The organism is Halorubrum sp. AS12, assembly GCF_051122765.1.
GTDB classification, from domain to species: Archaea; Halobacteriota; Halobacteria; order Halobacteriales; family Haloferacaceae; genus Halorubrum; species Halorubrum trapanicum.
This window is the reverse complement of record NZ_CP185385.1, coordinates 223,727-280,707: the sequence shown is the minus strand read 5'-3', so window position 1 is coordinate 280,707 and position 56,981 is coordinate 223,727. Positions and strand designations below refer to the sequence as shown.

At 69.2% G+C, this 56,981-nt stretch carries 48 protein-coding genes and 9 pseudogenes (2 of these 57 running past the window's edge); 29 read left to right on the top strand and 28 right to left on the bottom strand.

The window, feature by feature from the left end:
- The 7 genes and pseudogenes from acs (ACODNG_RS01430) to ACODNG_RS01400 form a co-directional block, all read right to left on the bottom strand.
- Positions 1-170, bottom strand: partial view of an acetate--CoA ligase gene (gene acs, locus ACODNG_RS01430; RefSeq protein WP_434522130.1) — the 5' portion only. It extends 1,825 nt beyond the left edge of the window; 170 of the gene's 1,995 nt are visible here — the first part of the coding sequence; it begins with the start codon at positions 168-170; the stop codon falls past the left edge of the window.
- Positions 171-266: 96 nt separating this feature from the next.
- A pseudogene (locus ACODNG_RS01425) lies at positions 267-2,051 on the bottom strand (bacterio-opsin activator domain-containing protein).
- 159 nt (positions 2,052-2,210) lie between these two features.
- On the bottom strand, positions 2,211-2,450 hold the full coding sequence (locus ACODNG_RS01420) for a DUF2061 domain-containing protein (protein ID WP_209543462.1): 240 nt from the start codon (positions 2,448-2,450) through the stop codon (positions 2,211-2,213).
- Positions 2,451-2,519: 69 nt separating this feature from the next.
- A complete protein-coding gene (gene acs / locus ACODNG_RS01415) occupies positions 2,520-4,475 on the bottom strand; it encodes an acetate--CoA ligase (RefSeq protein ID WP_434522129.1) in 1,956 nt (651 codons plus the stop codon).
- A 136-nt stretch (positions 4,476-4,611) separates the two neighbouring features.
- The gene (gene hflX, locus ACODNG_RS01410) at positions 4,612-5,970 is read right to left on the bottom strand and encodes a GTPase HflX (protein ID WP_434522128.1); all 1,359 of its coding nucleotides are present in this window, start codon (positions 5,968-5,970) and stop codon (positions 4,612-4,614) included.
- A pseudogene (locus ACODNG_RS01405) lies at positions 5,967-6,092 on the bottom strand (DUF2209 family protein); the annotation flags it as partial. The gene hflX and the pseudogene ACODNG_RS01405, both read right to left, overlap by 4 nt.
- Before the next feature lie 91 nt (positions 6,093-6,183).
- Entirely contained in the window at positions 6,184-7,230 is a 1,047-nt protein-coding gene (locus ACODNG_RS01400) for a threonine aldolase family protein (RefSeq protein ID WP_434522127.1), read from the bottom strand.
- 212 nt (positions 7,231-7,442) lie between these two features.
- On the opposite strand from ACODNG_RS01400, the gene ACODNG_RS01395 reads away from it, so the two are divergent.
- Positions 7,443-8,969: a carboxypeptidase M32 gene (locus ACODNG_RS01395; protein ID WP_434522126.1), complete on the top strand. Its 1,527-nt coding sequence runs from the start codon at positions 7,443-7,445 to the stop codon at positions 8,967-8,969.
- A gap of 72 nt (positions 8,970-9,041) precedes the next feature.
- On the opposite strand, the gene ACODNG_RS01390 is transcribed toward ACODNG_RS01395, so the two are convergent.
- From ACODNG_RS01390 to ACODNG_RS01380, 3 genes are all read right to left on the bottom strand, one after another.
- Positions 9,042-9,659 (bottom strand): class I SAM-dependent methyltransferase, encoded by a 618-nt coding sequence (locus ACODNG_RS01390; RefSeq protein WP_434522125.1) that lies wholly within the window; start codon positions 9,657-9,659, stop codon positions 9,042-9,044.
- Between the two features lie 291 nt (positions 9,660-9,950).
- Positions 9,951-10,565: a hypothetical protein gene (locus ACODNG_RS01385; RefSeq protein WP_434522124.1), complete on the bottom strand. Its 615-nt coding sequence runs from the start codon at positions 10,563-10,565 to the stop codon at positions 9,951-9,953.
- A 113-nt stretch (positions 10,566-10,678) separates the two neighbouring features.
- Positions 10,679-11,851: a 3-dehydroquinate synthase II gene (locus tag ACODNG_RS01380; protein ID WP_434522123.1), complete on the bottom strand. Its 1,173-nt coding sequence runs from the start codon at positions 11,849-11,851 to the stop codon at positions 10,679-10,681.
- A 125-nt stretch (positions 11,852-11,976) separates the two neighbouring features.
- Between ACODNG_RS01380 and ACODNG_RS01375 the strand changes: the two genes are divergently transcribed.
- Positions 11,977-13,563: an HTTM domain-containing protein gene (locus ACODNG_RS01375; RefSeq protein WP_434522122.1), complete on the top strand. Its 1,587-nt coding sequence runs from the start codon at positions 11,977-11,979 to the stop codon at positions 13,561-13,563.
- 24 nt (positions 13,564-13,587) lie between these two features.
- On the opposite strand, the gene ACODNG_RS01370 is transcribed toward ACODNG_RS01375, so the two are convergent.
- The 4 genes and pseudogenes from ACODNG_RS01370 to trpC form a co-directional block, all read right to left on the bottom strand.
- Positions 13,588-14,379 carry a 2-amino-3,7-dideoxy-D-threo-hept-6-ulosonate synthase gene (locus tag ACODNG_RS01370; RefSeq protein ID WP_434522121.1) on the bottom strand — a complete coding sequence of 264 codons (792 nt, stop codon included), beginning with the start codon at positions 14,377-14,379 and terminating at the stop codon, positions 13,588-13,590.
- Positions 14,380-14,459: 80 nt separating this feature from the next.
- Positions 14,460-15,304, bottom strand: a pseudogene (gene trpA, locus ACODNG_RS01365) (tryptophan synthase subunit alpha).
- Entirely contained in the window at positions 15,305-16,609 is a 1,305-nt protein-coding gene (gene trpB, locus ACODNG_RS01360) for a tryptophan synthase subunit beta (RefSeq protein ID WP_434522120.1), read from the bottom strand.
- On the bottom strand, positions 16,606-17,493 hold the full coding sequence (gene trpC / locus ACODNG_RS01355; protein ID WP_434522119.1) for an indole-3-glycerol phosphate synthase: 888 nt from the start codon (positions 17,491-17,493) through the stop codon (positions 16,606-16,608). Before trpC ends, trpB begins: the two co-directional genes overlap by 4 nt.
- A gap of 130 nt (positions 17,494-17,623) precedes the next feature.
- Between trpC and ACODNG_RS01350 the strand changes: the two genes are divergently transcribed.
- Positions 17,624-18,088, top strand: coding sequence for an MGMT family protein (locus ACODNG_RS01350; protein ID WP_209543432.1), 465 nt, complete (start codon positions 17,624-17,626; stop codon positions 18,086-18,088).
- Positions 18,089-18,117: 29 nt separating this feature from the next.
- On the opposite strand, the gene cmk is transcribed toward ACODNG_RS01350, so the two are convergent.
- On the bottom strand, positions 18,118-18,732 hold the full coding sequence (cmk, locus tag ACODNG_RS01345; RefSeq protein WP_434522118.1) for a (d)CMP kinase: 615 nt from the start codon (positions 18,730-18,732) through the stop codon (positions 18,118-18,120).
- A gap of 141 nt (positions 18,733-18,873) precedes the next feature.
- Between cmk and ACODNG_RS01340 the strand changes: the two genes are divergently transcribed.
- A complete protein-coding gene (locus tag ACODNG_RS01340) occupies positions 18,874-21,852 on the top strand; it encodes an ATP-dependent helicase (RefSeq protein WP_434522117.1) in 2,979 nt (992 codons plus the stop codon).
- A 9-nt stretch (positions 21,853-21,861) separates the two neighbouring features.
- Here the strand turns inward: ACODNG_RS01340 and ACODNG_RS01335 are convergent.
- Together ACODNG_RS01335 and ACODNG_RS01330 are read right to left on the bottom strand one after the other, a co-directional pair.
- Positions 21,862-22,049, bottom strand: a pseudogene (locus tag ACODNG_RS01335) (hypothetical protein).
- A gap of 93 nt (positions 22,050-22,142) precedes the next feature.
- Positions 22,143-23,123, bottom strand: a complete 981-nt coding sequence (locus ACODNG_RS01330) for a formyltetrahydrofolate deformylase (protein WP_434522116.1) — start codon at positions 23,121-23,123, stop codon at positions 22,143-22,145.
- A gap of 181 nt (positions 23,124-23,304) precedes the next feature.
- Here ACODNG_RS01330 and purS point away from each other — a divergent pair, with 181 nt between their 5' ends.
- Positions 23,305-23,556: a phosphoribosylformylglycinamidine synthase subunit PurS gene (purS, locus tag ACODNG_RS01325; protein WP_434522115.1), complete on the top strand. Its 252-nt coding sequence runs from the start codon at positions 23,305-23,307 to the stop codon at positions 23,554-23,556.
- Positions 23,557-23,644: 88 nt separating this feature from the next.
- A complete protein-coding gene (purQ, locus tag ACODNG_RS01320) occupies positions 23,645-24,322 on the top strand; it encodes a phosphoribosylformylglycinamidine synthase I (protein ID WP_434522114.1) in 678 nt (225 codons plus the stop codon).
- A gap of 31 nt (positions 24,323-24,353) precedes the next feature.
- On the opposite strand, the gene ACODNG_RS01315 is transcribed toward purQ, so the two are convergent.
- Positions 24,354-24,725 carry an SHOCT domain-containing protein gene (locus ACODNG_RS01315; protein ID WP_434522113.1) on the bottom strand — a complete coding sequence of 124 codons (372 nt, stop codon included), beginning with the start codon at positions 24,723-24,725 and terminating at the stop codon, positions 24,354-24,356.
- 156 nt (positions 24,726-24,881) lie between these two features.
- Between ACODNG_RS01315 and ACODNG_RS01310 the strand changes: the two genes are divergently transcribed.
- Positions 24,882-25,274: a VOC family protein gene (locus ACODNG_RS01310; RefSeq protein WP_434522112.1), complete on the top strand. Its 393-nt coding sequence runs from the start codon at positions 24,882-24,884 to the stop codon at positions 25,272-25,274.
- A gap of 101 nt (positions 25,275-25,375) precedes the next feature.
- Positions 25,376-27,166, top strand: coding sequence for a dihydroxy-acid dehydratase (ilvD, locus tag ACODNG_RS01305; protein ID WP_434522111.1), 1,791 nt, complete (start codon positions 25,376-25,378; stop codon positions 27,164-27,166).
- Between the two features lie 487 nt (positions 27,167-27,653).
- On the opposite strand, the gene ACODNG_RS01300 is transcribed toward ilvD, so the two are convergent.
- On the bottom strand, positions 27,654-27,908 hold the full coding sequence (locus ACODNG_RS01300) for a hypothetical protein (RefSeq protein WP_434522110.1): 255 nt from the start codon (positions 27,906-27,908) through the stop codon (positions 27,654-27,656).
- 174 nt (positions 27,909-28,082) lie between these two features.
- Between ACODNG_RS01300 and ACODNG_RS01295 the strand changes: the two genes are divergently transcribed.
- A complete protein-coding gene (locus tag ACODNG_RS01295; protein WP_434522109.1) occupies positions 28,083-28,709 on the top strand; it encodes an NYN domain-containing protein in 627 nt (208 codons plus the stop codon).
- 389 nt (positions 28,710-29,098) lie between these two features.
- On the opposite strand, the pseudogene ACODNG_RS01290 reads toward ACODNG_RS01295, so the two are convergent.
- A pseudogene (locus ACODNG_RS01290) lies at positions 29,099-29,760 on the bottom strand (S26 family signal peptidase).
- Positions 29,761-29,893: 133 nt separating this feature from the next.
- On the opposite strand from ACODNG_RS01290, the gene ACODNG_RS01285 reads away from it, so the two are divergent.
- On the top strand, positions 29,894-31,078 hold the full coding sequence (locus tag ACODNG_RS01285; protein ID WP_434522108.1) for a glycine cleavage system aminomethyltransferase GcvT: 1,185 nt from the start codon (positions 29,894-29,896) through the stop codon (positions 31,076-31,078).
- Between the two features lie 30 nt (positions 31,079-31,108).
- Here ACODNG_RS01285 and moaC read toward each other — a convergent pair whose 3' ends face one another.
- Positions 31,109-31,669 carry a cyclic pyranopterin monophosphate synthase MoaC gene (gene moaC, locus ACODNG_RS01280; RefSeq protein WP_434522107.1) on the bottom strand — a complete coding sequence of 187 codons (561 nt, stop codon included), beginning with the start codon at positions 31,667-31,669 and terminating at the stop codon, positions 31,109-31,111.
- The gene (locus tag ACODNG_RS01275) at positions 31,662-33,152 is read right to left on the bottom strand and encodes an NAD(P)H-hydrate dehydratase (protein WP_434522106.1); all 1,491 of its coding nucleotides are present in this window, start codon (positions 33,150-33,152) and stop codon (positions 31,662-31,664) included. Before ACODNG_RS01275 ends, moaC begins: the two co-directional genes overlap by 8 nt.
- Before the next feature lie 428 nt (positions 33,153-33,580).
- Between ACODNG_RS01275 and ACODNG_RS01270 the strand changes: the two genes are divergently transcribed.
- From ACODNG_RS01270 to ACODNG_RS01260, 3 genes are all read left to right on the top strand, one after another.
- The gene (locus tag ACODNG_RS01270; RefSeq protein WP_434522105.1) at positions 33,581-34,645 is read left to right on the top strand and encodes a glycosyltransferase; all 1,065 of its coding nucleotides are present in this window, start codon (positions 33,581-33,583) and stop codon (positions 34,643-34,645) included.
- Positions 34,646-36,370 (top strand): DUF2070 family protein, encoded by a 1,725-nt coding sequence (locus ACODNG_RS01265; protein ID WP_434522104.1) that lies wholly within the window; start codon positions 34,646-34,648, stop codon positions 36,368-36,370. It abuts the gene before it with no gap.
- A 79-nt stretch (positions 36,371-36,449) separates the two neighbouring features.
- Positions 36,450-36,914: a hypothetical protein gene (locus tag ACODNG_RS01260; RefSeq protein WP_434522103.1), complete on the top strand. Its 465-nt coding sequence runs from the start codon at positions 36,450-36,452 to the stop codon at positions 36,912-36,914.
- Between the two features lie 25 nt (positions 36,915-36,939).
- Here ACODNG_RS01260 and ACODNG_RS01255 read toward each other — a convergent pair whose 3' ends face one another.
- Entirely contained in the window at positions 36,940-37,953 is a 1,014-nt protein-coding gene (locus tag ACODNG_RS01255; RefSeq protein WP_434522102.1) for a lysylphosphatidylglycerol synthase transmembrane domain-containing protein, read from the bottom strand.
- A gap of 150 nt (positions 37,954-38,103) precedes the next feature.
- Between ACODNG_RS01255 and ACODNG_RS01250 the strand changes: the two are divergent.
- From ACODNG_RS01250 to ftsY, 15 genes and pseudogenes are all read left to right on the top strand, one after another.
- A pseudogene (locus tag ACODNG_RS01250) lies at positions 38,104-38,974 on the top strand (hypothetical protein).
- 61 nt (positions 38,975-39,035) lie between these two features.
- On the top strand, positions 39,036-40,070 hold the full coding sequence (locus ACODNG_RS01245) for a glycosyltransferase family 4 protein (protein ID WP_434522101.1): 1,035 nt from the start codon (positions 39,036-39,038) through the stop codon (positions 40,068-40,070).
- Positions 40,071-40,158: 88 nt separating this feature from the next.
- Complete coding sequence (gene proC / locus ACODNG_RS01240; RefSeq protein ID WP_434522100.1) at positions 40,159-40,935, top strand: pyrroline-5-carboxylate reductase; 777 nt, start codon at positions 40,159-40,161, stop codon at positions 40,933-40,935.
- A complete protein-coding gene (proB, locus tag ACODNG_RS01235; RefSeq protein WP_434522099.1) occupies positions 40,928-41,803 on the top strand; it encodes a glutamate 5-kinase in 876 nt (291 codons plus the stop codon). Before proC ends, proB begins: the two co-directional genes overlap by 8 nt.
- Entirely contained in the window at positions 41,787-43,160 is a 1,374-nt protein-coding gene (locus ACODNG_RS01230; RefSeq protein ID WP_434522098.1) for a glutamate-5-semialdehyde dehydrogenase, read from the top strand. Before proB ends, ACODNG_RS01230 begins: the two co-directional genes overlap by 17 nt.
- A 242-nt stretch (positions 43,161-43,402) precedes the next feature.
- On the top strand, positions 43,403-44,236 hold the full coding sequence (locus tag ACODNG_RS01225; RefSeq protein WP_434522097.1) for an MBL fold metallo-hydrolase: 834 nt from the start codon (positions 43,403-43,405) through the stop codon (positions 44,234-44,236).
- A 93-nt stretch (positions 44,237-44,329) separates the two neighbouring features.
- Positions 44,330-46,057, top strand: a complete 1,728-nt coding sequence (locus ACODNG_RS01220; protein ID WP_434522096.1) for an alanine-zipper protein — start codon at positions 44,330-44,332, stop codon at positions 46,055-46,057.
- Between the two features lie 106 nt (positions 46,058-46,163).
- On the top strand, positions 46,164-47,069 hold the full coding sequence (locus tag ACODNG_RS01215) for a hypothetical protein (RefSeq protein WP_434522095.1): 906 nt from the start codon (positions 46,164-46,166) through the stop codon (positions 47,067-47,069).
- Between the two features lie 423 nt (positions 47,070-47,492).
- Complete coding sequence (locus ACODNG_RS01210; protein ID WP_434522094.1) at positions 47,493-47,873, top strand: DUF5805 domain-containing protein; 381 nt, start codon at positions 47,493-47,495, stop codon at positions 47,871-47,873.
- Positions 47,866-48,897: a tyrosine-type recombinase/integrase gene (locus ACODNG_RS01205; protein ID WP_434522093.1), complete on the top strand. Its 1,032-nt coding sequence runs from the start codon at positions 47,866-47,868 to the stop codon at positions 48,895-48,897. The genes ACODNG_RS01210 and ACODNG_RS01205 overlap by 8 nt, the downstream gene beginning before the upstream one ends.
- A 306-nt stretch (positions 48,898-49,203) precedes the next feature.
- A complete protein-coding gene (locus ACODNG_RS01200; protein WP_434522092.1) occupies positions 49,204-50,172 on the top strand; it encodes an ABC transporter ATP-binding protein in 969 nt (322 codons plus the stop codon).
- Positions 50,169-50,983: pseudogene (locus ACODNG_RS01195) on the top strand (ABC transporter permease). Before ACODNG_RS01200 ends, ACODNG_RS01195 begins: the two are co-directional and overlap by 4 nt.
- A gap of 124 nt (positions 50,984-51,107) precedes the next feature.
- The gene (gene rpl18a, locus ACODNG_RS01190) at positions 51,108-51,284 is read left to right on the top strand and encodes a 50S ribosomal protein L18Ae (RefSeq protein ID WP_209543312.1); all 177 of its coding nucleotides are present in this window, start codon (positions 51,108-51,110) and stop codon (positions 51,282-51,284) included.
- Entirely contained in the window at positions 51,284-51,742 is a 459-nt protein-coding gene (gene pfdA / locus ACODNG_RS01185) for a prefoldin subunit alpha (protein WP_434523040.1), read from the top strand. Before rpl18a ends, pfdA begins: the two co-directional genes overlap by 1 nt.
- A 15-nt stretch (positions 51,743-51,757) precedes the next feature.
- Positions 51,758-52,876, top strand: coding sequence for a signal recognition particle-docking protein FtsY (gene ftsY / locus ACODNG_RS01180; protein WP_434522091.1), 1,119 nt, complete (start codon positions 51,758-51,760; stop codon positions 52,874-52,876).
- Between the two features lie 28 nt (positions 52,877-52,904).
- On the opposite strand, the pseudogene ACODNG_RS01175 reads toward ftsY, so the two are convergent.
- From ACODNG_RS01175 to ACODNG_RS01155, 5 genes and pseudogenes are all read right to left on the bottom strand, one after another.
- Positions 52,905-53,546, bottom strand: a pseudogene (locus tag ACODNG_RS01175) (AGE family epimerase/isomerase); the annotation flags it as partial.
- A gap of 121 nt (positions 53,547-53,667) precedes the next feature.
- A pseudogene (locus tag ACODNG_RS01170) lies at positions 53,668-54,138 on the bottom strand (AGE family epimerase/isomerase); the annotation flags it as partial.
- Positions 54,139-54,175: 37 nt separating this feature from the next.
- A complete protein-coding gene (locus ACODNG_RS01165; RefSeq protein WP_434522090.1) occupies positions 54,176-55,045 on the bottom strand; it encodes an SMP-30/gluconolactonase/LRE family protein in 870 nt (289 codons plus the stop codon).
- A 72-nt stretch (positions 55,046-55,117) separates the two neighbouring features.
- Positions 55,118-55,981: a phosphatase PAP2 family protein gene (locus tag ACODNG_RS01160; RefSeq protein ID WP_434522089.1), complete on the bottom strand. Its 864-nt coding sequence runs from the start codon at positions 55,979-55,981 to the stop codon at positions 55,118-55,120.
- 140 nt (positions 55,982-56,121) lie between these two features.
- Complete coding sequence (locus tag ACODNG_RS01155; RefSeq protein WP_434522088.1) at positions 56,122-56,664, bottom strand: ArsR/SmtB family transcription factor; 543 nt, start codon at positions 56,662-56,664, stop codon at positions 56,122-56,124.
- 185 nt (positions 56,665-56,849) lie between these two features.
- On the opposite strand from ACODNG_RS01155, the gene ACODNG_RS01150 reads away from it, so the two are divergent.
- Positions 56,850-56,981: the 5' portion of a heavy-metal-associated domain-containing protein gene (locus ACODNG_RS01150; protein WP_434522087.1), read on the top strand. The gene runs 81 nt beyond the window's last position; 132 of the gene's 213 nt are visible here — the first part of the coding sequence; its start codon is at positions 56,850-56,852; its stop codon lies off the right edge, out of view.

The window sequence follows — 56,981 nt, the reverse complement described above, 5'->3', positions numbered from 1 at the left end:
TCCCACTCCAGCAGGTCGGCGGCCGTCTCCCAGCACTCGGGCCAGTTCTCCTCGAACTCCTCGTATATCTCCGGGTCGGAGACGTTCGCCTGCTCGACGAACGACTCCGACGGCTCGAATACCTCCTGTTCCGCCAGCCTCGCTTCCAGTTGGCCGTCTCCCTCTGTCATGGTACGGTCCTATCCAACCGATATCGCCATATAAACGCTGGCGCTAAATACGAAAAATCGTGATAGACTGCCGCCGGTCTCGCCGGCTCGCCGCGCTCACCCGTCGGTGCGGACCGCCCGCTCCTCGCCCTCGCGGACCGACCGCTCCGCCCCCTCCTCGAAGACGCCGTCGAGCAGGGCGCGCTGGGCCTTCCGGAGGTGGTTGTGGAACGTCGGGGACGAGACGCCCATCGCGTCGGCCACCTCCTCGGCCGTGCTCCCGCGCGGCCAGTCGAAGTAGCCGCCGTGGTACGCCGCGGACAGCGCGGCCCACTGGCGGTCCGTGAACCGGTCGGCGACCCCGTCCCGCAGCGACGACTCCGCCCGCGGCGAGCGCGCGACGGACTCCTTGCTGGCGAGTCGGACGTCGGCGAAGCGGTCGCGGAGGCCGTCGGCGACGGGCCTGACGTTCGTCCCCTCGGGGAAGTCGGCGACGACGCGGACCCGGCCGTCGGCGGCGGACGCGTCGCGGACCGTCGCGCCGTGGTCGACGAGCGCCCGCACCAGCGACCCGTCGGCGAGGCGCAGCGACGCGGAACACCCGTCCTCGCGCGTCTCGATCACCCGGAAGTCGGAGACGCCGTCCACCTCCCCGACGACGGCCGCGAAGTCCTGCGGGCGGGCGCCCTCCACGGAGAGGTACGCGCGGGAGACGTCGTCGTCGACGTCGACGGTCGACGCCAGCTCGATCCGGCAGCCCAGTCGCTCGCTCGCGCGGGCGAGGAACGCCCCCTCGTCGGTCGTGTGGAACTCGACTTCGGTGACCGCGTCCGAGTGGAGCAGCTCCCGCCACCGGTCCGCGGTGATCGCCCGCCCGAGACACCGGCCGAGGGCGGCGAGGGCCCGTCGCTCGGTCTCGTCCGCCGGATCGTCGTCCGCCGCGACGACGCAGAGCGCCCCGTGAACGACGCCCTCGTAGACCGCCGGCACCGCAACCGCCGGCCGCCCCCCGTCGCTTGGCTGCCGTCGGTCGCGGCCGGCGTGCGGTCCGCTATCGCGTCCGACCACGGTCCCTCGGCAGTCGCGCCCCGGTCCGCGAGGGTCTCTCGGTCGACGCCCGCGGTCGCGGCCACGTCGGCCCGCTCGCCCCCGACCGCCCGGCGGACGACCCAGGCCTCGGCCCAGCGGTCGGTCTCGATTAAGCCCGCGGGAACCGCCGTGACGGGATCCGCCGATCCGGGTTCCGCGAGCGCCTCGAACCCCGGTAAGACGGTCGTACCGGTCCGCTCCGCCGGCGCGCCCTCGGCGTCCTCCTCACCGGCTATCGCGGCCGCGAGCGCCTCCCCGTCGAGCGGGTCGAGGTAGCCGTCGAGCGTGCCGAGCGACTCCCAGCCGCCCGCGTCGCGGACCGCCCGCGGGTCGACGCCGCGCTTGACGAGCATCCGGCGAGCGAACGTCTTCCGGAGGACGCTGGGTGTGATCCGCTCGTCGAGCGCGGCGTCGGTGAGACCGGCCGCCCGTGCCGCCGTCTCGCTCACGATCATCTGGACCCGACGGGGCGAGACGTCGACGTACGGGTCGTCGTCGTCGAGACCCTCGCTCGTCGCGTATCGGTCGAGATCGGCGGCCAGAGAGGCCGGTACGACGGTCTCTCGGTCGATCGGTTCCCCCGGACAGGGTCGACTCCGCGCCTGCGCTTTCGTCGCCGTCGGTCGCGGGCACCGCGAGGATCCGAGCGCTCGCGACCGACTCCGCCTCGCGCAGGTGTCGCGGGGCGACGCAGGTGATCTCCTCGGTTCGGAGTCCGGCCTCGCCCGCCAGCCTGACGACAAGCGCCGCGCGATACGTCTCCGCGGCGGTGACGAGCGCGTCGTAGGCGTCCGCGTCGAGACCGTCGACCATTCGTTTCGGAACTCAACAAGCACCCGAAACAAAACTGTTCCGGAAGATGACCCGTCTACGGCGGAGTCCGGCACGATGTCACGAGCTGTCTCCCGATCGAGCTCGCTTTCCGATCGATCTGTTTCGTCTCTGTATCAGTTTCCGAAACGATCGGCGCGGTCAGCCGGAGGCGCCAACGCCCCAAGCCACGTGGTCCCACAGACGCTCGTAGCCGTAGTAAGTGAGCGTCTTTACGGCGTTGGTTACGACACCGATGCTCGCCGCCTGACCGGCGTCGCCCACGACGAGCCACGCGACCAGGACCGTGATCGTCACCATCAACGCCCGGTAGCAGAGGGTCTTGACGACCGCACGGCGGCGGGCGTGGACCGCGTCCCGCGAGAAGACGCTCGTGTTCATACCACTGCTTTCGGTCGCCGCCGGTAAGTAACTACAAAGCGTATCCCAAACGGTAGAAAGAAACCACTATCAGTTACCTCCGTCCCGAACGGTCGACTCGATCTCGCCCACGACCTCCGGGTTGCGGAGCGCGCTCACGTCGCCGAACTCCTCGCCGCGAGCGATGTCTTCCAGCAGTCGCCGCATGATCTTCCCCGAACGGGTCTTCGGGAGTTCCGGGGTGAAGACGACCCGGTCGGGCCGGGCCACGTCGCCGACGGCGCTCGCCAGCCGGTCCGCGATGGCGTTTCGGAGGGTCCCGTCCGGCTCGACGCTGCTTTTGGTCGTCACGTACGCGACGATGTGCCCGTCGCCGTCGCCGACGACCGCGGCCTCGGTCACGCCCGCGGCGTCGACGATGGCCGCCTCCAGTTCGCCGGTGTTGAACCGCTGGGCGCGGACGTTGATCACGTCGTCGACGCGCCCGAGGATCGTGACGTAGCCCTCCTCGTCGACGGCCGCGCCGTCGCCGGTCCGGTAGCGCCAGCCGTCGTCCCCCTTCAGCCAGTACTCCCGCAGGTAGCGCTCGTCGCCCTCGCGGAGCCCGCGGAGCATCCCGGGCCACGGCGACGCGAGCGTGAGGTAGCCGGACTCGCCGGGTTCGACCTCCTCGCCGTCCTCGTCGACGACGCGGGCGTCGATACCCGGGAGCGGCGGGCCGACCTTCCCCGGTTTCATCGGCGCGACGCCCGGCAGCGTCGCGAGCGCGATGGCTCCGGTCTCGGTCTGCCACCACGTGTCGACGACGGGCGCGTCGCCGCCGCCGACGTGCTCGCGGTACCAGCGCCACGCCTTCGGCGTGATCGACTCGCCGACCGTCCCCAGCAGCCGGATCGACGAGAGGTCGTGGGACTCGGGGTACTCCGCGCCCCACTTCATGAACGACCGGATCGCGGTCGGCGAGGTGTAGAAGACGCTCACCGCGTTGCGCTCGATCAGGTCCCAGACGCGGTCGCGGTCGGGGTAATCGGGCGAGCCCTCGTAGAGCACGCTCGTGGTTCCGACGGAGAGGGGACCGTACACCCCGTAGGAGTGGCCGGTGATCCAGCCGATGTCGGCGGCGCACCAGTAGGTGTCGTCGGGACGCACGTCGAGGACGTTCCGCGTCGTCCACGCGACGTGCGCGAGGTAGCCGCCCGTCGCGTGTTCGACTCCCTTCGGCCGCCCGGTCGTCCCGGAGGTGTACATCACGAACAGCAGGTCCGTCGCGTCGCGGGCGACCGGCTCGACCGTCTCGCCGTCGTGCGCGTCGACCAGCGCGTCGTACTCCCGCTCGTCGTCGCCCAGCGAGACCGATAGCTCGTCGCCGAGGCGGTCGACGACGACCGCGGCCGACAGCTCCTCCTCGGCGCGGATCCGAGCGTTGTCCGCCTTCGACTTCTGGTTGAAGGCGTCCTCCCGACGGTAGTAGCCGTCGCAGGTGATCAGGAACTCGGAGTCGGCCGCGTCGATCCGCGTCGAGAGCGCCTCCGCGGACAGCCCCGCGAACACGACGTTGTGCGGCGCGCCGATCCGGGCGCACGCCAGCATCGCGATCGGTAGCTCCGGGATCATCGGCAGGTACAGCGTCACCACGTCATCCTCCTCGACGCCGAGGTCGCGGAGTCCGGCCGCGAGCGCGTTCACCTCGCGGTGGAGGTCGAGGTAGGTGTACGACCGGCGCTCGCCGCGCTTCCCGAACCACCGGATCGCGAGCTGGTTCCGCCGCTCGTCGAGGTGGCGGTCGACGCAGTTCGCCGCGGCGTTGAGCCGCCCGTCCGGGAACCACTCGTAGAAGGGCGGCTCGGAGTCGTCGAGGACCGTCTCGTACTCACGCTCCCACGTCAGGAGGTCGGCGGCCGCGCGCCACGCCGCCGGTCCCTCGCGGTCGAAGCGCTCGTACACCGCGGGGTCGCTCGCGGCCGCTCGCTTCCGGAAGTCGGCCGGCGGCGGGACGACGTCCTCGTCGCCGTCGACGAGCCGACCGTCGCCCCCGGAGTCGTCCATAACACGCTATGACCCGCGGAGAAATGTATACTTTGTCCGAGTCCCCGTCCGCCGAGAGCGCTCCGGTGGGACCGGCATCGGAGAACCTCGACGGAGCTCGAAAGGCGTCTCGGCCACTGAGATGGCTCCCCGGCGGTCAGACCGACTCCTCTGGCGGCGGCGCAGCGATCTCGGCCGCCTTCGCCCGGGCGCGGGCGACGATAGACGGCTTCGCCTCGAAGTCGACGGTCACCTGGTCGCCCGCGTACGTCTCTTCGGCGACGTGCCCGTGGTCGTGGACCCACGAGACGAGGCTCATCGCGTCGTCCGAGACGGGGAGGACGAGGCGCTCGCGCTCCCAGTCGGGGAGCTCGTCCTCGACGCGGTCGCGGAGCTCGGCCACGCCGGCGCCCGTCTTCGCGGAGACGGCGATCGGGTCGGGCGCCACGCCCGAGAGCGCGGCGCGCTTGTCCGCGAGCTCACCGGGCTCCAGCCGGTCGATCTTGTTGAACACGGTGACGACGGGCGCCTCGTTGCGCTCGTAGAGGGTGTCGTGGCTCGTGACGAGCTTCTCGCGCATCTCCGCGACCGGCTCGCTGGCGTCGACGACGAGCAGCACGAGGTCGGCGCGGTAGACAGAGTCGAGCGTCGACTCGAACGACTCCACGAGCCAGTGCGGGAGGTCCGCGATGAAGCCGACCGTGTCGGTGAGGAGGACGTCGCGCTTCTCCATCTCGGCCCGGCGCGTCGTGGTGCCGAGCGTCGTGAACAGCATGTCCTGCGACTCGGCGGTGGTGTCGAGGTCGCGGTGGCGCTCGGCGTTCTCGTCGACCGCCAGCTCGTCCGCGAGCCGGCGCATCAGCGTCGACTTGCCGGCGTTGGTGTAGCCCGCGAGCGCGACGAGGTCGAATCCGGAGTCGCGGCGCTGCTCGCGGCGCGCCTCCTCCTTCTCCGCGATCGACTCCAGCTCGTCGCGGATCTCCGAGATCTGGCGTTTGATGTCGCGCTCGACGCTCTCGTCGTACTCGCCGAGTCCCATGAATCCCGGTCGCTCGTCGCGCTTCGCGAGGCTCGCCTTCGCCTCGGCGCGGGGCAGCTCGTAGCGCAGCTCCGCCAGCTCGACCTGGAGCTGCGCCTTCCGGGTGTTGGCGCGCTGCCCGAATATCTCGAGGATGAGCGTGAACCGGTCGATCACCTCGACGCCCTCGGGGAGCTTCCCGCCGACGTTGAACGTCTGGTACGGTCCCACGTCGTTGTCGATGATCACGGCGTTCGCGTCGGTGCGGCGGACCAGGTCGCGGAGCTCCGCGACCTTCCCCTTCCCGAACATGAACCCGGCGTCCTCGGTGCGGGTCTGGGTGAGTTCGCCGACCACCTCGTAGCCCGCGGCGGCCGCGAGCTGTCTGATCTCCGCGAGGTCGGCCTCGCCGGAGTCGACGCGCTTGGCGACGACTGCTCGGCGTCCCTCCGCGGTCGGCTCGGCGTCGGCGTCCGCTTGCTCGGCACCCCCGCTCATCGGAGGAGATTCCGGGCGGCGGATGCGGCGTGGTGTGCTGCCTGCACTGTTTCGCGCTCGTCTACGCCCTCGATGTATTTAAACTCGGGCTGGAAGCTGAGTCGGACGCGCGCCGCCGACTGCCCCGCTCGTCGATTCGTCGAGTCCGGACATACCGCTCGTTCCACGGGACAATAAATTAATTCGTTCGGCACCGCGACCCGACCCCGCTACTCAGTCCCGAAGACCGTCGACGACGGCCGCGATCCGGTCGACCGCCTCGTCGACGTCGGCCTCCTCGACGTCGAGGTGCGTGGTGAACCGCGTCGTATGGTCGGCGAACTCGACGCAGCCGACGCCGGCGTCCTTACAGGCCGTTACGAGGTCGGACGCCGGAATCTCCGCGCCCTCCGTGTGCGCCACGACGATGTTGGTGTCGGGCGCGGGCGCGTCGACGCCGTCGAGCGCGTTGAGGCCGGCCGCGAGCCGCGCCGCGTTAGCGTGGTCCTCGGCGAGTCGGTCGACGTTCGCCAGCGCGCGGAGCCCGGGGGCGGCGATGATGCCGGCCTGCCGCATCCCGCCGCCGAACAGTTTGCGGACGCGGCGCGCGTCCTCGATGAAGTCCTCGTCGCCGGCGAGGATCGAGCCGACGGGGGCACCCAGTCCCTTCGAGAGACAGAAGGTGACGCTGTCGACGGGGGCGACGATATCGCTCGCGTCGACGCCGAGCGCGACCGCGGCGTTGAACACGCGCGCGCCGTCGAGGTGGACCGGCACGCCGGCGTCGCGGGCGGCCTCGGCCGCGGCCGCGATCCGGTCGACCGGGATTGCCGTCCCGCCGCGGTAGTTGTGCGTGTTCTCCAGAGAGAGCAGGCCGGTTCCCGGCCGGTGGAGGTCCTCGTCGACGAGCCCCTCGCGGACCGCTTCCGGGGTCGGGACGCAGCGCTCGCCGGCGTCTATCGTCCGGGTCTGGACGCCGGAGAGATTGGCCGCGCCCGCCAGCTCCCAGCGGTAGATGTGCGACTCGCGCTCCAAGAGGAGCTCCTGTCCCGGTTCCGTGTGGGCGTGGACCGCGATCTGGTTCGCCATCGTCCCCGAGGGGACGTACAGCGCGGCCTCCGTGCCGACCGCCTCGGCCGCCCGGCGCTCCAGTTCGTTGACCGTCGGGTCGTCGCGGTACACGTCGTCGCCGACCTCGGCGGTCGCGGCCGCCTCGCGCATCTCCTCGGAAGGCGTCGTGACGGTGTCGGACCGCAGGTCGATGAAGTCGTCGTCGGACATCAGTTACGGATCGTTCCGCGGCGGCGGGCATATATCCCGCGCTCGGCGAAGGGCAGGTCGACGAGCGGATCTCGGGGGGCAGGGGCGACGAGCGGATCCCGGCGGTTCCGCGGCGGCCTTGGCGGTTCCGCGGCGGTCTCGGCCGTTCGGCGCGCGGAGCGGCCGGTTCCGCGTTCGGTCCCTTCTTAACGACCGGGATCGATCCGTGGCGTATGGCAACGGAAGCCGCTCCAGACGACGCAGCCGACGCACCGGACGCCTACGACGCCCTCCTCGACCGCGTCCAGCGGTGGAACGCGGTCGGCAGCGCCTCCGGCGTCCTCGGCTGGGACCAGCAGGTGATGATGCCCGAGGGCGGCACCCCCGCCCGGTCGAAGCAGCTCTCGGCACTCTCCTCGGTCCAGCACGACATGGTCACCGCCGACGAGACGGGCGAGCTGCTCGACGAGCTCGACGACGCCGACCTCACGGACGAGCAGGCGGCGGTCGTCCGCGAGGTCCGCCGCGAGTACGAGCGCGCCGACGCCGTCCCGGTCGAGCTGGTCGAGGAGATTCCCGAGACCGGCTCCGAGGCGCTCCAAGCGTGGGAGGAGGCGAAGGCCGAGGACGACTTCGAAACGTTCGCGCCCTACCTCGAGAAACACGTCGAGCTGAAACGCGAGTACGCCGAGCACATCGACCCCGACCGCGACCCCTACGAGGTCCTCTTCGAGGAGTTCGAGCCGTGCCTGTCGATGGAGCGCGCCGAGTCCATCCTCACCGAACTCCGCGAGGCGCTCGTCCCGATGATCGAGGAGATCCGCGAGTCCGACATCGAACTCGCCGTCGACACCTTCGAGGGGACCTTCCCCGAGGAGGAGCAGGAGGCGCTCTCCCGGGAGGCGCTCGAACTCGTCGGCTACGACTTCGACCGCGGCCGACTCGACGTCTCCTCGCACCCGTTCACCTCCGGCAACCAGTTCGACTGCCGCGTCACCACCCGGTTCGACGAGAACGATCCGCTCGGCGCCGTCGGCTCGACGATCCACGAGTTCGGCCATGCGCAGTACAACCTCGGGCTTCCCCAGGAGCAGTTCGGCACGCCGCTCGGCGAGTCCCGAGACCTCTCGGTCCACGAGTCGCAGTCGCGCCTCTGGGAGAACCACGTCGGACGCAGCGAGGTGTTCTGGCAGGAGTTCCTCCCCGTCTTTCAGGAGCACTTCCCGCAGACCGAGGAGGCGACGGTTCGGGACGCCTACGAGGCGTTCAACCAGGTGTACGAGGATAACTTCATCCGCGTCGAGGCCGACGAGCTCACCTACCACCTCCACATCGTGATCCGGTTCGAGATCGAGCGCGACCTGATCCGCGGCGACCTCGATGTCGAGGACGTGCCCGAAGTGTGGAACGACAAGTACGAGGAGTACCTCGGCATTCGGCCCGAGAACGACGCCGAGGGCTGCCTTCAGGACATCCACTGGAGCCACGGCAACTTCGGCTACTTCCCCACCTACTCGCTCGGCTCCGTGATGGCCGCGCAGCTGTTCGAGGCCGCCGAGGACGACATCGACGACCTCCACGGGAAGATCGCCGACGGCGAGTTCGACGACCTCCACGACTGGCTCGGCGAGAACGTCCACCAGCACGGCTCCCGCTACGAGACGAACGAGCTGGTGGTGCGCGCGACCGGCGAGGACTTCTCGGCGGACGCCTTCCTCGACTACGTCGACGAGAAGTACGGCGAGCTGTACGGGATCTGAGTCGGTTCGGATCACCGAAGAATACCGCTTCCGACCTTCAAGAGAAGATTTTTCGACGCGAAATCCGGGCGATTAGCCGGGCGTGCGAAAGGTCCGCGTGGTGTCCCTGTCGCCGTGGACGACATCGACCTCGACGAGGCCGAGCGAGGTGAAGACGCGGCTCCAGTCCCGGTAGTAGAGGGGCGTGTCGTCGTCGACGTAGTTCACGTCCGGGTCGGCCGACGCGTCGCCCATCGGTCCCTCGATCTCCGCCGTGACGAGGACGTCGCCGGTGATCCGGACGATCTCTTCGAAGACCCAGTCGACGTCGGGATGGAGGTGTTGGAGCGTCTCGACCGAGTAGACCGCGTCGAACTGCCCGTCGTCGAACTCCCCGACGAGGTCCTCTATCGGGCCGCAGTGAAACGTCCCCTCGGCGGCGAGCGTGGGGTAGGTCTCCCGCATCGTGTCGAACGCCCCGGCGTCGATGTCGACGCCCGAGAGGTCCTCGAAGCCGTTGTTCGCGAGGTGTTCGAGGTGCCGGCCGGAGCCGCACCCGAGTTCGAGGATCGCCGCGTCGCGGCTCAGGTGCTCGTCGAGAGCCTCGCGGATCAGCTCGCTCGTCTCGTTGGGACCGTAGTGCGCGTAGTACGCCGGCGAGTATTCGCCCGTCCGGTTCGTCCACGACTCTCGGACGGAGTGAGGTTCCACGTGTACAGACTCGTCCAGCGGGGTAAAACGCCGTCGGACGGCGTCCGGGACGGGACAAGGAGAGTCCGACTTCGGTGACGCCCCTGCTTCAGAAGTACTGATCCGTCGGCGGGCCAGCCCCGGAGGGACCGCGAGCAGGTTCCCCGGTGAGAGCGGGAGAGTCCCTCAAGGGTCGCGTACCCGACCGCCCGCTCCTCGCGAGACGCCCGCAGTCGTTCCAATCCGCGGTTGCTCTCAGCGTCTTCCAGCGTCTCTGAACTCACTCCCAACGTCTCCGAACTCACTCCGAACTCATCCCAGCCGGAACCCGGTCATCAACACGATGAGCGCGAGCATCACGGCGCCCTCGAACAGCCCGACGACGAGGTTCTTCTTCTCGATCGATTCGAGCCGAGAGGAATCCGGATCCGGCGACAGCGTCTCGTAGTACGCGCTGAGCTGGAGGCGGTGCGGGACCGCCAGCCCGAACGCGAACAGCCCCCAGCCGAGCGCGAGCGCGAGCCCGGACCACGACCCGGCGAATCCGTAGCCGAGTCCGGGGTCGGGCGTCAACAGGACCGTACCGGACAGCACCGTCGTCAGCGAGAAGCCGACGAGGAAGAAGACGGCCTTCGGAATGAGCACGGTGTTCACCGCGGCCGACGCCTCCTTGTCGAGACCGCCCAGCGTCGGGCCGATTATCGCCGGGAAGATGACCGCGAAACCGAACCACACCGCGCCGGCGGCGACGTGCGTGTAGAAGAGCAGTTCGGTGCTCGCGAGCGCGAGGCTCGCGGCGAGAAACGCCAGCGGCACGAGGAAGCTCCCGGCCGCGAACGCCGGGTTAGCAGCGTCCGCCAGGTGGCGAATCCGTTCGACGAATCCCAACTCAGCGACGCGACGATCACCTTCGTCAGCAATTGCCATGGACACTGGATCCGGTGTGTCCGTGAAATGCGTTCTGGTCGACACGATCGCGGCCGGTTCTCCGCGACCGCGACGCGTCCCGGCGACCGCACTACGGGCGCGACGACGACGACCTACTTCTCGATGATGCTCTCCTCGACCGCCTCGCCGAAGTGGCGCGCGACGTCCTCGTAGTAGACGAGCGCCTCGTCGCCCAGCTCGACCTCAGTGACGGCCTTCCGCCCCTCGCTCGTGGCGATCTTCACGGTCTCGGCGTTCTGGATGAGAGTCTCGATCCGGTCGGTGCCGTCCTCCGTCTCGACCTCCGCCTGGATCCGGAACATCGGGCGCTTCTCGATCTTCACCCGGCCGACCACCGCCTCGCGGGTGTGGCCGTCGGTGTCGACGAGCTGGACCTCGTCGCCGCTCGACAGCTCCGCGAGGTAGTTGGTGCCGCCCTCGGCGTTGCGGACGTACGCGTGGACCGCGCCCGCGTTCACGCGGAACGGGCGGGAGGCGACGTACGGCGACTCCGCGGTCTCGGCGTGGACGAAGAAGAGCCCCCGAGACATCGAGCCGACGAGCATCCCCTCGCTGTCGTCCATCAGCGACCCCGTGTCGATACAGACGCGGTCCGCCATCCCGGTCTGTTCGACCTCCGTCACCTCGGCGTACCGGAGGTCGAGCGTCTCGCGGTCGGCGGCGTCGCGGGCCTCGACCGCGCCGCGGATCTCGTCCGGCGAGTCGGAATCGAGGAGGACCCCGTCGGCGCCGATCTCCAGCGTCTCGAAGGCGGTCCGGGCCTCAGCGGCCGTCGTCGCGCCCGCGACGAGGTGGGTCTCCTCGCCGACGCGAGCGATGAGGTTCTCCAGCGGGATGATCGACCAGTCCTCGCCGACGATCACGGTGAAGTCGGCGTCGGCGGCGGCCTCCTGGGCGAACTCCTCGTACTCGGTGCCGAGGACGCGGACGTACGCGCCCTGCGCGCGGTCGTCGCGGCGGCGCAGCGTCGTCAGGTCGGCCGAGCCGGAGAGATCCTCGGGCATCGAGACCGTCCCGTCACCCTCGCCGCCCTTCCCGACGAAGTAGGCGTCGGCCTCGACGTCGCTCTCGGCGTCGTCGATCACGTCGGCGTCAGAACGGAACGCCGCGACGTTCACGTCGCCCAGTTCCCGGACGCGGCCGACGTCGTCCTCGTCGACGAGCACCCAGTCCGCGCCGGCCTCGATGGCGGCCGTGACCCGTCGCTTGCGCGCCTCCCAGTCGCCGACGTCGCCGTCGGCTTTGACCCAGACCGTGCGTGTCATTACCGGAACCTCACGGCGCGCCGGCTTGAAAACTGCGGAAGGGTCGTGCGTTGCGGGCGATAGCGCGGCGCGGCGACGACAAAGCACTTATTAGTAAAATCATTTCGTACGAGTTAGACAACCGGATGACACCAGCACGGCAGCGGCTCTCGAATGCGGGTTCCCGATACGCGGCGGTACGCGAGTCCCTCCGCGACCGCGCCGCACCACGTCTCGGGATCGATCCGCGGGCGCTCGGCGCGTTCCGAATCGCGCTGTCGCTCCTCGTTCTCGGGGATCTGCTCGTCTACCGTCTTCCGGAGGTGGGCGCGTTCTACACGGATGACGGCGTCCTCCCGCGCTCGACGCTCGCCGAGATATACCCCCTTTTAGAGACCGTCTCGATTCACGCGCTGTCCGGTTCGGCGCGGGTACAGACGGGACTGCTCGCGGTCGCGGCCTGCGCCGCGGTCTGCCTGCTTGTCGGCTATCGCACGCGGGTGTCGACGGGGATTTCCGTCGTCCTGCTCGCGTCGCTCTACGCTCGGAACCCGTACGTGATCAACGGGGGAAACACGATCCTGGTCGTGTTCCTGTTCGTGGGCCTCTTTCTCCCGCTGGACGCTCGTTGGTCGCTCGGGGAGGACCGCCTCGACCGGGACCCCGTCGACGAGGGAGAGACCGACGAGCGAGGGGCCGGCGCGCGAGAAGCCGGCAAACGAGAGGTCAACGGACGGGACGGCGGCGTCGAGCGGCGGATCTGTTCGCTCGCGACGGCCGTCACCCTCCTGACGCTCGTGTCGATATACGCGGCGAACGCGGTCTCGAAGTACCGAAGTGACGCGTGGATGTCGGGGGTCGCGGTTCCCCGGATCTTTCAGTTATCGGAGTTCACCGTGCGACTGGGACCGTTCCTCTCGGAACACGCCGCACTTCTCGAGATCGTAAACTGGCTCTGGATCGCGCTCCTGTCGGCGTCCGTGCTCTTGGTCGTCGCGACCGGGTGGCTCAGGACCGGAATCGCCCTCGTGTTCGTCTCCGCACACCTCGGCATGGCCGCGACGATGCGGCTCGCCGTGTTCCCGTTCGTCATGGTCTCGGTCCTCCTCCTGTTTCTCCCGCCCGGCGTCTGGAACCGCGTCGAAGCCGCCGCGTCGAAGCTCCGCGACCCGACTCCACCAACGGAGCGCGCCCACCGTACAGACGGTGGTGGGACAGACAAGGGTGCGTCTCCGGGCCCGTCTCCCCCTCGGGTTCGCCGTGGGCTCCGGATTGGGGCTACCCTGCTGCTCGCGGGGTTCTTCCTCGCGCTCGTCTGGTGGCAGGCGGCGGGGGTCGGTCTCGTCGACCTCCCGGCGTCGGAGGCGAGCGGCGAGCTGTCGGAGGTGAGCTGGTCGTTCTTCGCGCCCAACCCGCCGGACGCCTCCGGCTGGTACGTCGTCCGCGGGACGCCCGAGTCCGGGGACCCGATCGACCTGCGCGACGGCGGGGCGGCCACGTACGACCGACCGCCAGACGCGGCGGAGACGTATCCGACGACCCTCTGGCATCAGTTCGGATTCAGGATAAAAAACGCCGGCGAGTCCCGATATCGGCCGGTCGCGTCGTACGCCTGTGAGCGAACGGACCGCGACGTGGCGTCCGTGACCGTCTTCCACGTCGAGCAGGCGGTCGACGCGGACGGACCGGTCGGCGAACCCGAGACGCACGAGAAGATACGACTCGCCTGCTGATCCGGACCGGACGACGGCCCGACCTCAGGCCTCGACGAACCCGCCCGCTCGCAGCGCCTCCTCGACCGAGGCGTCGTCGTGGACGACCGCGGAGACCGCCCGCGCGATTCCTTCCGGGTCGTCGTGTTGGAAGATTGACCGCCCCATCGACACGCCGGCCGCGTCGCCGTCCATCGCGCCGCGAACCATCTCCACCGTCTCGCGGTCGGTCCCCTTCGAGCCGCCGGCGATGACCACCGGGAGGCGGGTCGACTCCGTCACCCGCTCGAAGGAGTCGCCGTCGCCGGAGTAGCCCGTCTTCACCACGTCGGCGCCGAGCTCTTCGGCGAGCCGGACGGCGTGACCGAGCGACTCGGGGTCCGTGCTGTCGACGCCCGGACCGCGCGCGTACGCCATCGCGAGCACCGGAAGGCCGAGTCGCTCGGCGTCGGTGGTCAGCTCCGCCAGCTCCTCGATCTGGTTCGGCTCGTACTCCGACCCGACGTTGATGTGGAAGGAGACCGCGTCGGCGCCGGCCCGGACCGCGTCCTCGACGGTGCCGGTGACGCGCTTGTCGCTCTCGTCGGGACCGATCGTCGTCGACCCGTTGAGGTGGACGATGTAGCCCGCACCGTGCTTGTTCTCGTGGACGCGCTCCGCGATGCCGCGCTGGGTGAGCACCGCGTCCGCGCCGCCGCTGGTGACGCCGTCTATCGTCGACTCGATGTCGACGAGCCCCTCGACGGCGCCCATCGTGATCCCGTGGTCCATCGGGACGATGAGGAATTGGTCGTTCGTGGAGATGCGGTCGAGTCGTGCCGAGAGTCCTGCTGTCATGGTGAGGTCGGTCGTTGTGTGAGCGTGTGTCAATCGGAGGTAAGTCGGTTTCGTTCGGGGACGTATTGGTTCGTTTCGGCTCAGGCGGACTCGACGGTGTCGGTCCGCGAGCGGTGGCCGCGCTCGGCGCCGTCCTTCAGTTCGCGGGACAGGGCTTCGAGGCGGTCGGCCACTTCCGCGGTCGAGAATCCTCCGCGACGCCCTCGGCGACCACGTCGACGAGCGCCGAGCCGACGATGATCCCGTCCGCGCCGCCCGCGACGATGCGCTCCGCGTGCTCGCCGCTGGAGATGCCGAACCCGACCGCCTTCGGCACGTCGTACTCGCGGAGCCGGTCGAGGCTCTCCGTGGTCTGGTCGGAGACGTCGTCGCGGGCGCCGGTCGTCCCGAGCCGCGCCTGGACGTACACGTACCCCGACACGCGGTCCATCAGCCGGTCGAGGCGGTCTGCGCGCGTGGTGGGAGCGACGATGAAGACGAGGTCGAGTCCGAACTCGTCGCACGCCTCGCGCAGCGGGTCGGCCTCCTCGGCCGGGAGGTCCGGGACGACGAGCCCCTCGATGCCGGCCGCCGCGGCGCGCTCGACGAAGGGACGCGGGCCGGGATCGGTGCCATACTGATAAATTAGATTGTAATACGTCATACAGACGAGTGCGGCGTCGACGTCGAGCTCCTCCGCGAACGCGAAGAACCGGTCGGGCGTCATCCCCGCGTCGAGCGAGCGGACGAGCGCCTCCTGTATCGTCGACCCCTCCGCGATCGGCTCGGAGAAGGGGAGGCCGAGCTCTATCACGTCGGCGCCGCCGCGGTCGAGCGCCTCGACGTACGCCTTCGACGACTCGTAGTCCGGGTCGCCGACGACGAGGTACGGGACGTAGGCGGGGCCGTCGGCGAAGGCGGCAGCGATGGCCTCGGAGTTCGCCATCTACATCCCCTCCGTGAACATCGACATGTCCGGCGCCCCCTCGATGTCCCGCTTGTCCGTCTCCTCGATGGCGGCGTCGAGGTCCTTGTCTCCGCGTCCGGAGACGTTCACGACCACGCGCTCGCCCAGCTCCTCGTGGTGGTCTTCGAGGAACCCGAACGCGTGCGCCGTCTCCAGCGCGGGGATGATCCCCTCCGTCGAGGAGAGGCGGTGGAACCCCTCCAGCGCGGCGTCGTCGTCGACCGCGACCGGGTCCACGCGCCCCTCGTCGACGAGGTACGCGAGCTCGGGACCGACGCCGGCGTAGTCGAGTCCGGAGGAGACCGAGTGGCTCTCCATGATCTGCCCGTCGGAGTCCTGAAGGAGCTTCGTGCGAGCGCCGTGGAGGACGCCCTCCTCGCCCGCGTACAGCGACGCGGAGTTGGGCGCGACGCCCGCCTCCTCGTCCACTTCGAGGGTGGAGCCGCCGGCCTCGACCGCGTGGAGCGCGACCGACTCGTCGTCGACGAACTCGGCGAACGCGCCCATCGTGTTCGAGCCGCCGCCCGCGCAGGCGACCACGTCGGTCGGGAGCTCGCCCGTCTTCTCTCTCGCCTGCTCGCGGGCCTCTTCTGAGATGACCGCCTGGAAGTCCCGGACCATCACCGGGAACGGGTGCGGCCCGACGATCGACCCGATCACGTAGTGGGTGTCCTCGACGGTAGCCGCCCAATCGCGCATCGTCTCGGAGATGGCCTCCTTCAGCGTGCCGCGACCCGTCGTCACCGGCTTCACCTCCGAGCCGTTGAGCTTCATCCGGAACACGTTGGGGCGCTGGCGGTTGATGTCGCGCTCGCCCATGTAGATCGTACAGGGCATGTCGAGGTGAGCGGCCGCCATCGCGGTCGCGGTGCCGTGCTGGCCGGCGCCCGTCTCCGCGATGATCCGGTCTTTGCCCATGTACTTCGCCAGGAGGACCTGCCCGAGCGCGTTGTTCAGCTTGTGCGCGCCGCCGTGGAGCAGGTCCTCGCGTTTGAGGAACACCTCCGTGTCGTAGCGCTCCGAGAGCCGGTCAGCGCGCTGGAGCGGCGTCGGCCGCCCGCCGAACGCCGCGAGCCGCTCGCGGAACTCGTCCATGAAGCCGTCCTCGTTGTCGAGGACGTAGCGCTCGTAGGCGTCCGTCAGCTCCTCGATCGCGGGCATCAGCGCCTCCGGAACGTACTGGCCGCCGTACCGGCCGAACTTCCCGTCGTCGCGGCCGCGCTCGCGGCCGGGGCGTCGCGCCCGTTCCGTCTCCTCCGTCGTCCGCGTGTCGGTCTCGCTCATGTGGGTGTCTCCGTGGTGTTTCGGGTGTCGCTCCCGCCGTTCGCGTCGTCTTCACAGTCGTCCTCGCCGTCGTCCGCGACCGCACCGCCGTCGTCCTCCCCGCCGTCCGCCTCGGCCAGCACCAGTTCGCGCGTGTTCGCCTCGACGTCGCCGTCCATGATGGCGCTCCCGACGAGCAGGGCGTCGGCGCCCGCCGCGCGCATCCGGCGGACGTCCGCGGGCGAGCCGATGCCGCTCTCCGCGATCAGGGTCACGTCGTCCGGCACGTGGGGCGCCACGGACTCGAAGGTTCCGAGGTCGACCACCAGCTCCGCGAGGTCGCGGTTGTTGACGCCGACCGTCGTCGCGCCCGCGTCGAGCGCGCGCTCCAGCTCCTCGCGGTCGTGGACCTCGACGAGCACCTGAAAGCCGCGGTCGCGGGCGGCCGCGAGCAGGTTGCCGAGGTCGTCGCCGACGAAGCGAGCGATGAGCAGAACGACGTCGCTCTCGACGGCGTCCAGCTGTGCCTCGTCGACGACGAAGTCCTTCCGGAGGACCGGCACGTCGACGGCGTCGCGCACGCGTTCGAGGGTGTCGACGCTCCCGCCGAAGTGCTCCGGTTCGGTGAGCACGCTCAGGGCGGCGGCCCCGCCGGCGACCATCCCCTGCGCGAGCGCGACCGGGTCCTCCTCGCGGGTCCCCTCGGTCGTCGGGCTCGTCGGCTTCACCTCGGCGATCAGCGGGACACGCCCGTCCGCCTCGGCCCGGTCGAACGCGGCGGCGAGGTCGCGGGGAGCGACCGAGACGGTCCCGCCGACCTCCGCTTCCGGTCCCCCGTTCGCGCGCTCTCGGGCGGCGGACAGGATCGACCTGACCGCCGGCGCCAGCTCGTCTGGATCGTCCATTACTATACACTAATGTACGTATCTGTTCATAAGACTTGCGGGGACCGCGCCGCTCGATCGGGACCCGCGCTCGCGGGGCGGAGCGGTCGCGCGGCCGGTCTCTTAAGTGATCGACCCGTCGAATGAAGGTATGAGCCTATCGGGTACGTCCGGCGTTTTCGCCCGGGAGTTCGACGAGATCGGCCGCGCCGTCCAGGTGGGGTTCGCCGGCGGTCGCGTCATCTCGGTGTCGTTCCCCGCCGAGCCGCCGGCGGATGCCGGGGACGATACCGACCTGCTGGACCGGATCGGCGCGTACCTCGACGGCGAGCGCGACGAGTTCCCCGAGGTCGCGCTCGGGCTGACGGTCCCGACCGACCAGCGAGAGGTGTTGGAGTCGCTCCGGAGCGTGCCGTACGGCGAGGAGGTGTCGGTGAGCCGGCTCGCGCGGCTCGGCGGGTTTGACCCGGACGACGCAGACGATCTGGAGACCGTGACGGGCGCACTCGCGGACAACCCGATCCCGCTCCTGCTCCCGGACCACCGGGTGAGCGGCGGACCGTACGCGACCCCGGGCGACGTGCGGAGCGCGCTCCGGCGCGTCGAAGGAATATAAGCGGGCAGCCCGGCCCAGAAATCGACCGATCAGATATCGAAGTCGGGCGTGTCGAACGCGCCCTCGTCGGCGTCGACGTCGTATCCCTCGATTCCGGTGAGCGCCAGAGCGAGCGTCGCCTCGGCGTCCCAGCGTCCCGTGTTGATCACCAGGTCGTAGATGGAGCGGTCGTTCAGGTCGATCCCGTAGTAGGACTTGTAGCGCTGCTCCTCGATGACCTCGCGGACCTGCATCTCGGAGGTCATCTCCGCGCGCTCGGCGGTCCGGTCCGCGCGGACCTCGTCGGGCGCGTCGAGCCAGATCCGGAGGTCGGCGCGGTTGCCCGCGATCCAGCCCGCGAGCCGCGACTCCAGCACGAACGCCTTGTTCGCGGTTCCCCACTTCTCGGCGATCCGGCGGAGGCGCTGATCGAGCGCGCGGTCGATCTCCTCGGACTCGCCGGTCTCCGCGATGAGCTGCGAGAGGCTCATGTCCCGCTCGGCCGCGATCTCGCGGAACAGCTCGCCGCCGGAGACGTAGCCGCAGTCGAGCGACTCGGCTATCCCCTCGACGAGCGTCGTGGCGCCGCAGCCCGGCGGGCCGGAGACGGTGATGAACAGGTTTCGATCGATCCGTCTGTCGGGGTCCGGCGAGGTGCCGCTCATGCGTGTTGCGCCACGGAAGCGCGGCGGATAAACGGGTCGGTTGCGCGAATTTCCGCGGAGCCGACGAACAGGGGTTGGTTGCGCGAATTTCCGCGGAGAATCGACGCAACCGATTTCCCTTCCCGAACCCTCGTGATCGGCGTGAGCGAGTCCACGGACCGCGGCGACGAGGTGGCCGCGCGGGCGCTCCTCCGGGACGCGGTCGAGCGCGGAGCGGTCGCGGACCCCGACTTCGACCCGGAGGCGGTCCCGATCGGCGACGCCGACGTGCTCGCCCGGCTCTCGCCGCCGGTCCGTCGCTGGTGGGTCGAGCGCTTCGGCGGGTTCATCGGCGAGAACGGCGGCTTCTTCACGCCCCCGCAGCGCGAGGCGATCCCCCACGTCGACGCCGACCGGAACTGCCTCGTCGCCGCGCCGACCGGCAGCGGGAAGACGCTCGCTTCCTTCCTCGCGGTCCTCGACGACCTCTTCGCGCGCGACCGTGACGGCGAGTTGGAGAACTCCGTCTACTGCCTGTACGTCTCGCCGCTGAAGTCGCTCGCGAACGACATCGAGCGCAACCTCGCGACCCCGCTCGAAGGGATCGGCGAGGCGATCGCCGCGGCCGACGCCGAGGAGAGTGACGCGGCCGCGACCCGCGATAGCGACGCGGCCGCGACTCCCGAGGAGGTCGCGGACGACGACTACGAACCCGGCGTCAGGCAGGCGATCCGCCACGGAGACACCTCGAAGGCGGACCGGCAGGCGATGCTCTCGGAGACGCCGCACGTCCTCAACACCACGCCGGAGACGCTCGCGATACTGCTCAACTCGCCGAAGTTCAAGGAGAAGCTCCGGACCGTCGAGTACGTGATCGTCGACGAGATCCACTCGCTGGCCGCCAACAAGCGCGGCACGCACCTCTCGGTGTCGCTGGAGCGGCTGACCGAGTTGACGCGAAACGGCGGGGAGGAGGAAGTCGAAGCGGAACCCGACCACGAAATCACCCGGATCGGCTGCTCGGCGACCGTCGAACCGCTCGACGGGATCGCCTCCTTCCTCGTCGGGCGCGACCGCGTCGACGGCGCGGTCGGCGACACCGACGGGTTCGAGACGCGCCCCTGCGAGGTGGTCGACGCGCGGTTCGCGCGCGAGTTCGACCTCGAACTCCGGACGCCCGCGGCCGACCTGATCCACACGCCGCGGTCGGCGGTGACCGACCGGTTCTACGAGTCGCTCCGCGACCTGATCGACTCCCACGAGAACACGCTCGTGTTCACGAACTCGCGGTCGGGCGCAGAGCGCACCCTCCAAGAGCTCCGGCAGCGGTTCGACTACGACGAGTCGGACTCGGGCTGCCACCACGGGAGCCTCGGCGAGGCCCAGCGCACCCGCGTCGAGGAGGGGCTGAAGGCCGGCGACCTCGACGTGGTCACCACCTCGACGAGCCTCGAACTCGGCATCGACATGCCCCACCTCGATCTGGTGGTCCAGGTCGGCTCGCCGAAGTCGGTCGCCGCGCTGCTCCAGCGCGTCGGGCGCGCGGGGCACAGCCCGGGGGAGACCGTCGAGGGCCGAGTGTTCGCCTTGGACCGCGACGAGCTGATCGAGTGTGCGACGCTGCTCGCCCGCTCCGAGGACGGATTCGTCGACCGCGTGTTCCCGCCCGAGGGCGCCTACGACGTCGCCGCCCAGCACGTCTACGGGATGGCGATAAACCGGATCCGCCCCGACCGCGAGGTGCGGGAGGTCCTCCGCCGGGCGCACCCGTACCGCGACTTCGACGACGCGGCCTACAAGCGGCTGTTCCGATATCTCACCGCGGACTACGACGGACTGGGGTCGAAGAACGTCTACCCGAAGGTGTGGCGCGACGCCAACGACCCGCCGGAGGGCGAACACCACCACCCGGAGTACCCGGTCGGCGAGACCCTCGTCGGGAAGCGCGGGCGGCTCGCGCGGGTCATCTACATGACGAACGTGGGGACGATCCCCGACTCGTTCACCTGCGACGTGTTCACGCGCGACGATCAGTGGGTCGGCACCCTCGATGAGTCGTACCTCGACACGCTCGACTCGGGCGACGTGTTCGCCTTGGGCGGCGAGCGGTTCGCGTTCCGCTACCGCCGCGGCTCGAAGGTGTACGTCGACCGGACGAGCGAGCGCCCGACGGTCCCCTCGTGGTTCGCGGAGCGCCTCCCGCTGTCCGCGGACCTCGCCCGCGAGGTGCTGGCGTTCCAGGCCGAACTGCTCGACCGGCTGGCGGGCGACGACCCGAACGCCGGTCCCGCCGCGGTCCGCGCGTGGCTCCGCGAGTTCCCCCTCGACGAGAACGCGGTTCGCGCGCTCGCTCGCATGTACGACGAGCAGGTTCGGTACGCCGGCCTCGACGGCGTCTCGACGCCCGACCGCTTCGTCGTCGAGGAGGAGCTCGACCGGGACGAGTACAAGCGCCGGTTCTACGTCCACTCCGTCTACGGCCGGCGGTTCAACGACGGCCTCTCGCGGCTCGTCGCGGCCGCGGTCGCGAACCGGACCGACGCCAACGTCGCCGTCGCGGTCGCGGACCGCGGGTTCTCGCTCGCGCTCCCCCTGAACCGCAAGGTCGACGTGGCGGGGATTCTGTCCGACCTCGATCCGGAGACGGTCCGCGAGGACCTTCGGGAGGCCGTTCAGGGGACCGATCTGCTCCAGCGCTACTTCCGGATCGACGCCGGGCGCTCGCTCATGATCTTAAAGCGGTACAAGGGGTACGAGAAGTCGGCCGCCGAACAGCAGGTGTCCGCCGAGATGCTGCTGTCGTTCGCGGCCGATCTGGAGGAGTTCGCCGTGTTGGAGGAGACGTACCGCGAACTGCTGGAGGACCGTCTCGACGTCGAGGGAATCCGCGATGTCGTCGGGCGGATCTCGACGGGCGACCTGTCGGTCGAACACCGCGTCGTCGACTCGCCCAGCCCGCTCGCGTTCGGGCTGGCGACGCTCGTCGACTCCGACACCGTCATCGCCGACGACGAGTCCGCCGTCCTCCGCGAGTTCCACGCCCGCGTGATGGAGGAGATCGGCGAGGAACCGCGGACCGCCGAGAGCGGCGAGACCGGCGACCGCGGCGTCGAACCGCCCGCGGACCGCCGACCGGACTGAGTCGATAGATCACGGCCGAATCGGCTCTGTCGGGAGCGGATCGGGGAGTCCTTCCAAGACCAGCGTCGTGTAGTGGAGAAAAACCGCCAGCACCGCGAGCGACAGCAACAGCAGAAACAGCAGGATCAGTCGCTCGTCGCTGCGGACGACGCGGCGGTGTCCGCGAGAAACCCCGTCCGCGGGCGACGTTCGGTCATCGGTCCGTTGTCGTGTCCGCGTCCGGTTAAAAATAGCCTGTGGAGCGGTGTCGGTCGGCGAATCGGTCGGATGGATTTCCCGGCCGCGACCCCTCAGTCGTCCGAGGGCGACGCCTGAGACCGCTTGAGCGGCTCGCCGTCGACCGGTTCGTCGGGGTTCGCGTCGACGGCGGCCTCGCTCAGCCCGAGCCGGGCGTCGACGTCGACCTCCTCGCGCACGTGGACGGTCCCCCGGTGGACCGCGATGGCGTCCGCGAGGTGGAGCCGCACCGCGTCGAGTAACACCTCGGCTTCGAGGGGTTGCCCGCGGCGCTTGATCTCGGCGACGTCGGCGCCCGGCGGCACGTCGAAGGCGCGCTGCGCGATGATCGGTCCCTGGTCGAGGTCGGTCGTGACGTAGTGGGCGGTGACGCCCGCGACGCGGACGCCCGCGTCCTTCGCCTGCCGGTACGCCTCGGCGCCCGGGAACGCCGGGAGCAGGGAGGGGTGAACGTTGACGATCCGGCCCTCGTACCGGAAGACGACCTCCGGCGAGAGGATCCGCATGTAGCGGGCCAAGACGATCAGGTCCACGTCGTACTCGGCCAGTAGGTCGAGGAGGCGCCCCTCGTCCGTGTTTCCGTTGCCGTCGCCCACGTCGTAGAACGGCTTGTCGTAACGCTCCGCGAGCGACCGGAGGTCGCCGCGGTTGCCGATGACGACCGGGATCTCGGCCTCCTCGCCGTCGTCCGCGAGGTCACCCTGCGCCTCGGCCTCCAGCAGCGCCTCGGGCGCGTGCGTCTCCTTCGTGACCAAGAGCGCGACCCGGCGGGCGTCGCGGTCGCTCGGGAACCGGACCTGGATGTCCACGTCGAGCTCGCGGCCGAGCTCGGCGAGCGCGCGGCGGAGCTCGCCGCGGGAGGTCTCCATCTCCGCGGTGTCGACGCGAGTCGTCATCCGGAAGACGCCCTCGCGGACGGCCTGATCGAGGTCCTCGATGTTGATTCCCCGCTCGAACAGCAGAGAGGTGACCCGCGCGATGAGTCCGGTCTTGTCTCCTCCGACGACCGTGATCTCGGTCAGTTCGCGGGTCATGCGACGATCACCTCCGCGGGTTCGAGCGGCTGCGATACACCCTCCCCAACGGTCGGAGGGGTTTGCCCCTTTCGTTCCGTGCGGTCCCTGCCTCCCGCACGATCGACCGATCTCTATCCACGAACGTGCGTATAAGCGGCGTTCCAAAACGGTTTTTACACACGACTCCGCACCAACGGGTATGACCGCGTACACGGCGACGGTGACGGTCCGGCTGAAGCGGGGCGTCCTCGATCCGGAGGCCGAGACGACCCAGCAGGCCCTCGAACGGCTCGGGTTCGAGCTGTCCGACCTCCGGTCGGCTGACCGCTTCGAGGTGGACCTCGACGCCGCCGACGCCGACGAGGCCGCCGACCGCGCCGACGAGATGGCCGAGCGGCTGCTCGCGAACCCCACGATCCACGACTACGACGTGGCGGTCACGGAGCGATGACGGTCGCCGTCTTCGAGACGACGCCGACCGTCACCGGCGCGAGCGGCGACAACGCTGCCGTCGCGGCCGCCCACGCGAGGTGGGCGGCGTGACGGTCGCCGTCGTCCAGTTCGGCGGCTCCAACTGCGACCGCGACGCCGTCCGCGCGCTGGAGCACCTCGGAATCGACGCCGAGCGCGTCTGGCACGAGGACGGACTCCCCGACGACGCCGAGGGGATCGTCCTCCCCGGCGGGTTCTCCTACGGCGACTACCTCCGGGCCGGTGCGATGGCCGCGCGCGCGCCGATCATGGACGAGGTCCGCGCCGCGGCCGAGGAGGGCGTTCCGGTGATCGGGATCTGTAACGGCGCGCAGATCGGCTCCGAGTCGGGGCTGACGCCCGGCGCGTTCACCACGAACGCCTCCGCGCGCTTCCAGTGCGAGCCGGTCCGCCTGCGCGTCGAGCGCACGGACACGCCCTGGACCGCCGCCTACGACGAGGGCGACGTGATCGAAGTCCCCATCGCGCACGGCGAGGGGCGCTTCGAGATAAGCGACGAGGCCCACGCCGACCTCGTCGCCGACGACCGCGTCCTCTTCCGCTACTGCGACGCCGACGGCAACGTCACCGACGCGGCCAACCCCAACGGCTCGACCGACAACGTCGCCGGCGTCCTCGGCGAGCGCGAGACGGTCGCCGTGCTGATGCCCCACCCCGAGCGCGCCACGCTCCCGGACCTCGGTCGGAGCACCGACGGCGCGGGAATTCTGGCGGCGTTCGCCTGACCGGCCCGGGTTCGCCAAAATCGACGCTCGCTTACCGCGCTCTCGCGGCCTCTCCGCTCTGTCCCGTCTCCGCCGGTGACCCCGTCTCGCCCCCGTCCGTCTCCTCGGACTCCAGTTCCCGCTCCAGCGCTCGCTCGAACTCCGCCTCCGTGAGCTCCCCTTCCGCGTACCGTCGTTGAAGGCGTTCGACCGGCGTTTCGTCGGGTTCGCTCTGCGTCGAACCGTCGTCGGTCTCGGCGGTGAGGGCCCGTATCCCGACGACGCTCACGGCGAGCAACGCGGCGACGGTGAGCAGCGCGACGAGCGGAAAGGCGAACATCCAGCCGCCCATCCCGCCCGCCATCCCCGAACCGGCCATGCCACCCATCAGCGGCGCGGCACCGAGGGGTTCGAGAGTAGTCATGTGCGATAATCACACTTCTACGGATAAATACTCCTCGGCCGTTCGCGGGTCGCGGGACCGCGCTCCGCCGGCGCCGGTCGACACGCTACCGACTTCGACGACGAGCATCGTTCCGCCCCCGGACGACTTTTGCGCCCGGCCGCCGAATCGGTTTCCATGCGAGCGCGACACATCGACCACGTCAACCTCCGGATCCCCGAGGACGGCGCCGACGACGCCCGCAAGTTCTACGGCGATCGGCTCGGGTTCGGTATCGAGGACGCACTGTACGCGGCCGGCGAGAAGCCGTTCTTCGATGTCCGGCTCTCGGCGACCGCCGTGATCCATCTGTGGCCGACAGACGAGTTCGAGCGGCCGACGAAGACGAACTACGACCACGTCGCGGTCGTCGTCGAGGAGTCGGTCGACGAAATCGAGAGCGAACTGGCGGACGCCGGCGTCGAGGTCGAGAAGACGCTCGCCTCGCCGCTCGGCGCGACCGGCGAGGCGGGCGCGGTGTACGTCCGCGATCCGTTCGGTTACCGGGTGGAGCTGAAGGCGCGGGTGTGAGGGCGGAAACGTGCTGCCGGCTCCCCCCGAACCAGTTCGCCCCGCCGAGCAACCCTCGCCCCGACGCGGCCGTTTAAGACCCCCGAGCGACAGGGTCGAATATGAGCGAACAGCAGCCGAGATCCGACGACGACGAGCGACGTCGCCGCCGGGAGGATGCGGACCGATTCGCCGGCGAAAAAGACGAGAGCCTGCGGAGCCGCGACGTGACCGAGGGACCGGACAAGGCGCCCCACCGCGCGATGTTCCGCGCCATGGGGTTCGACGACGAGGACCTCTCTTCGCCCATCGTCGGCGTGCCGAACCCGGCGGCCGACATCACTCCGTGTAACGTCCACCTCGACGACGTGGCGGACGCCGCGCTCGACGGCATCGACGCCGCGGGCGGGATGCCGATCGAGTTCGGGACGATCACCATCAGCGACGCCATCTCGATGGGGACCGAGGGGATGAAGGCGAGCCTCATCTCGCGGGAGGTCATCGCCGACTCCGTCGAGCTCGTCTCCTTCGGCGAGCGCATGGACGCACTCGTGACCGTCGCCGGCTGCGACAAGAACCTCCCCGGGATGATGATGGCCGCGATCCGGACGGACCTCCCCAGCGTCTTCCTCTACGGCGGCTCGATCATGCCCGGGCAACACGACGGGCGCGACGTGACGATCGTCCAGGTGTTCGAGGGGGTCGGCACGTACGCGCAGGGCGACATGGACGCCGACGAACTCGACGACTTGGAGCGCAACGCCTGTCCCGGCGCCGGCTCCTGTGGCGGGATGTACACCGCCAACACGATGGCGTCGCTCGCGGAGGCGCTCGGGCTTGCGCCGCTCGGCTCCGCCTCCCCGCCCGCCGAGGACGAGGAGCGCTACGCGGTCGCCGAGCGCGCGGGCGAGCTCGCGATGGACTCCATCGAGAACGACCGCCGGCCCTCCGATATCCTCTCGCGGGAGTCGTTCGAGAACGCGATCGCGGCCCAGACCGCGATGGGCGGGTCGACGAACGCGGTCCTCCACCTGCTCGCGCTCGCGGGCGAGGCCGACGTCGACCTCTCGATCGAGGATTTCGACGAGATCTCGCGGCGCACGCCGAAGATCGCGAACCTACAGCCTGGCGGGAGCCGCGTGATGAACGACCTCCACGAGGTCGGCGGCGTGCCGGTCGTGCTCCGGCGCCTGCTGGAGGCCGACCTGCTCCACGGCGACGCGATGACCGTGACGGGCCGGACGCTCGCCGAGGAGCTGGCCGAACTGGAGAAGCAGGGTGAACTGCCCGACGATGACGAGATCGAGGCGGACTTCCTCTACACCGTCGACGACCCGAAGGAAGAGGAGGGGGCCATCAAGATCCTCGACGGGAACCTCGCGCCGGACGGCTCGGTGCTGAAGGTGACCGGCGACGACGAGTTCTACCACGAGGGCCCCGCCCGCGTGTTCGAGAACGAGGAGGACGCGATGGAGTACGTCCAGTCGGGCGGTATCGAGTCCGGCGACGTGATCGTCATCCGGAACGAGGGCCCCCGGGGCGGTCCCGGGATGCGCGAGATGCTCGGCGTCACCGCCGCGGTCGTCGGCGCAGGCCACGAGGACGACGTGGCGCTGCTCACCGACGGCCGCTTCTCGGGCGGCACCCGCGGCCCGATGATCGGCCACGTCGCGCCCGAGGCCGCGGTCGGCGGCCCGATCGGACTCATCGAGGACGGCGACCACGTCACCGTCGACATCCCCGAACGCGACCTGACGGTGGACCTCTCCGACGAGGAACTCGACGAGCGCCGCGAGGCGTGGGAGGCGCCCGAACCGCCCTACGAGGGCGGGATCCTCGCGAAGTACGGCCGCGACTTCGCCTCCGCGGCCGACGGCGCGGTGACGAACCCGCGGCTCACGCGAGATTTATAAACGAGACGAGCGGCTGTTTTTCGAATTTTAAATGGGCTGTGGCGCGCGCCTCCGAGCGGCCGATGGGCCGCGAGGAGCGCGTGCGAGGTCGCCGGCGCGTAGCGCCGGCTGCCAGAGGGACCTTCGGTCCCTCGCTGGAGTCGGGCGGCCGGAGCGAAGCGGAGGCCGGCCGACGAGGTTGGGGAGGTGTGAGGCTGCTGTGCGGTGCGGGGCGGTACGGGCGGGACTCAAAGGGGCAGTCGCGAGGACGGCGCAGGCGAAGTAAGGACCACAACGAGGGAGCGAACGAAGTGAGCGACCGAGTGAGGACCGCAGCGAGCGTGCGCCGTCCTCGCGGCTGGGGCTTTGGAGGCGTTTGTCGTCGATCGCCGATCAATCACTTATAAATGAGAGATAGGAGCTTTGGCAGTGTTCTCCGCAGCGCGATCGATCACTTATCATAGAGAGAATCAATAAATCCGGAACTCCACATCAGGAGCCACTCGATTTACTCCTCGCTCACCCCGCCGTCGGTCTGTGCGGTCTTGACTGACTCGGCGCGCCAGACGTTGCTCCGGCGACCCGCACGCGACAGCTCCATCTTCACTACGGAGCCGACCGGTAGGTCTGCGACGCGCTCGCGGGCGTCCTCGTCGGCGTACTCGACGACGTGGTACGTCTCGTTGCGGGGATGGGCACGTACCGTGGTACATTCGTGATCGTTCTGTGCGGAAATGACGGTGTACGCGTTCGATTGTGACATCTTATCTCGTTATTCTTGGACACCCTACTTCAATTCTCCGTATATTCACTACGGTCGTCACCGAAGTCGTAATATCAATATAAGGTCTTGAATTTCTGAAACTATCGGGCGAAGTCGGGGACTGTCGTTCGGCAGAATCACCATACCTATTTCCGGCGGCGTCGAAGGCCGGCCATGGACCGAGGCGACGGGCTGGACGGGGAGACGATCGCTGACGGCGAGATCGGGCCGGACAGCGTGACGGACGCGAACGGCGAGACGGACGTGAACGTCGCGGAAGACGCGAACGGCGTGACGGACGCGGACGGCGTGACGGACGCGGACGCCGGCGGCGTGGCGCTGTTCGTCGACGGCCCGAACGTGTTGCGCGAGGAGTTCGACGTCGACCTCGACGACGTGCGCCGGGCCGCCGAGGCGGAGGGACCGCTGGTGACGACCCGGCTCTACCTCGACGAGCACGCGACGCCGGGACTGATTCAGGCGGCCGAAGCCCGCGGCTTCGAGGTCGTGGTCACGAGCGGTGACGTGGACGTGAAGCTCGCGGTCGACGCCGCGCGGCTCGCGGCCGAGGACCGGATGGACACGCTCGCGATCGCCTCCCGCGACACGGACTTCAAGCCGGTCGTCGAGACCGCGAACGGCTACGGGATCCGGACGCTCGCCATCGCGCCCGGCGAGTTCGGGCGCTCTGACGCGCTCCGAAACGCCGCCAACGGCTCCGTGACGCTCGACGGAGACGAAGAGAGTGCGGCTGAAAGCGATGACGGTGACGCGGACGCCGAATCGGCCTCGACGCGATAGGGATCGAGTAATTTCGACGGCGGGAACTTATAAGTGAACGGCGGGTCGGCGTCGAACATCTCCAAAGCCCCAGCCGGGAGGCGGGCGCACACTCGCTGCGCTCCTCGTCACTCGCTTCGCTCGTTCCTGTGGTGCTTGCGTCGTCTGCGCCCGCCTCCCGGCTGCCCCTTTGAGTCCCGCCCCGCACAGCACCGCAACCGCACCTCACACCTCCCCAGCCTCGTCGCTCGCTTCGTCGCCGGCGCGTAGCGCCGGCTGCCAGAGGGACCTTCGGTCCCTCCCCGCTCGCGACTCCCTCGCACGCGCTCCTCGCGGTCGCCCGTGGCGACCGCTCGGAGGCGCGCGCCGACCGCATCAGCCGTTTAAATAGTCGCTGCCGACAGGCAGACTCACCGCCCTTTGCCCCGCCGGATCCGTCCCACAAGCAGCGCACCGACTCCCCCCGCGAGTCCCGCGACGCCAACGAGGACGACCCCGGTCGCGATCCCGCCGTAGCGTGCGGCCGCCGCGTCGACCCCCACCCGGATCCAGCCGAGGTTCGGCACCGCGAACAGCGCCTTGCCGGCGATCCACTCCTCAGGGACCACCGGCGCGATGCCGGCGCTCTGGTCGTACTGCTCGTTCGCGTCACCGCGTGTAACGTAGCCGTCGTACGGCGCGGGACAGGTCGAAAGCTCCGCGCAGTCGGCGGCGAGGAGGTCCGGGTCGGCCCGCTCCGTCCAGTCCTCGCCCGCGTCGACGGGGAACGCCAAGCGGTGGAACACCGGTCTCCCCCGGCGCCCGGAACGGTGTAGACGACCACGTCGCCGGTCCCGCCGAGCCGCGTCGGCGCGTCCGGGTCCGCGGCTGTCGAGAGGTCGCCCCACGGCTCGCGGTCGGCCGCCGTGACGACGACGAGGTCGCCGCGCTCGACGCCGGGGGTCATGCTGCCGCTCTCGACGGCGACGAACGGCGGCCAGGTCCCGACGAGCGCGCCGAGGAGGACCGCGATCAGGAGGACCGCGACCGCGGGGGCGACGAGGCCGGTGCGATCGGTGCGACGGCTGCTCACGCCCGGTAGGGGGAGCGGCGACCGCTTGAGGCTGTCGCCCGAGTCGGTCGCGGCCGATCCCGATCCGCCGGGCAGCGACCACGCGAAGCGCCGATGTCACAAAAGCTTAGGTTCGTCCGAGAGAGGTGCGAGTATGACCGATCGCCTCCCTCCGCTCCACGACGCCCACGACGCGCGCGGCGCGAAGTTCACCGACTTCGGCGGCTGGCAGATGCCCGTCGAGTTCGACTCGATTCAGACGGAACACGCCGCGGTCCGCGAGTCCGTCGGCGTCTTCGATGTCTCGCACATGGGCGAGATCGAGGTGGCCGGCCCGGACGCGACCGAACTGATGAACCGGCTCACGACGAACGACGTGAGCGCGCTCGACCCCGGCGACTCCCAGTACGCCGCGATCACGGACGAGGAGGGCGTGATGCTCGACGACACGGTCGTCTACCGGCTCCCAGACGGCACCGCGGCGGGCGCGGCGGCCGCGTCGCTCGCGGACCTGGAGGAGACCCACGACGGCAACCTCGACGCGCCGAGCGGCGACCCCGCGTATCTCTTCGTGCCGAACGCGGGCCACGACGCCCAGATGGAGGACCGCTGGACCGCCCACCGCGACGAGTGGGACCTCGATGCGACCGTCGCGAACGCCACCGACGACTGGGCGATGCTCGCGGTCCAAGGTCCCGACGCGGTCAACGCGCTCGACGAGTCCACGCCCCGCGACCGCGTCGTCGACCTCTCGAAGTTCGAGGCGACGACCGCGTCCGTCGCGGAAACGGAGAGCTGGGTCGCGCGCACCGGCTACACCGGCGAGGACGGCTTCGAGGTGATGTGTCCCGCCGACGCGGTCGAGACCGTCTGGGGGGCGTTCGTCGACGCGCCGCGCGAGGCGCAGCCGTGCGGGCTCGGCGCGCGCGACACCCTCCGCACCGAGATGGGGTTCCTGCTGTCCGGACAGGACTTCGACCCGGAGGACGAACCCAGAACCCCCTACGAGGCGCGGATCGGCTTCGTCGTGAAGCTCGACACGGAGTTCGTCGGCCGCGACGCCTTAGAGGCGCAGAAAGAACAGGGCGTCGACGAGAAGTTCGTCGGCGTCCGCCTCCGCGAGCGCGGCGTGCCCCGGGGCGGCTACGCGGTCACCGACGGCGACCTCACCCGCGTCGGGAAGCTGACCTCGGGGACGATGAGTCCGACCCTCGACGAGCCGATCGGACTGGGCTACCTCCACGAGACGTACGCCGACGCCGGGACGGAGGTGAGCGTCGTCGTACGCGGCGACGAGAAGCGCGCCGAGGTCGTCATCCCGCCGTTCCTCGATCGGTGAGGCGGATCGCCGCGACCGTCCGAGACGCCGCTATTCTCCGACAGTCTCCTTCCGCTTCTCGACGACCTCGACGTCCGAAATCCGCGTGTCCGGGTACCCCCCGTCGGCGTCCTTCTCGGCCGCCTTCACCATGTCCCAGACGGTGTTGAGTCCGGTCGTGACGCCCTCCAGCGCCTCCATCTCGCAGCCCGTCTTCCCGGTGGTCTCGACCGCGACGGTCAGTTCGATCCGGTCGTCGCCGACCGCGAACTCGGTGTCGACGTTCGTGATCGGGATCTGGTGGCACATCGGGATCGTCTCCCAGGTGTGTTTCACCGCCTGAACAGCTCCGATACGGGCTGTCGCGAGCACGTCGCCCTTCTCGACCGCGTCCGCCTCGACCGCGGCAATCGTTTCGGGGGTCAGTCGGATCTCGCCGCGAGCGACGGCGCGCCGACTGCTGTCGGGCTTCGCGCCGACGTCGACCATCTGGACGTCGCCGGAGTCGTCGGTGTGGGTCAGCGCGTCCGCGCTCCCGTCGGCGGACGCCGCGCTCGCTCCGTCGGACTCGGCGCGCCGCCCGGCGTCGCCGCCGGGTTCCTCGTCACTCATTACGCATCGCCTCCGGCAGCCGGTCGGGTAAGTCCGTCGCCACCAGCCCGGCGCCGTTGGCGTCCGCGGCGGCGTCGCCCGCGCGGCCGACGACGTACGCACCGACCGCGGCCGCGTGGAAGGGGTTGGTCACGGCCGCCAGCGCGCCGACCGTCCCCGCCAGCACGTCGCCGGTTCCGCCGACGGTCATCCCGGGGTTGCCGGTGCGGTTCAGCCGGGTCTCGTCGCCGTCGGCGATCACGTCGACCGCTCCCTTCACGAGCAGCGTGTGACCCAGACCGGCCGCGAACTCGCCGACCAGTTCGGCGCGCTCGTCGGGGTCTGCCGCCGTCTCGCCGCCCATCCCGACGAGTTCGCCCTGGTGGGGCGTACAGATCAGGTCGGCGTCGGTGTCTACGTCGGGGACGACCCGGAGCGCGTCAGCGTCGACGACGGCGCGCCCCTCGTAGGTCGTCAGGAACTCGCGGACGAACTCCCGGGTTCCGTCGCCGTCTCCGAGACCAGGGCCAAGGACCACGGTGTCGGTCCCGGCCGCGAGCGACGCGACCCGCTCCGCGTGCGACGGGCCGACGCGGTCGCCGGGGAGCGCGCGGACGATGAGGTTCGGCGAGAACCCCTGGACCTCGCTCGCGACCGACTCCGGACAGACCACGCGGACGAGGTCGGCGCCCGCCCGGAGCGCGGCGAGCGCGGACAGGGTCGGCGCGCCGGCGTACGGCCCACCGCCAACCACCAGCACCTCGCCGTTGTCCCCCTTGTGCGAGTCCGGGTCGCGGTCGAGTCCGAGCAGGTCGCCCGGGCCGGTGAACCGCTCCGCGGCCGCCGGGATCCCGATGTCGGCGACTGTAATCTCGGCGTCGAGCGCGGCCAGTCCGGGCTTCTCGTCGTGGAACGTCACCACGCGGTCGGCGTCGACGGCGACGGGGGCGCTCGCCGTGTCCGCGTCGCCGTCTCCCTTGCCGGTCGGTTCTCCCGTGTCGGCGTCGATTCCCGACGGAACGTCGACCGCGATCACCGTCGCGTCGCTCGCGTTGATCGCCTCGGCCGCGGTCCGTTCCGGCTCGCGGAGGCCGCCCGAAATACCGGAGCCGAGCATCGCGTCGACGATCACGTCGGGGTCGTCCCCGGTGGCGCCCTCTGGACCGGTGAGATCGAAGTCGCGCGAGTCGGTGACGGTGGCTGCCGGAATCTCGGTGTTTCCGAGCGCCGCCCAGTTCTCTCGGGCGATGTCGGTCCGGATCGTCTCGGGGCGACCGAGCAGCTTGACCGTTGTCTCGTACTCGGCGAGGAACCGCGCCGCGACGAGAGCGTCGCCGCCGTTGTTCCCGCGGCCGCAGACGAGCGCGACGGTCGCGCCCGGGTCCGCGACGGCTCGCACCTCGCGGGCGACCGCGTTACCGGACGACTCCATCAGCTGCTTTCGGGGCACGCCGAGCGCGGCCGCGTTGGCGTCGACGGCCGCCATGCGGTCGGTCGTGATCATGCCCGGCGGTTCGGGCGCCCGGGGATTAAGCGGGCGGGGTCCGACCGCCGAGGACTCAGGCGGAATCCGACCGCCGAGGACTCAGGCGGAATCCGACCGCCGAGGACTCAGGCGGAATCCGACCGCCGAGGACTCAGGCGGAATCCGACCGCCGAGGACTGCGCCGGCGAGACCCGGGTCTGCCCGGCCTCCCGGCGTCCTCCCGACGCCCACACCGCTTCGCGAAATGAAAATGTTGAAGCGGTCAGGTAGTGAACTCCGCAAATAACTGTGGTATCGGCACTACCCGTCGGCGCGACCGCCTCGGTAACGCCCCCCGCGGCCGACGTACCCGGTTCAGCTCCCGACGTACCCGGTTCGGCTCCTCCACTCCGCGTCCGCCGCGGCGACCGCGGGCGACCGCGACCGCTCGACCGTCAGATGCCACCATGAACATCGGATTTTTCACCGACAGCTACTTTCCCGGCATCGACGGCGTCACGTACACCATTCAGGCGTGGCGCGACCGCCTCGAAGCGCGGGGTCACGACGTGTACGTCGTCTACCCCGCGAGCAGCCACGAACCCGACGACCACGAGATTCCCGTCCGGTCGCTGCCGAACCCGTTCTACCGGCAGTACCGCTTCCCGACCTACCGCCGCCTGTCGACGCTCCCCGAACTCGACGTCGTCCACTGTCACGGTCCCGCGTCGACCGGACTGATGGGACTCCGGTACGCGAAGCGGTACGGCGCACGGTCGGTGTACACCCACCACACGCCCGTCGAGGACTACTTCGTTCAGGGGCTCAAATCCGAGCGCCTCGCCGGTCTCGTCGGGAAGGCGTACGTCGCCTACGAGAACCGCTTCCTGAACGCGTTCGACTGCGTCACGGCTTCGACCTCGCGGATCCGGCGCGACGTTGAGTCGTATCGACTGCCGGTCGGGATCGAGATGGACCGGTTCCGGCCACGGGAGAACGCTCGGGTGGCCGCGCTCGCCACCGACGGCGGCCCGACCGCGGCCGACGCCCCGGTGGTCGGGTACAGCGGGCGGATGACCCACAAGAAGAACGTCGACGAGATCCTCCGGCTCGCGGAGCGGCTGCCGGAGGTGCGGTTCGAACTGGTCGGCGAGGGACCGGTCCGCGCGAAGCTGGAGTCCGACGCGCCAGCGAACGTCAGGTTCCACGACTTCCTGCCGCGGGATGACCTCCCCGACTTCTACGCGGCGATCGACGTCTTCGTCACCGCGTCGACCTGCGACACGCTGGGTCTCTCGACGCTGGAGGCGAACGCCTGCGGCACCCCGGTCGCCGCCGCGGACGTGGCGCCGTTCGACGAGACGATCGGTCCAGAGAACGGCGCGCGGTTCGCGCTGAGCGACCTCGACGACATGGAGCGGGCTGTCCGCGACTGCCTCGAGGGCGACAGGGACACCCGCGGGGCGGTCGAGCGGTTCTCGGTGTCCGAGACGATAGACGAGCTCGAGTCCATCTACGGGGTGCCCGCGTAGATGGGCGCGGACAACGTCGACGCGTTCCAGCGGCTCGTCTTCTCCGTGCCCCGGCTCCGGGTTCAGGCGGCGGCGCTCGTCCTCCTCAGCGGGGTCTACGGGGTCGCCGCGTTCTCGGGAATCTGGCTTTTCACGCCGTTCGATCCGGACCCGTCTCGGATCGTTCCGGTGGCGGCCCTCATCTTCCTCGTCCCGTTCCTCGTCGCCGCCGAACTGTTCCCTCGCGTCCTCGACGGCTACCCGCGGTCGTGGAGCTACTTCCTCGCGCTCACCTCGCAGTTCGCCCTGTTCGTGTACGCGCTGGTCCTCTCCGGCGCGAACAACGTCGGGAACGCCTGGAGTATCATCTGGCTGAGCTTCATCACGCTGTACCTGATCAACATCCTGGTGCTCGTCGTCTCGACGGGTATCGACCGCTCCGACCGGATCCTCCTCGTCTCGCTGACCGAACCGGGACTGCTCATCGCGGCCTTCTACGCGCTTGGTGGCAGCGACTTCGGCTTCTCGACGTACCGACACGTGTTCGCGTTCGCCTCGCTGCTCATCGCGGCCGGCTTCCTCGTGTTGATCCTCCTCGTGGTCGACTACCTGATCAAGAGCAACACCGACGTCTCCGCGTTCGCGCTCACCTCGGGCCTCCTCCGGAACGACCGGGAGTCGCTCGACTTGGGCGTCGAGGCCCGCCCCGCCGTGGAGACGTTCGCGGTCGACAACGGGAGCCGGCTCACGGTCGCGGCCCCGTGGGTCCACCCCGGTCCCCTCGGCGGGTTCGGTGGCGGGCAGCTGAGCGGGAACCTCATCGACGCGCTCAACGGCGTCGGCGAAGAGAGCGAGAGCGCCGCGGCCGACGGCGGCTCCGAGGGCGCCGCCGACGGCTCGGCCGGGTTCTTCTTCCACGTCCCGTGTACGCACAAGGAGGACCTCTCGAACCCCGAAGACGCGGAGCGGATCCTCGACGCGGTCGCGGAGCCGGAGCTGACCGAGCGCGCCTCGCAGCTCGTCACGGAGTCGTACGGCGACCGTGAGGGGTACGCGGACGTGCGGTTCCACGGCCGCCGGATCGGTGACAAGGAGGTGATAGTCCTCCACGGCGAGGGGATCGACGACTACGACACCGGCGTGTTCATGCGCGACGTCGACCACGACGAGGTGCTGCTGATCGACCAGCACAGACACGACATCCAGAACGGTCCCGACGCCGAGATCCAGTACGGCTCCGCCGCGGCCGACCGACTGAAGCGCGCGTTCGACGACTTCCGCGACCGTCTCGCAGAGGCCGAACTCGCCGACGGCTACGCCGCCGGCTTCGAGGTGACGCGGACCGGACAGAACGCGCTGGCGATGGTCGAGTCGGTCGACGGCGAGGAGGTGCTCTGGATCGGCGTCGACACGAACGGACTCACCCCGGACGTGCGGACGACCGCCGACGAGTACCGCGAGGAGTTCGACGAAGTGATCCCCTTCTCGACTGACACGCACGCCTCGATCCACGAGCTGGCGAACGCCCGCGAGTCCGACATCGACGCCATCGAGCGCGCGGTCGACCGCGCCGTCGACGACCTCTCGCCCGCGACCGTCGGACTCGCCAGCCGCCGGACGGAGCCGGTGAAGCTCCTGAAGAACGACTACAACGGGCTGGTGTTCAGTGTCAACATCCTCATCCGCCTGACGATCATCTCGCTGGTGACGCTGTACGCGCTGCTCGTGCTGTGGCTGTTCTTCTGAGAGGCCGCCGCGCCGCACACGACCGCGGATCAGCGGTGGTCGACCGAGCGTTTTTGTCCTCCCCCCGTGATCGGGAGACGTGTCCTCAAACGCCCTCCTTCTCGGCACGGGCCGGACCGCTACCCGCGCGCTCGGGGCGGTCGCGGTCGCCCTCGCCGCCGCATCGCTCCTCGTCGTCCTGCCGTGGGAACCGATGCGGACCGCCGGACGATACGCGCTCTGGGCAGGTCTCGTCGCCGTCGCGCTCGGCGCAGCGGGGTACGTCGGCCGGTACCGGGGCGGTCTCCTCGTCGGCTGGGCGTCGGTGTTCCTCGCCGCGGTCTGGATCTACGTGGTGCCGCCGCTCGCGGCGCTCGTCCGCGGCGACGCGACCGATGACGGCGGCTACGCGGTGCCGCGCCCGTCCGTCGTCGGACTCGACCCGCGCGCAGAACTCCTGACCGGACTGCGGATCGGCCCGGTCGTCGCGCTCGTGCTCGCGCTCACCCTCGGGAGCGCGGCGTTCGCGCTCGGCGTGGCGCTGCGTCGGCGCTCGGTGCGGTAGCCCGACGAGTCGCGGAGCCCCCGACTCACTCGAACGCCCTGACGCCCAGCGCGGAGGCCGACGCGCCGCCGACCACCATCGGGAGCCAGTAGACGGCGCCGCGGAAGACGAGGACCGCGGCGGTGATCGCCGACGCGGCGACGCCGGTCGTGGGCACGAGCAGGCCGACGAGGGCGGCCTCGATACCGCCGAGTCCGCCGGGGAGCGGCGTCGCGCCCGCCACGTACGACAGCGGGACGACGAAGACGGGGATCAGCGGCGAGATCGGGTGCCCGACCGCGGCGAACGCGGCGGTGAGCGCGGCCGCCTGAAAGAGCCAGCCGACGAGCGAGAGCGCGACGATCCCGAGGAGTCGCGGCCGGTCGGTGCCGACGCGCTCGATGTCGGCGAAGAAGTTCCCCAGCCGGTCGGCGAGTCCGGCCTCGATCGTCTCGGCGTCGAACCGGTCGAGACGCCCGAGGAACGGGCCGATCGCCCCCGGGACGCGGTCGACGACCGCCACGCGGTAGCGCCAGACGAACGCGATCGCCGTGACGATCCCGGCGATCAGCGCGACCGCGCTCGCGACGGCGAACCCGACCCGGTCGCCGACCGCGGTGGTGGCCGCGTACGAACCCACGCCGAGGAACACGAGCGAGACGGAAGGGACGACGTTGAGCACGTCGACGCTCGCGATACCGACAAGTCCCGTCTCGTATCTGGCTTCGCCGACCTTCGAGATGAGCGCCGCGGCGACCGGCTCGCCGCCCGCCTGCCCGAACGGGGTGACGTTGTTCGCGAAGGCGGCGCCGCTGTACACGAGGAACGCGGTCCAGACGGACATCTCGACGTCGAGCGCGCCCAGCACGGCGCGTAACATGAGGCTCCACGCGGCGAGCCAGCAGAGACCGAGTCCGGCGGTCGCGGCGACGAGGACCGGGTCCGCGGCCGCGAGCGCGTCGACGACGCGCTCGACCCCGACGACGACGAAAAGCAGCGCGAGGAGGACGACCGCGCCGGCCGCCCCGAGGATCAGCGCGCGTCGTTGTGGGCCTTCCATAGACGAAGTGACGCCGTAGCGAACTTGAAACGTCTGCTTCGCGTCCGCCGGGCGGCGGTCCCTCAGCAGCGACCGGACCCCGGCGGGAGCCGCCGTTTCGGTTCGAGCGAATGAGAATACATACGTACCGGCGGGCCGACGGACCACCCAATGGAAGATCAGCGGTTCCTCGAGTCGGAGTGGGATTACTGTCTGGTGCTCGACGCGTGCCGGTACGACGTGTTCGCGGACGTGTACGACGAGTACCTCGACGGAACGCTCGAGAAGCGCCGGAGTATCGGCTCGTCGACGCCGGAGTGGGCCTACCGCACGTTCACCGGCGACCACGACATCGCGTACTTCTCCGGAAACCCCTTCATCAACGACCTCGGGATCCCGCTGAACGAGCTGAAGTGGGGCGCCAGCTGCGACTACGAGTGGACCGCCTCCGACCACATCAGCGACATTCACGACGTCTGGAAGACCCAGTGGGACGACGACCTCGGCACCGTCCCGCCGGAGGGGCTCGCGGAGGCGTACCGGAACAACCTCGACGCGGTCAAGCGCGCAGACCGCACCGTCCTCCACTACATCGCAGCCGCACGCCCCCTACCTCTCGCGGGGCAAGGGTCAGAAGCTCAAGCAGATCCAGAAGGGGATCAAACGGCAGGAGGAAGAGGAGGCGGAGGGCGGCAGCGACGACGACGACGGCGGGCTGCTCTCCTCGCTCAGCGATTCGGTCCGGCCGAAGATCGAGAGCCGACTGGACGACAGCGAGTTCGCCCAGAAGGCCGGCCTGTGGCTCGAACTCGACCCGAAGGACCTCGTGACGGACGGCACGCGCGTGACCGCGCTGTCGATGTACGAGGAGAACCTCCGGATCGCCTTAGAGAGCGTCTCGGAACTCGTCGAGGAACTCGACGGCGACGTGGTCGTCACCGCCGACCACGGCGAGGCGTTCGGCGAGGAGGGCGTCTGGGAACACCACATCGAGACGCACATCCCCGCGCTGATGGAGGTCCCGTGGCTGGAAGTCGAGTAGTCGCCGCGGCCCTTACCGTCCGCAGCGTGACCGCCACACAGACGGAAACCACCCTCCACCGATGAAAGTCAGCCATTACTTCGAGTTCGAAGACCAGGTCACCGGCGGCATCGCCGCCTCCGTCGACCACCAGCGGAAGATGTTCGACCGGGTCGGCATCGAGTACACGACGGAGCCGACGCTCGACGCCGACGTGCTCCACCTCAACGTGATGGGGCCGCGCTCGGTCTGGCACGCGCGCCGCGCGCGGAAGGCGGGTGTCCCGGTCGTCGCGCACACCCACGTCACCGCCGAGGACTTCGGCGACAGCTTCCGCTTCACCAACGTGCTCGCGCGGCCGCTCAAGCCGTACCTGCGGCGCGCGTACGGGCTGGCGGACCGGCTCATCTGTCCCTCGGAGTACAACCGGGACCTGATCGAAGGGTACGCGGACGTGCCCACGACCGTCGTCTCGAACGGCGTCGACCGCGAGAAGCTGGCAGGGTTCGAGTCGCTGGAGACCGAGTACCGCGAGCGCTACGACCTGGACCCGCCGACGGTGTTCCTCGTCGGGCACGTGATCAAACGGAAGGGGCTGGAGACGTTCGTGGAGACGGCCCACCGGACCCCCGACGTCGACTTCGTCTGGTTCGGCCCGATCGACCGGTCGCTGAAGGGGCGCGAGACGACGAAACTCATCGACGAGGCGCCCGCGAACTGCACGTTCACCGGCTTCGTCGACGACATCCGCGGCGCGTACGCCGCGGGCGACGTCTTCTGTTTCCCGACCCACGAGGAGAACGAGGGGATCGCGTTACTGGAGGCGATGGCGGCCGGAAAGCCGGTCGTCGTCCGCGACATCGAGACGTTCTCGTGGCTGGAGGACGGCGAGGACTGCCTGAAGGTCAGCGACGAGCGCGACAGGGAGCGAGAGTCGAGTGCGAAACACACTGACGCGCGCGGCGACAACGTCGAGGGGTTCGTTGACGCGATAGACGAGCTCCGCGACGCCGACCGCCGGGCGCAGCTGGGCGAGGCCGCCGCCGAACGCAGCGAGGCCTTCTCGCTCGACGCGATCGCCGACCGGTACCGGTCGCTGTACGCGGATCTGGTTTAGCACCCTCCGAGGCGCTGGGTATCGCCGGTTCGCGGAAACTTGCGAAAACCGCAGTTGGTATGTCCGCCGACCGACTCCGTAGAGCCAAATGACTCGAGTGAGCGTTATCGGCTGCGGGAACATGGGGGGCGCCCTGCTCAGGGGGCTCGCCCGCGCGGATGGGTACCACCTCACGGCGATCGACCTCGACCCCGAGGCGCTCGCCGCTATCGAAGACGCCGTCGACGAGACGACCGACGACGTGGCGGCGGCGCGCGACGCCGACATCGTCGTCCTCGCGGTGAAGCCGGACGTGGCACCCGCGGTGCTCGACGAACTCGACCTCCGTGCGGACCAGCAGCTCGTGACGCTGGCCGCGGGGCTGCCCCGCGAGTTCGTCGCCGAGCGCACCGACGCGCCGGTCGTCCGGATCATGCCCAACCTCGCGGCGGAGACCGGAGATATGGCCGCGGCCGCGACCAACGAGGGACTCACCGACGAGGTCCGGGCGATGCTCGACGCGGTCGGCGAGTTCGTCGAGGTCGACGAGTCGCTGATGCACGTCTCGACGGCCGTCAACGGCAGCGGTCCCGCGTTCGCCTTCTACCTCATCGACGCGATGAAACAGGGCGGGATCGAGGGCGGACTCGACCCCGAGCAGGCGGAGACGCTGGCCGCGCAGACGTTCAAGGGCGCCGCCGAGACCGTACTGCGCGACGACCGGAGCGTCGACGAGCTGATCGACGCAGTCTGTTCGCCGAACGGAACGACCATCGAGGGGATGGAGGTGCTGTGGGACAGCGACGCGGACGCGGCGGTCGGGGACGCCGTCACGGCCGCCGAGCGCCGGTCCCGAGAGCTCGCCGAGGAGTTCGACGATGCCTGAGGACGCGGGCGTCGAGCGGGTCGGCGCGGCCGACGGCGAGCGCGTCTCGGCCGCTCGCGAGCGGGCGGCCGCCGCCGACCGCGTGATCGTCAAGGCCGGAACGAACTCGCTGACGGACGAGGACTCCCGGCTCGACCGCGTGAAGCTCGACAAGCTCGTCGCCGACGTGATGGACCTCCGTGAGCGCGGCACGGAGGTCGTGCTGGTCTCGTCGGGGGCGGTCGGCGCCGGGACGGGCCGGCTCGACGTGGGACCGGAGTCGCGCGAGGGTGTCGACTCCATCGCGGAGAGCCAGGCGCTCTCGACGGTGGGACAGGGGCTGCTGATGCGCCACTACACCCAGAGCTTCGAGCGGTTCGACCAGGACGTCGCGCAGATCCTCGTGACGGGGACCGACCTCGACGCGCCCGAGCGGTTCGACAACTTCACCAACACCGTCGAGACGCTGCTGTCGTGGGGGGTCGTCCCGGTCGTCAACGAGAACGACGCGGTGGCGACCGACGAGCTGCGGATCGGCGACAACGACATGCTGTCGGCGTCGGTCGCGCTCGGACTCGACGCCGACCTCCTCGTGACGCTCACGGACGTCGACGGCGTCTACACCGGGAACCCGAAGCGCGACCCGGACGCGGCGCTGATCGAGGCAGTCGACGACGGCTACGAGCGGCTCCGCGAGATCGTCGGCGGCGGCACCGAGACCGACTTCGGCGGGATCCGTACGAAGGTGGAGGGCGCCCACGACGTGAGCCGCCATGGGATCCCGGCGATCATCGCCGGCTCGGCCCAGCGCGACGTGTTAGCGCGGATCGCAGCGGGTAAGCCGACGGGCACGCTATTCGTCCCCAAGACGGGTGACGACGATGAGTGAGAGCCACACCGAACCGGACACCGACCTGGAAGCGGACACGGACGAACTGGCCCGCCGGGCGGAGCGCGCCGCCCTGCGGCTCGCGAACGCCGACGAGGCGACCCGGAACGAGGCGCTCCGGTCGATCGCCGACGCGATCCGCGAGCGCGAGGCGGAGATCCTGGAGGCGAACGCCGAGGACGTCGAGGAGGCGGAGGCGATGCTTGCGGACGGCGAGTACACGCAGGCCCTGGTCGACCGCCTGAAGCTCGACGCGACGAAGGTCGAGGATATCGCGTCGATGGTCGAGTCGGTCGCCGCACAGGACGACCCGCTCGGCGAGACGCTCGCCGCGCGCGAACTCGACGAGGACTTGGAGCTGTACCGGGTCGCGGTGCCGATCGGCGTCGTCGCGGCCGTGTTCGAGTCGCGGCCGGACGCCCTCGTCCAGATCGCTGCGCTCGCGCTGAAGTCCGGCAACGCCGTCGTCCTCAAGGGCGGCAGCGAGGCCAGCGAGTCGAACCGCGTCCTCCACGAGGCCATCGTCGAGGCGACCGCGGACCTCCCCGACGGGTGGGCCGCACTCATCGAGGCCCACGAGGAGGTCGACCGCCTGCTCGAACTCGACGACCGCGTGGATCTGGTGATGCCGCGCGGCTCCTCGGAGTTCGTCTCCTACATTCAGGAGAACACCCAGATCCCCGTGCTGGGCCACACCGAGGGTATCTGTCACGTCTACGTCGACGCGGACGCCGATCTGTCGATGGCGGAAGACGTGGCCTTCGACGCGAAGGTCCAGTATCCGGCGGTGTGCAACGCCGTCGAGACGCTGCTCGTCCACGAGTCCGTCGCCGACGCGTTCCTCCCTAACCTCGTCGCGCGCTACGAGGACGCCGGCGTCGAGCTGCGCGGCGACGAGCGGACCCGCGAGGTCGTCGACGTCGCGCCCGCGACCGAGGAGGACTGGGACACCGAGTACGGCGACCTCGAACTGTCGATCAGGGTCGTCGACGACGCGTACGACGCGATCGAGCACGTCAACGACCACGGCTCGAAACACACCGAGTCGATCCTCACCGAGGACCCCGAGACCGCCGAGGCGTTCATGACGGGCGTCGACGCCGCGAGCGTCTTCCACAACGCCTCGACGCGGTTCGCGGACGGCTACCGCTACGGTCTGGGCGCGGAGGTCGGCATCTCGACCGGGAAGATCCATGCCCGCGGCCCGGTCGGGCTGGAGGGGCTGACGACGTACAAGTACTACCTCGAAGGCGACGGCCACCTCGTCGCGAGCTACAGCGGCGAGGACGCCCTCCCGTTCACCCACCGCGAGCTCGACGGCGTCGAGTGGACGCCGGGGCGACTGTCGACGCGGTAGCCGGTAGTTCGCGCCAGCCGAATTTTCACTCAGTCTCATCGCCCGCGGAGACGCTGTCTCGCGCCGATTCTCGGTTGATCACGAACTGAGTCGAACGAGACGACGTACATTAATTTTGTATAGCGAAATGCTGTTTACTCGTCGCGGTCGCGACAGAAATTTGTCGGGTTCAGTCGGACGTAATTCGTCGCGATCCGTCGAACTTCGGAATAATTACCACCGCCGCTCACGCAGCGACGCCCATGGTCGACTCCGACTGGGGCGACTGGCTGCCGCGCGCGGTCGCGGACGCCGACCCCGATACGGTGGCGCTGTGGTACCTGGGCTGTAACGGCTTCGCGGTCAAGGGGAGCGAGGGGACCGTCCTCTGGATCGACCCATACGTCGGCACGGGCGACCCGCCGCGGACGATCCGGATGGTTCCGATCCCTTTCGATCCGGCCGACGTCGAGGCCGCGGACGCGGTGTTGGCCACCCACGAACACACGGACCACGTCCACGGTCCCTCGCAGGCGCCAATTCTCGAACACACAGACGCCGACCTCGTCGCGCCAGACGACTCGCTCGCGGTCGCGCGCGAGGAGGAGGCGTGGACCGACGAGTACGCGGTGAGCGAGGCGGCCTTCACGGAGGTGCGGGAAGGCGACGAGCTGCGGATCGGCGAGTTCACCGTCCACGTCGTCGAGACGCGCGACGCCGACGCCACCCACCCCGTCGGCTACGTGATCGAACACGAGGCTGGCACGGTGTTCCACGCGGGCGACAGCAAGCCCTCGCCGTCCTTTACGGGGCTCGCGGACCGGTTCGACATCGACCTCGGCATCCTCGCGTTCGGTTCCGAGGGCACGGTTCCCGACAAGGAGACTGGCGAACCGGTTCAGACGAAGTGGTACAGCGACGAGAACGAGATCGCGACGGCCGCGAACGATCTCGGGCTCGACCGGCTGGTGCCGACCCACTGGGACATGTGGAAGGGGCTGACCGCCGACCCGACCGCACTCCACGACCACGTGCGGAGCTACGAGTCGCCGGGCCGGCTGGAGATAGTCGAGATCGGCGACCGGATCGACCTGTAGACCGGAGCTGAGCGGCCGTTTTCGCCGCGTTTCGGTTATCAACCACGAAACCCGGCCCGTGGAATTTAAGCCCCTGCTCCGGGACCGTGGTGTATGAGCGAACGGACGGCGGAGGCGGCCACGACCGTCGACGAGGACGGCATCCGCGTCGAGAAGTCCTTCACGGACGACGCGTTCCCCGTGCCCGCGGTGATGTACACCCTCTCTTCACACCGCGAGGACCCCGTACGGGTGCGTATCGTCGACCGGATCCCGGAGTCGTTCCCGATGGACCGAGTGGGCTTCCACCCGGAGTACGAAAGCGAGAACTGGACGGCGTACAAGGACCACCGCGTGGAGTTCGAACGGGTGATAGATCCCGGCGAGACCGTCGAAACGGTGTTCGGGATCCGCGACGACGACCCCGACCTCGACGGGTTCCTCGGGACGCCGGTGATCGAACACGTGCCCGTCGGCGAGGAGATCGAGGACGTCCTTGGCACCGGCGACACGGACGCGGTCAGGGAAGTGCTCTCGGGCGACCGCGCGACGCTCCCCGGCATGGCGGAAGACGACGAGCTGCTTCCCGAAGATCCCGCCGAAGAGCCCGTTGAGGAGCCCGAAGCCGAGCACACCGACGCGGACCCCGCCGAAGCATCGGAGGCCGACGACGAACCGGAAATCGACGCTCCCGAACCGCGCGCGGTCGACGAGGGTACCGCCGCCGTGACCGCGCACGAGGGAGAGTCGGTCAGCCCCGTCGAGACGGAAACCGAATCCGAACCGGAAACCGAACCCGAATCGGCGGCCGACGACGAAGTGGTCCAGGAACCGCCTGAAACCGACGACACGGGCGCTGAGGAGTCTGTCGAAGACGCACAGGACGATGGAGCGGAAGCCGACGAGCGCGACGAGAGCGCGAGTCTCCCCGGCGAAGGCGGTCTCGCGGCCGCGCTGGCGGCCGAGATTCGTACGGGCGCGGCCGACGAGGAGGACATCGCGACCATCGAGGAGGCGTTCGACGCGAGCGTGCCGCGAAGCGTCGACGTGCGGATCGCCCGCCTCCAGTCGAGCGTGGCCGACATCGAGGCGTACGCCGACGCGCTCGCGGAGTTCATCGACGGCGAGGGGACCGCCCGGGAGATCCTCGACGGGATCGACGACCGGGTCGACGCCGTCGAGTCCGATGTCTCCGCACTCGACGACCGCTTCGACGACGCTGCCGACGAGCGCGAGGCGATCGAGTCGGACGTCGCCCGCGTCGACTCCGCGGTCGCCTCCGCCTCGGACGCGGTCGGCGCGGTCGAGGAGCGAGTCGACGACGTCGAGGAGGACGTTCGGGACGTGGAAGGTGACGTGCGCGCGGTCGAAGACGAGGTCGCGTCCGTCGACGAGACGGTCGAATCAGTCCGAGACGCCGTCTCGACGGTCGAGACCGACGTCGACGACCTCAGCGCAGATGTGGACCGGGTCGAAGGCGAGACAGAGTCGGTCGTGGAGACGGTCGACGACCTGGGCGACGACGTCGAGACGCTGTACGAGGAGGTCGACAGAGCGGCAGAGCGCGCCGAGAACGCCGAGGAGCGCGCCGAGAACGCCGAGGGACGTGCCGACGACGCGGCGGAGCGTGTGGACGACGTCGAGTCCGATCTCGACCGCTTCGACGAGGAGTTCGACGACCTGTGGGACGACCTCGCGGAGGTCGACACGCGGCTCACCGACATCGAGGACCGCCTCGGCGAGGACCTCGACGACGTGGCCGCCGAGCTGGACGACATCAACGACCACCTCGACGAACTCGACGAGTTCCGCAGTCGCCTCAACGAGGCGTTCGGTCCGTAATCGACGTTAACGACGATACTCGGCAGATCGAAGATCTTGTCCGGCGTTCCCGTTCGGCCAGTCGAAAAACGCAACCCGTTTTACGCGAGCGGCCGCAGATACGGCAATGACAGATCCGGTTCCGGTCGCTGTCCCTCGCAAGGGACGCCCGCTCGAAGCGGTATTAGAGCGGATTGCGGCCGTTTCGGACGACGACCGCCTCGACCGGCTCGCGGACAGCGTCAGCAACACGCTCCGGTACGAGAAGGCCGTCACCAAGGGCTCGGTCGACGCCGACGGGGGACCGTACGAACGGCTGGCCGAGTACTCCGACCCCGCGACGCCGGCGGAGCCGGAGTTCACGCTGCTGCGCGACGACCGGAACGGGAAGCCGCGCCGAATCGTGTTCGACGCCGCCACGGTCGATCTGGGCGACGTGACGGTCAAACTCGTCGGTCGCGAGGAGCCGTTCCGGGCGCTGCGAACACACGAGTTCGCGCTCGGGTTCGACTCCGCGGACCTCGTCTTGGAGGAAGTGGTCGAGATTAGGGGGACGGGTCTCGGAAACATCTCCGACATCAACGACCGCATCGATCCGGTCGACACCGACGTTAGAGTCGTGACCGGACTCGGCGACACGGTGTATCACACCCTTATGGGGCGCGAAGAGGGGAGATCGCCGGGCGCAACGTTCGACCGCGCGTATCTCGCCGACTACGAGGGACCGCTGTGTATCTCGCCGCGGTACGAACGTCTCGTCACCGCGGTGTTGGGAACCGACGCGCTCGACGGCGTCGAGTTCGTCTATCCCGACGCGGACGAGGAGGAGGAGGCCGCCATCTCCCGGGTCGGTCTCGGCGTGTACCTCACCGTCACCGGCTCGACCGCGCGCGAGCACGGGCTTTCCGTCGGTGAACACCTCTTCCCCAGCGAGACGGTCCTCATGCGTAACGCGGCCGAGACGGACGAATCAGTGTCTCGCGTTCTCCGAGCGCTCGAACGCGAGGTCGCCGACTCGGAGATTCGCGTCTGACTCGCAGACGATATAGCGGCATGGGATATACACGTTCGCGCTGAGATGGGATCGGGTCTCGACACGCGGTCGCCGAGTCTGTATGTCCGATCCCAAGACGGTGTAGTTTCGATCCCTCCGGGCTTCGAACGCGGAGCGGCATGACGCTGAACAGAGTCGTACTCGTCCGAGGACCTCGGCGGGCACGATCGGGCGAGTCGTTCCGAACACGTGAACTGACCCGGATCGCTCCGATTCCACCACCTCACCCACTAATTGTATATCCCAAAATATGGCCCGATCTTCCCGAAAGTAAGGTACTGAACATCGGGATATTTCAAACGAAGCGGTCGAATTAGGGTACTACGTACGAAGATAAGGTCATTTATCCGGAAATCTGGGATAGATTGAAGTTACGCCATCGAGAACCGTCGTCCGAGAACGATGGCAGGGGATCGACAGTCGGTGAAGACGTACGTGCCGGCGGAACAGAAAGACGCGTGGCGCGACCACGCCGACGAACTCGACATGTCGCTGAGCGAGTTCGTCAGGACGATGGTTCAGGCCGGACGAAAGGGGTTCGCGCCGACTGACGCGACGGGTCGCGAGGAGCCCGCTTCCGAGGGGTCGGACCCTGGGGGTCACGACCTTGAAAAGCGCGTCCACACGGTTCTCAAATCGGGCCCCTGTTCGTGGGACGAACTCGTTCAGGCGGTTGTCGGCGACATGGAGGACGAGTTGGAGGCGACGCTCGACGACCTACAGGATCGCAACCGCGTCCGGTACAGCGGCCGGGACGGAGGGTACGTGTTGACCGATGAGTAGCACGCGCACGACCCCCGACCCCGACGACCCGATCGGCTACTTCCTCGAAGACCTCACGTATCACGGGAAAACGAATCGGACCAGAGCGGCGTACGAGCGTGTCCTCCGGCGATTCGAGTCGTTCCTCGACGACGCGAACCCGGGTTCTGCGACCCACCGCGACTGTATGTCGTTCGTCCACTCGCTGCGGGGCGACGTCGCCGACAGCACCGTCGCCACGTACGCGGCGTACCTCCACCGGTTTTACGGGTACATGACGGAGGTGGGCGCCTTCGACGGGAATCCGATGACGCTGGTGATGGAGGAGATGGACGAGACGGTCGACAAAGACCCCGCTCGCCGCGATGTCTCGATTCCGGCGATGCGGTCGTTCGTCGCCGAGATCCGACATCCGCTCCACCGCGCGCTCGTGGTGACGCTGCTGAAGACCGGGATGCGGGTCGGCGAACTGTGTAACCTCGATTTACGGGACTTGTCCGTCACCGACTCGGACCTCAACGCGGCGTACTCGCTCGGGGACCGCCCGGCGCTGTCCGGACGCCCGGATTCGATCTTCGTGACCGCCGAGGCGACCGTCGGCGAAGAGCTGAACGGGGAGATTCGAACGGCCGCGAACAAGCGTAAACGCGGGACGGTGATCCCGGTCGACGACGAACTCAGTCGGACGCTGAAGCGCTGGCTCGCGGTTCGGCCGGACTCGCCGTCGCCGGCAGAACCGCTGTTCGTCGGTACCGCGGAGGGGTGGGGCGAACGCCTAGAGCCGCAGGCGGTCAGACACGTTGTCGAGCGGTACGCCCGCGAGGAGGGATGGTATCGCACGGGCGGCGGCGCCGACGAGAACGTCACGCCCCACTACTTCCGGCACTTCTTCACGACGCACCTCCGGGACCGAACCGGAGACCGCGGCGTGGTGAAGTACCTCCGCGGAGACGTCGCCGACGACGTGATCGACACGTACACCCACAACTGGGGCGACCAAGTGCGGGAGACCTACGAGGCGAACGTCTATCGGCTCCTCTCGTGAGCAGATTCCTCTCGGAACGTCGTTTCCTATCAGTTGGTCGCTGACGACGAGATATATGTTGCTTAGTGAACAACGAGATTAGTCCACGAGAGGACACATAAATTCTATGCCGCTATATCTAATCGTCCTCCCCGTGGAGATGCGAATGCTTCCGGAAACGTCACGGAATCGACTAAGGTGCGGGCTTGTTCGGGGATTCGATCACCTTCCGCCGGGGTGTGACACCACGGCGAATTCGTTCGTCGACCTCTCTCCGTTTTCCGACGCACTCCCACATTTAAGAGCCGTATCGGAGTTGCGTACGGTATGCCCGCTATCGAGTGCCGGAACCTGACCAAGTACTACGGCGACGTCAGAGGGGTCGAAGACGTCTCGTTCACCGTCGGGGACGGCGAGGTCTTCGGGTTCCTCGGACCGAACGGCGCGGGGAAGACCACCGCGATCCGCACGCTGTTGGGGTTCCTCTCGCCGACGAGCGGCGGCGGAACGCTGCTCGGTCACGACGCGACCGACCCGGTCGCTTCGCGTCGCGCCCGCGAGCGGATCGGCTTTCTCCCCGGGGATCCGGGACTCGACCGCGACCGCACCGCGGAGGCGTTCCTCGATCACCAGGCGGCGCTCCGCGGCGAATCGAGCCGCGAGCAGCTCGTCGACCGGTTCGGACTCGACGAGTCGCGCCGGATCGCCGACCTCTCGCGGGGGAACCGACAGAAGGTGGCGCTGGTGGCGGCGTTCATGGACGACCCGGACCTGTTGCTGCTCGACGAGCCGACCTCCGGACTCGACCCGCTACTTCAAGAGGAGTTCGCGAGCCTCGTACGCGAGCGCGTCGACGACGGGGCGAGCGTGCTCCTCTCGTCGCACGTCCTCGGCGAGGTGGCCGCGCTCTGCGACCGCGTCGGCGTCCTCCGGGAGGGCCACCTCGTCGCGGTCGAGTCCGTCTCTGACCTCCGGTCGCGGGGCGGGAAACAGGTACGCGTTCGGGTAGCCGAAGATGTCGAACGCGCCGACTTCGAGGTTCGCGGCACCATGAACCTCCGCGTCGGCGAGACCGTCTCGTTCACGTGGACCGGCGAGTACGACGCGCTGATCGACCTGCTTTCGAACTACACCGTCTTGGACCTCGACGTCGTCGACGCGCCGCTCGAAGAGGCGTTCATGACGTTCTACGACGGCGACGTGCCGGGACCGACCGGAGACGGGGGAGGCGGCGCGACGCGCGGCGACGGCGCGGCGAGGGACGCGACCGCAGACGCCGGAGGTGACGCCCGATGAGCGACCGCCCGGCGCCGTGGCTCGCTATCGCACGGTACGACGCGGCCGGGCGCGCCCGCGGCTCGCTCGTGGTGACGGGGCTGCTCTCCGCGTTCCTCCTCCTCTTCTTAGCCTTCTTCCCGTCGCTGTCGACCGCCGGGATAGACCTCGACGCGTACGTCGAGGCGTTCCCGCCGGCGTTTCAGGAGGCGTTCGGGATCATCGCCATCTCCTCCATCGAGGGGTTCCTGGCGGTGGAGTTCTACCAGTTCGCGTGGCTGCTCCTGGTCGGCCTTTACCTCGCGTACCTCGCGGGGGAACGATCGCCGGCGATGTCGCCTCCGGGCGGATGGACCTCACGCTGTCGGCGCCGGTCGCGCGCCGCGACGTGGTCATCGGGCGGTTCCTCGGGCTGGTTCCGCTCGTCGCCCTGCTGAACCTCGTCCTGCCGGTCGTCGCGTACGTCGGCGTCCTCGCGGTGGGCGAGACGATCGCAGTTGAACGGCTCATCGCGGTCCACGCGCTCGCGGTCCCGTACCACCTGACGTGCGTCGCGGTCGGGATCGCCGTGTCGACGCTCGTCTCGCGGCCGGGGATCGCCCAGCGGGTCGCCCTCGGCGCGCTGTTCGCCCTGTTCATGTTCGAGTCCGTCGTCGCGAGCACCGACTACGCGGAGTTCGGGGACCTCAGCCCGACGGCGCACTACGACCCCTCCGCGGTACTCGTGTTGGGCGAGTACGACCTGACGGGCGCGACGATCCTGCTCGCGGCGGCGGTCGTCCTCGTCGCGCTCGCGGTCGTTCGGTTCCGGCGCGCGGACCTCTCGGGATAGCGCCCTCACTGGCACGATACCGCCTCTCTGGCGCCTCTCGCGTCCCCTCCGTCGCGTCCGCGGTGCGGCCGACGCCTGTCCCTTTTTAGGAAGATACTTCCCTGTCCCTGCCGGATCGGGGAACATGAGTACCTACACGGTGAGTGGACGGTTCCAGAGCCGAGACGGCGACCAGCCGTTCACGAAGGACGTCGAGGCGGAAAACGAGGATCTCGCCCGCGAGCGGATCTACACCAATATCGGGAGCCAGCACAACCGGAAGCGCACTCAGATCGAGATCGAGGAGGTGTCCGCGGCATGATGGGCGGCGGACAACAGCAGCTCCAGCAGCTCTCCCAGGAGCTGCAGGCGCTCGACGAGGAGATCGAGGCGCTCGAAGACGAGATCGCCGACTACCGCGAGGAGAAGGCCGACATCGACGACGCGGTCGAGGCCATCGAGACGCTCGACACGGGCGCGACCGTCCAGGTCCCGCTCGGCGGCGGCGCGTACCTCCGCGCGGAGGTCCAAGACATCGACGAGGTCATCGTCTCGCTCGGCGGTAACTACTCCGCCGAGCAGGAGCAGGACGACGCCATCGACGTGCTCCGGAGCAAGCAGGAGGCGCTCGACGACCGCATCGAGGAGACCGAGGAGGAGGTCGAGGAGCTGGAGTCCGAGAGCGACGAGCTCGAACAGCAGGCCCAGCAGATCCGAACAGCAGATCCGAGCAACAGCAGATCCGAGCAGATGGGACAGGCCCAGGACGACGAGGAGTAAGACGAGGACTCGACCGTGTTCGACGGACTGAAAGACAAGCTCTCCGGCTTCCGTGAGGACGTCGAGGAGTCGACGGAAGTCGAGGAAGAAGCCCCTCCCGAGGCGGAATCGAACGCCGAGAGCGACGCGGTCGTCGAGGACGACGCCGCGACGGCCGACGCCGCTGCGGCTGAGACCGCCGAAACCGCTGAGGCCGACGAGACCGCGGCCACCGACCCCGCCGACGAGACGGGATCGGACGACGAGCCGAGCACCTTCCAGCGCGCGAAGGCGTTCGCGACCGGTCGGATAATCATCGAGGAGGAGGACCTCGAGGAGCCGCTGTGGAACCTCGAGATGGCGCTGCTCGAAAGCGACGTGGAGATGAGTGTCGCCGAGCAGATCCTCGACAGCGTCCGTGAGAGCATGCTCGGCGAGTCGCGCAAGCAGGTCGAGACGACCGGCGAACTCGTCGAGTCGGCCCTTCACGACGCCCTCGTCGACGTCATCGCGGTCGGCCAGTTCGACTTCGAACAGCGGATCGCGGAGGCCGAGAAGCCGGTCACCATCGTCTTCACCGGCGTCAACGGCGTCGGGAAGACGACGAGCATCGCGAAGCTCTCGGAGTGGCTCGCCGACCGCGGCTACTCCTCGGTCCTCGCGAACGGCGACACGTACCGCGCGGGCGCGAACGAGCAGATCCGCGAGCACGCCGACCGGCTCGGCCGCGACCTGATAAGCCACGACCAGGGCGGTGACCCGGCGGCCGTCATCTACGACGGCGTCGAGTACGCCGAGGCGAACGACGTCGACGTCGTCCTCGGCGACACCGCGGGCCGGCTCCACACGAGCGACGACTTGATGGCGCAACTGGAGAAGATCGACCGCGTCGTCGACCCCGACATGACCCTCTTCGTCGACGAGGCGGTCGCGGGGCAGGACGCGGTCAACCGCGCGAAGGAGTTCGACGACGCCGCCGCGATCGACGGCGCCATCCTGACGAAGGCCGACGCCGACTCCTCCGGCGGTGCGGCCATCTCCGTCGCGTACGTCACGGGCAAGCCGATCCTCTTCCTCGGCACCGGACAGGGGTACGACGACATCACCCTGTTCGACCCAGAGGACCTCGTCGAGAGCCTGCTCGACGAGGAGTGACGGCGCCTTTGGTTTTCGTTGCACGCGCTCACCGCATCCCGGAGCGCCAGCTCTCGAAGTACGCGCTCGCGGGGTGGTAGTCGGGTTCGACGCCCGGCGGCTCCGGCGAAACCGGGTCGCCGTCGGTCCCCGCGGGTGGTCGCTTCTCGTACCAGAGTCCGGCCGGCCCGCGGTACGCGTCGGCGCGGTCAACGAACCGCTCGTGCCACTCGCGGAACCGACCGGCCGTCTCCTCGTCGCCTCGCTGGGTCGCCCGCTCAGCGAGCGCCGCGGCCGCGCCGATCCCCTCCGCGAGCGCCCAGCCGTACCGGTCGCCGACGATAACCGTCCCGTCGCCCTCGACGGTGTACGCGAATCCCCCGTCGGTCCAGCCGAGGTCGACGCCCGCGTCGAACAGCGCGACAGCGCGGTCGTACCAGTCGCCCGAGCCGGGGACCGACTCGCGCTCCGCCGGTGCGATCGCGTCGTACCGGTCCAACAGCGCGCAGAGCTTCGCCCACTCGACGTGGTGGCCCGGCTGGTATCCCGGCGGGCGGAACCGGTGACGCGGCTCGTCGGCGTTGTACCCGAACTCGTGGGTCCAGTCCGCGTCGTAGTGTTCCCACAGCAGGCCGTCGGTCTCGGCCGCGAGTCCGACCGTCAGCCGCTCCGCGATCCGACGCGCGCGGTCGAGGTGGGCGTCGTCGTCGGTCGCTTCGTGGGCGGCGAGGAACGCCTCGCACGCGTCCGATGTTGGCGTTCTGGCCGCGGTACGCCTCGCGCTCGGTCCAGTCGGGACCGCAGTCGCTCTGGAGGCTGCCCGTCCCGTCGCGGAACCGCGCGTCGAGGAGGTCGACGGTCGCGTCCAGCCCCGCGGCCGCGCCGTCGACGCCGGCGTCGGTCGCTCGGGCGTACGCGAGCAGGACGAACGCGTGGCCGTACGCCGAACGCGTGCGGTCGACGGGCGAGCCGTCGGACTCGACGACGAGACGGTATCCCTCGCTTCGGTCGGTCGCGTCCGCGCGGTGTGCCGACTCCAGGAACGCGATCCCGTGTTCGGCCGCCTCGGCGCACCAGTCGGGGCCGTCGGCGACGGCGCCGGCCGAGAAGTTCGCAACCGACCGGCAGGTCGCGACGAGGTGTCGACGGGCTCCGGTGTACGACTCCCCGCTCTCCGGGTCGAGCAGGTGGAAGCCGCCGGCCGGGTCGAGCGCGTCCGGGAACTGGAGCCGCAGCGTCGCGAGGAGGCGGCCGCGGAAGGAGTCCGGGTCGTAACGCGTCATGCGTCTCCGTGGCACTCGTCGCGAGAAAACCCCGGCGCTACGCCACCGCGATCCGGGACCGAAACGCCGGTCGGCCGCCCGCCGGAAGGCCGGTCGCCCGGAACAGTGCGCCCGCGCCGTCGCCCTCGCGTTCCCTGTCGCCGCCCGCGAGCGCGGTGGTCAGGTACAGCGTGTCACACGAGGGACCGGCGAACGCGACGGACGCGACTTTCCGCGCGGGGAGTTCGATCGCCGCGACCGCTCTGCCCGTCGGATCGTAGCGGACGGCCCGTCCGCCGTCCCACCGGGCCGACCAGAGGTGGTCCTCAGCGTCGACGGTCAGGCCGTCGGGGACGCCGTCTCCGGGCGGCGTCTCGACGAAGGCGCGTCGGTTCGCTATCTCGCCGGTGACGTAATCGTAGTCGAACGCGTCGATCCGACGCGCCTCGGATTCGGTGAGGTAGAACGTCGTCCCGTCCCCGGAGAATCCCATCCCGTTCGGGATGTCCAGCCCCTCGACGACGACGCGCGCCGAGCCGTCCGTGTCGATCCGGTAGAGGTCGCCGAGCGCGTCCTCCCCCGGCATCGTTCCGGCGAACACCCGTCCCTCCGGGTCCGCGACGACGTCGTTGAACCGCGTGTCCGCGTCGACCGTGAGGACGGTCTCGGCGTCGGACGCCCCCGGAACGAAGCGCTCGACCGCCCCGCGGGTGAACAACAGTAGCGCTCCGTCGGCCTCGATCGTGTACCCGCCGAGGGGGACGCCGTCCGTCTCGTACGCGACCGCGTTCTCGCCCGTTTCGGGGTCGTACCGGTACAGCGCGCCCGCCGGGATGTCGACCCAGTAGAGTCGTCGCTCCGCGGGGTGCCACAGCGGTCCCTCGCCGGTGTGCGCCCGCGCGTCGGCGACGCGTTCGGTTCGAGCCATACGAATCCATGCCGAACGTTGGCACTTGAGTGTGTCCGCTGACGAGAGCGGCGTTCTCGTCCGCGCGCCTCGTCAGTCGTCGCCGGGCCGCCCGGTCGGCTTCCCGCGTTCGCCGCCGGGCCGAGAAGCGGCCGACCGCGACTCGGCCCGATCGACGATCCGCGCCGCGGCGTACACAAATCCGACGCCGAGCGCGGCGCCGACGACGACGTCGGTGAGCCAGTGGATACCGAGGTACATCGTGGAGAACACAACGGCGGCCGCGACCGCGGCGGCGGCGGGCGTCCACCGGGGGTGGGTCCGCCGCGAGCGCCACGCGACGGCGAGGACGGCCACCGACAGCGAGGTGTGGAGCGACGGGAACACGTTCGTGTTCGACGCGACCGCCGCCGTGAGGTCCTGCGTCTGCGGGTAGACCTGATACATCAGTCCGGACACGGTCTCCAGGTGGTTCCGCGGCCCGTACGAGATGAACAGCGTGTAACAGACGGTGCCGACCGCGTAGTTCAGCATGTACGCGACGAGCAGCTCCTTCAGGTGTCGCCGTCCGTGCCCCTCCGAGAGGAAGTACGTCACCGGCGCCGCGACGAGGAGGAACGCGAACCCGACCATGTAACTCACCGTGAAGAACTCCAGCGTCGCGTCCGGCGTCAGGCTCTGAAGGCTCGCCACGAATTCGCCTTCCAGCGCGTACAGTTCGTCGGTGATGTTCCAGTCGAGCGCGCGCGAGAGCCGCAGCCGATACCCCTGCGTGATCTGTTTGACCGCGAGCAGCGCGAGCGCCGCTCCGAGGTAGGGGGCTATCTCGCGGAGGCGGTCGTCGACGTCGGTCATCGCCCGGGACACCTGTCGAGGCCCGATACAGAGGAGGGCTGTGACCGCCGTCCCGGCGACGACGGAAATGCCGGTGGCAGCGGTCACTTCGAGGAGCGCCATCGTCGTTTTCACACTGTCGTCGCGATATATGAGTGACACGGTGTCTCGCCGCCCGCCACCTCTCAGCGTCGTGTCGTTCGCGTCCGATCGTCGAATCGACGACGGGGTGGGCAGCAGGAACCGTCCCGCCGGACCGGGGTTCAGTGCCGATCGGACTGAACGTGTCCGTCGTGATACGCCTCGACGAACGCTCGTCGTAAGACGGTCAACAGGACGTACGTCTCGTATTTCTGCGTTCGACAGTGCTCACAGGGCTCCATCTCACCGGTGATGTCGTCGATTACGTCGCCGTATTCGTCGGTCAGCGTGGCGAGCGCCGTCTCGACCTCCGGTCGGACGGCTTCGATCAGTTCCTCGATATCTGAGTCGGCCGAGTCCGGGAGCGAGTACGAGAGGACGGTCGTGTTCGCCCCGTAGTGTTTTGTCGTCCCGCCACGCCCCTCCTCGAAGCGGACGACATCGACCAGTCCCGCGTCCCGGAGTTCGTTGATGTGATGGCGAACAGTGTTCTCCGTCCGGTCGACACCCCTGTCAGCGAGGCGGCGATGGACCCCGCTTGCCGGTAGCGTCTCGTCAGCGAGGATATCGAGAATCATCGCCCGCATCGGTTCGTCGATGGCATCGGACACCCGAGTGTCTCGAACGGCGATGTCCTCGAGTTCAGTCTCGTTGGACGTGCTCATACGTGGGTCGACGGCGTGGACGCGCTAAGTAGTAACGACCGCTGTCTCAACCCGTCTGACGCCCGCTTCCGGAGACTCGCCGAAGCCCGAGACGACCCGTTTGTCCGCTCAAACGCCCCGTATCGAAATTCAAACATATCATTTGAAAAATATATTAGTGGGCGCGGGCGCTACGTCGAACTGTAATGAGCGAAACCCAATTCCGCGTGATGGACTTCGACTGTCCGAGCTGTGCGAGCACCGTCGAACGCGCTCTCGCGAACGTCGAGGGCGTCGAGAGCGTTGCGGTTCACTACTCGACCGGTCGCGTCGAGATC

Excerpts from the sequence above, each read along its gene's own strand:
- hflX (WP_434522128.1), bottom strand. The coding sequence starts at position 5,970 with ATGAGCGGGGGTGCCGAGCAAGCGGACGCCGACGCCGAGCCGACCGCG.
- purS (WP_434522115.1), top strand. The coding sequence starts at position 23,305 with ATGACCGCGTACACGGCGACGGTGACGGTCCGGCTGAAGCGGGGCGTC.
- ACODNG_RS01285 (WP_434522108.1), top strand. The coding sequence starts at position 29,894 with ATGACCGATCGCCTCCCTCCGCTCCACGACGCCCACGACGCGCGCGGC.
- ACODNG_RS01330 (WP_434522116.1), bottom strand. The coding sequence starts at position 23,123 with ATGACCCGCGAACTGACCGAGATCACGGTCGTCGGAGGAGACAAGACC.
- proB (WP_434522099.1), top strand. The coding sequence starts at position 40,928 with ATGCCTGAGGACGCGGGCGTCGAGCGGGTCGGCGCGGCCGACGGCGAG.
- ACODNG_RS01205 (WP_434522093.1), top strand. The coding sequence starts at position 47,866 with ATGAGTAGCACGCGCACGACCCCCGACCCCGACGACCCGATCGGCTAC.
- trpC (WP_434522119.1), bottom strand. The coding sequence starts at position 17,493 with ATGGACGATCCAGACGAGCTGGCGCCGGCGGTCAGGTCGATCCTGTCC.
- ACODNG_RS01380 (WP_434522123.1), bottom strand. The coding sequence starts at position 11,851 with ATGACACGCACGGTCTGGGTCAAAGCCGACGGCGACGTCGGCGACTGG.
- acs (WP_434522129.1), bottom strand. The coding sequence starts at position 4,475 with ATGGACGACTCCGGGGGCGACGGTCGGCTCGTCGACGGCGACGAGGAC.
- pfdA (WP_434523040.1), top strand. The coding sequence starts at position 51,284 with ATGGGCGGCGGACAACAGCAGCTCCAGCAGCTCTCCCAGGAGCTGCAG.
- ACODNG_RS01315 (WP_434522113.1), bottom strand. The coding sequence starts at position 24,725 with ATGACTACTCTCGAACCCCTCGGTGCCGCGCCGCTGATGGGTGGCATG.
- ACODNG_RS01275 (WP_434522106.1), bottom strand. The coding sequence starts at position 33,152 with ATGATCACGACCGACCGCATGGCGGCCGTCGACGCCAACGCGGCCGCG.
- ACODNG_RS01165 (WP_434522090.1), bottom strand. The coding sequence starts at position 55,045 with ATGGCTCGAACCGAACGCGTCGCCGACGCGCGGGCGCACACCGGCGAG.
- ACODNG_RS01245 (WP_434522101.1), top strand. The coding sequence starts at position 39,036 with ATGAAAGTCAGCCATTACTTCGAGTTCGAAGACCAGGTCACCGGCGGC.
- ACODNG_RS01350 (WP_209543432.1), top strand. The coding sequence starts at position 17,624 with ATGAGCCTATCGGGTACGTCCGGCGTTTTCGCCCGGGAGTTCGACGAG.
- ACODNG_RS01395 (WP_434522126.1), top strand. The coding sequence starts at position 7,443 with ATGGCAACGGAAGCCGCTCCAGACGACGCAGCCGACGCACCGGACGCC.
- ACODNG_RS01370 (WP_434522121.1), bottom strand. The coding sequence starts at position 14,379 with ATGACAGCAGGACTCTCGGCACGACTCGACCGCATCTCCACGAACGAC.
- ACODNG_RS01155 (WP_434522088.1), bottom strand. The coding sequence starts at position 56,664 with ATGAGCACGTCCAACGAGACTGAACTCGAGGACATCGCCGTTCGAGAC.
- rpl18a (WP_209543312.1), top strand. The coding sequence starts at position 51,108 with ATGAGTACCTACACGGTGAGTGGACGGTTCCAGAGCCGAGACGGCGAC.
- cmk (WP_434522118.1), bottom strand. The coding sequence starts at position 18,732 with ATGAGCGGCACCTCGCCGGACCCCGACAGACGGATCGATCGAAACCTG.
- ACODNG_RS01215 (WP_434522095.1), top strand. The coding sequence starts at position 46,164 with ATGACAGATCCGGTTCCGGTCGCTGTCCCTCGCAAGGGACGCCCGCTC.
- moaC (WP_434522107.1), bottom strand. The coding sequence starts at position 31,669 with ATGAGTGACGAGGAACCCGGCGGCGACGCCGGGCGGCGCGCCGAGTCC.
- ACODNG_RS01295 (WP_434522109.1), top strand. The coding sequence starts at position 28,083 with ATGGACCGAGGCGACGGGCTGGACGGGGAGACGATCGCTGACGGCGAG.
- ACODNG_RS01400 (WP_434522127.1), bottom strand. The coding sequence starts at position 7,230 with ATGTCCGACGACGACTTCATCGACCTGCGGTCCGACACCGTCACGACG.
- ACODNG_RS01255 (WP_434522102.1), bottom strand. The coding sequence starts at position 37,953 with ATGGAAGGCCCACAACGACGCGCGCTGATCCTCGGGGCGGCCGGCGCG.
- ACODNG_RS01210 (WP_434522094.1), top strand. The coding sequence starts at position 47,493 with ATGGCAGGGGATCGACAGTCGGTGAAGACGTACGTGCCGGCGGAACAG.
- ACODNG_RS01420 (WP_209543462.1), bottom strand. The coding sequence starts at position 2,450 with ATGAACACGAGCGTCTTCTCGCGGGACGCGGTCCACGCCCGCCGCCGT.
- ACODNG_RS01300 (WP_434522110.1), bottom strand. The coding sequence starts at position 27,908 with ATGTCACAATCGAACGCGTACACCGTCATTTCCGCACAGAACGATCAC.
- trpB (WP_434522120.1), bottom strand. The coding sequence starts at position 16,609 with ATGAGCGAGACCGACACGCGGACGACGGAGGAGACGGAACGGGCGCGA.
- ACODNG_RS01385 (WP_434522124.1), bottom strand. The coding sequence starts at position 10,565 with ATGGCAATTGCTGACGAAGGTGATCGTCGCGTCGCTGAGTTGGGATTC.
- ACODNG_RS01200 (WP_434522092.1), top strand. The coding sequence starts at position 49,204 with ATGCCCGCTATCGAGTGCCGGAACCTGACCAAGTACTACGGCGACGTC.
- ACODNG_RS01225 (WP_434522097.1), top strand. The coding sequence starts at position 43,403 with ATGGTCGACTCCGACTGGGGCGACTGGCTGCCGCGCGCGGTCGCGGAC.
- ACODNG_RS01310 (WP_434522112.1), top strand. The coding sequence starts at position 24,882 with ATGCGAGCGCGACACATCGACCACGTCAACCTCCGGATCCCCGAGGAC.
- ACODNG_RS01220 (WP_434522096.1), top strand. The coding sequence starts at position 44,330 with ATGAGCGAACGGACGGCGGAGGCGGCCACGACCGTCGACGAGGACGGC.
- ACODNG_RS01270 (WP_434522105.1), top strand. The coding sequence starts at position 33,581 with ATGAACATCGGATTTTTCACCGACAGCTACTTTCCCGGCATCGACGGC.
- ACODNG_RS01375 (WP_434522122.1), top strand. The coding sequence starts at position 11,977 with ATGACACCAGCACGGCAGCGGCTCTCGAATGCGGGTTCCCGATACGCG.
- proC (WP_434522100.1), top strand. The coding sequence starts at position 40,159 with ATGACTCGAGTGAGCGTTATCGGCTGCGGGAACATGGGGGGCGCCCTG.
- ACODNG_RS01160 (WP_434522089.1), bottom strand. The coding sequence starts at position 55,981 with ATGGCGCTCCTCGAAGTGACCGCTGCCACCGGCATTTCCGTCGTCGCC.
- ACODNG_RS01265 (WP_434522104.1), top strand. The coding sequence starts at position 34,646 with ATGGGCGCGGACAACGTCGACGCGTTCCAGCGGCTCGTCTTCTCCGTG.
- ilvD (WP_434522111.1), top strand. The coding sequence starts at position 25,376 with ATGAGCGAACAGCAGCCGAGATCCGACGACGACGAGCGACGTCGCCGC.